Origin of the sequence: Ensifer sp. 1H6 (genome assembly GCF_001976035.1) — a bacterium.
Taxonomy (GTDB): Bacteria; Pseudomonadota; Alphaproteobacteria; order Rhizobiales; family Rhizobiaceae; genus Ensifer; species Ensifer canadensis.
In genome coordinates this window covers 111,837-169,330 of sequence record NZ_MOAI01000007.1, presented here as the reverse complement: position 1 = coordinate 169,330, position 57,494 = coordinate 111,837, and the positions used below count along the sequence as shown (strand labels likewise).

Here is a 57,494-nt window from a genome sequence, read left to right as displayed (position 1 = left end):
CGGCACAGGCCGGGCAGGGGGTTGGAATAGCGGACGGCTTGGTATAAAGAAGCGCGAAAATTGCGCCCGGGAAGCCCCGAGTCCGCGCAAGATTTGATTCGTTTGCCCAAAGGGCAGGACTGGAAGCTGATGCAGACCGTACTACTCGTCATCTATCTCATGGTCGTCGTTGCCCTGATCGGCGTCGTTCTCATTCAGCGCTCCGAAGGTGGTGGCCTCGGCATCGGCGGTGGCTCGGGCTTCATGTCCGCACGCGGCACTGCCAATGCGCTGACCCGCACGACGGCGATCCTCGCGGCACTGTTCTTCGTTCTGGCCCTGGCGATGGGTATCCTCGCCCGTTACCAGCCGCAGGCGACCGACATCCTCGACCGTATTCCGGGCACCAGCTCGGGCGGCGGCGTCCTCGATTCGCTTGGCGGTGGCAACACTCAGGCTCCGGCCGGCGGCGCGACCCAGCAGCCTGCGACCGGCAACGGTGCAACAGCACCGGCTCCGGCGACCACAGGCGAGGCTCCGGCTAGCGGTGCCACGACAACGCAAACGCCTGCAGGCGGCGCCAACGGCAACACGGGATCGCAAGTTCCCAGCGGCCAATAAGGTCGCAATTTAAATGAACCCACCGGCGGATGGCACCATCCGCCGGTTTTATTTTGTGTGAAATCTGATTCCCTTCGAAGACGGAAAAATTCGGATAGGCGAATTTTTCGGTGGCGGAATCGTTTGTTAAAAGGTAACCGGTGACTCCCATGGCGCGATATGTATTCATCACTGGCGGCGTGGTTTCCTCCCTCGGAAAAGGCATAGCTGCGGCTGCTCTTGGAGCGTTGCTGCAGGCGCGTGGCTACCGGGTGAGACTGCGCAAGCTCGACCCCTACCTCAACGTTGATCCGGGCACCATGAGCCCGACCCAGCACGGCGAGGTGTTCGTCACCGACGACGGCGCCGAGACCGATCTGGATCTCGGCCACTATGAACGCTTCACGGGGCGTTCGGCGACGAAGACCGACAACATCACCACCGGCCGGATCTACAAGAACATCATCGACAAGGAACGTCGCGGCGACTATCTCGGCGCAACCGTTCAGGTGATCCCGCACGTTACTAACGAGATCAAGAACTTCGTTACCGAAGGCAACGATGACTATGATTTCGTGCTGTGCGAGATCGGCGGCACCGTCGGCGACATCGAAGCGATGCCGTTCATGGAGGCGATCCGCCAGCTCGGCAACGATCTGCCGCGCGGCACCGCCGTTTATGTCCACCTGACGCTGATGCCCTACATTCCGGCGGCTGGTGAACTGAAGACCAAGCCGACCCAGCATTCGGTCAAGGAACTGCAGGCGCTCGGCATTCATCCCGACATCCTGCTCGTCCGTGCCGATCGCGAAATTCCCGAGGCCGAACGTCGCAAGCTTTCGCTGTTCTGCAACGTCCGCCAGTCGGCGGTTATCCAGGCGCTCGATGTCGCTTCGATCTACGACGTGCCGATCGCCTACCACAAGGAAGGCCTCGACAACGAAGTGCTTGCCGCCTTCGGCATCGAGCCGGCACCGAAGCCGCGCATGGAAGCGTGGGAAGAAGTTGCCGATCGCATCCGTACGCCGGAAGGCGAAGTCACCATTGCGATCGTCGGCAAGTACACCGGCCTCAAGGACGCCTACAAGTCGCTGACCGAAGCGCTCTATCACGGCGGCATCGCCAACCGGGTCAAGGTCAAGCTCGAGTGGATCGAGTCGGAGGTCTTCGAAAAGGAAGATCCGGCGCCGTATCTCGAAAAGGTACACGGCATCCTGGTTCCCGGCGGCTTCGGCGAGCGTGGCTCCGAGGGCAAGATCAACGCGGCGCGTTTCGCCCGCGAACGCAAGGTGCCGTATTTCGGCATCTGCTTCGGCATGCAGATGGCAGTCGTCGAAGCGGCGCGCAACCTTGCCGGCATCGACAAGGCATCCTCGACCGAGTTCGGCCCGACCAAGGAGCCGGTCGTCGGCCTCATGACCGAATGGGTTAAGGGCAACGAACTTCAGAAGCGCTCGGCTTCCGGCGATCTCGGCGGAACCATGCGCCTTGGCGCCTATCGTGCGTCGCTGAAGACCGGCACGAAGATTGCCGACATCTACGGCACGGCCGATATTTCGGAGCGTCATCGCCACCGCTACGAGGTCAACGTCGATTACAAGCCGCAGCTTGAATCCTGCGGCCTGGTCTTCTCGGGCATGTCGCCTGATGGCATTCTGCCTGAGACCGTCGAGTACCCTGACCATCCGTGGTTCATCGGCGTGCAGTATCACCCGGAGCTGAAATCGCGCCCCCTTGATCCGCACCCGCTGTTTGCGAGCTTCGTCGAAGCGGCGCTGGAACAGTCGCGCTTCGTTTGATCCGTCAGCACGGTTCTGAAAATTGCGGCCGGTCCTACGTGACCGGCCGTTTTCGTTTTGGCTTCATATGCCGCATCGACACCGAAGCGCCCGGCGAGCAGGGTCGCCGGGTGCGATCTCGATCTCGCCGAAAAGAATGGTCTACCGCCGATCGGCGCTTGCAAGGTTGCGCCATTGCGGCACGCGCCAAATGGTGATGAGGCGCAGCAGCCATTCCAGCGGTCCATAGGCGAAGCGTTGCAGCCACCAGCGGCTAAGAACAAGCTGGGCGGCGTAGACGACAAGGGCCATCGATACGGTTTCGAGCGGCGAGATATGGCCGATCAAGCCGAAACCGTAGCCATGAAAGATAAGCGCGCAGATGAGCGACTGTAGCAGGTAGTTGGAAAGCGCGGTCCGGCCGGCCGGCGCCAACAGGTTGCGCAGCCACCGTCCAGCGGCACTATCGAGGAACAGCATCATCGCGCCGACATAGGCTCCCGTCAGAAACGGCGCGGTCAACAGCCCGACGGCAAGTCCGGTGATCGCCTGAGGCGAATCGGCCATTTGGACGCTGGTATAGGCATAGATGACGGCGCCAGGCAGGCCGACGAAAAGGCCGAGGCGAACAAGCCAACGGAACAGGGCGCGGTTCTCCTGCGGCCGAGACAGGATCTGCCGACGTCCGGCAATCAGGCCGACAAGAAACATGGCCAGCGCCGATGGCGCCTGCAACAGGCCGAGGATGACCCAGACCGATGACAGTTCCGTCAGGTGCTGGCCGATGATGGATTGCCAATCGCCCCGAAAGGCCGCTTCCGTCGCTGCAGCCGCGGCGATGATGGCGTACCGCTCAAGGACTGGAGGCTCCAGGACGGCGGCGACGCCAAGGGCGAACCAGGCAAGCGCCGTACTGATCACCAGCAGGCGAGCGAGACGCCAGAGGCTGGCATCGCTTCGCGTGCGCAACATCATCAGGGCGATGCCAAGGACGGCGTAGGTCGTCAGGATGTCGCCATGAAACAAAAGCACCGCATGCGTCAGGCCAATCAGCCAGAGCCCCGCCTGCCGCCGCAAGAGTCGCGGCACGAAGGCGTCGCCTGCCTTTTCGGCGGAGCGCATCTGCAAGGTGAAGCTGTAGCCGAAGAGAAAGGAAAAGAGCAGGTAGAACTTCATTTCGAAGAACAGTGCGACAGCGAAGTGCACCGCGCGGTCTAGGCCGGTATCGAACGATGGGTCAGGCAATTCGAGGCCGTAAAATGCCGAAGCGAAGGCCATGATGTTGACGAGCAGAATGCCGAGCAGCGCGAAGCCGCGCAGCGCATCGACCCCGTCTATGCGGTCTTGGGTGGTCATGGTCATCTCCGTAACGGCAGGCGATGTGGCGGCCGGCCGGATCCATCTGATTCAAAACGCCTATCGCCGAACGGGCATGGTTGGGCGAACGGTCGACGTAGCTCCGCCAACCGGGGGGTCGGCAGTGGGTGGCGCAAAACGTTCAAGGGCGGCTCAGTGGCGTTATAATAAATAGAGTAATCTATCTAATAATAAGTTTCGAGGACGTCAAGGGGTTCGCCGAGCCGATGCAGGCGACGGCGTTCAACGGATTGAGGTTGGGGGGTGCGGTCCGCGGAGGCTAGTTTGCTGCGGCTTTGGCCTTCAGCCAGGCGGTCTGGCGTCGCGCGCGGCGCAATGCCGTAACGGCTGCCCCGACCGAGACGACAACAAGGGCGACGAGCAGTACTTCGCCATCGCCGAGCCACAACCCTTCAAAAGCCGAAACGACGGCCGCCAACGTGATCACCGCCATGCGGTGCTGTTTTGCCAACGGGCCGGAAAAGTCGCTCGGTGCGCCATTGGCACGGCCGAGTTCGCGGACATAGGCGGTGAGCACGGCGAAGGCGCCTGCGGCAAAGCCGAGCGCAGGCAGGCCGACGCCATAGCCGGCGCCGGCGAAAATGAAGAGGTCGGCGACCGATCGGGAAATTCATTCCAGAACGGACCGTCCGGTTCACCCTTGCCGCCCTCGACGGCAACCATACCGTCAAATAGATTGCAGAGCAGACGCATCTGGCAGAACAGGGCCGCCGCGATGAAAAGCAGGGCGCGAAGTCCGTCCTGGGTCTCGCTGGTCAGCCAGAAAGCAACGCCTGCCAGAGCCGCGGCCGCCATGCTTGCCTGCGATATCTGGTTGGGCGTGATCGACATCGCGGCGAGGCGTCGGGCGATTGCCTGCGCCCAGCGGGTGTTTCGGCTGGCCAACGGCCTGCGGTCGCCGGTTTCTGTCATTGGTCAAGCTCCCCCGCGGCTGATCGAATAGTTGTAGAGCACTGCATAACTGCCCGATACCAGCAGCGGCACGGCAATGGTTTTGAGAATTTCCGGTGTTCCGGTTGCCGCGTGCACGGCGACGAGGATGCTTGTCGAAGCAAGGCAGGCGAGGAGCGGCGGCATCCAAAGCTGCGAAGTGCCGCGGAAACGAAGAGACAGCGCGTCGATGGCCGATTTCAGGCACAGTGTCAGCGCGGCTGAAAGGGCGCCCTGCACCAGGCCGGCTACGAGTGGTCGCGGCATTGGGTGGTGCCTGTTGGCAAACAGCGCCCATCCGCCCATTGCTATGAAAGCAAAAAGCACGTGGACGATGCTGCTGCGGGCAAAAGCGCGCAGGTGGCCGCTCATGTCAACGACCACCAGTATCGCGTCAGATGAAAGAAGATCGGTGCCGAGAATACGACCGAATCCAGCCGGTCGATCAAGCCGCCATGGCCTTCGATCAGGTGGCCCCAGTCCTTGACGCCGCGATCCCGCTTGATCGCCGACATCACCAGCCCGCCGAAGAAGCCCATCATCGTGATGATGAACGACATCACCCCGGCCTGGATCGGGGTAAACGGCGTGATCCACCAGAGCGAGGCGCCGAGCAGCGTCGCGCTGGCAACGCCGCCGACGAACCCCTCCACTGTCTTCGACGGCGAGAGCTTCGGCGCGATCTTGGTGCGCCCGAAGAGCTTGCCCCAGACATATTGCAGCACATCGCTCGATTGCACGACGATCACCAGGAAGGCGATCAACAACACGTTGCGCCCCCCGTAGCCGGGTATCTGCAGCGTCAGCAAGGCCGGTACGTGCGAGGCGCAAAACACGCAGATCATCAACGCCCATTGGACTTCGGAAATCCGCAGCAGGAAGTTTTGCGTATCGCCCCGCAGGACAGCAATGATCGGCATCAGCAGGAAGGCATAGACAGGAATGAAGATCGCGTAGATGCCGTATTCTTCGGCCCAGAGCAGATAATAGTTGATCGGTAAGGCCAGGAAAAAGGCAGCAGCGATCGCCCAATGGTCGGCGCGGCGCGTATTGATCAGCGTGATGAATTCACGTAGCGCCGCAAATGAGCAGAAGGCGAAAAGCAGCAGCACCCCGACACGTCCGGCGATGAAGGCGATGGCAATGAGGAACACCATTGCCCACCAGGCCTTGATGCGGGCGTTGAGGTTCTCGATCGCTCCATTGGAGCCGTCGGGCGAAAGCCTGCGCTGCAGTACGTAACCGACCGAAGAGGCGAACAGCAGGATGCCGCCGACGCCGAGCAGCAGGGTGACCATATCGGAAGTCGTGGTACTCATGCGTCGTTATCCGTCTGTGCCGGGGCGAGGGAAAGCAGTGCTGCTTGCGCCCTGGCGATGAAGTCTTCCTTGCTCTCGTCTGGTCCAACCTTCAACGGCTCGCCGAAGTTGATCGTGCAGATCAGCGGGATCGGAACGAACTCGCCCTTCGGCATCACGCGGTTGAGATTGTTGATCCAGACAGGGACAAGCGCCACGTCCGGCCGCTTGCGTGCGAGGTGATAGAGCCCGCTCTTGAATGGCAGCAGCTTGGCCTCGGTCTGGTTGCGCGTGCCTTCGGGAAACACGATCAGCGAGGCACCTTCGTCCAGAGCCGTCGCCATCTGTTCGACCGGGTCGCTTGTGCGCGCGGCGGGGTCGCGTTCGATCAGCACCGCATTGAAGACGTCGCGGCCGATGAACGATGTCAGCTTCGACTTCAGCCAGTATTCGGCGCTGGCAACCGGGCGGGCGCGGTCGCGCAGCCAAGGCGGCAGCACGGCCCAGATCAGGATGAAATCGCCATGGCTGGAGTGGTTGGCGAAATAGATGCTCTGTCTCGGCGGCAGGCCGGTTTCGTGCCAGAGTGCCCGGGCAGCTGTCAGTGCGCGGGCAAACATCATGATGGCGACCGAAGCGAGCTTGGCAATCAAATCGCGAATCATGCCGCCTCAACTCCATGTTGAAGGCATCCAGGTATCGAAGGTTGCCTTGCTCCGCGTATCCGGATGTGTCCCCCGCCGTGCAATGAAATGATCAAATGTTGCCCCTAAAAACGCGCAGGCCCATCGTAACCTCAGGCTGCATCGGCCGACTTTACGCGATTGCGTCCGCTTCACAAGCGGCCGAAGTCGCTCCTGGGATGATGACGTGTGGGCGCCGCAAATTCTTCGATCTCTGCACGTTTTTAGCTGACACGCTGAAAACGATGCGACGTCACACCGCAGTCTTTTACCGAAAGGCGGCTTCTACTGAACGTTGACCGCTTGCAGCGCAGCCGCCAATTTTCGAGTGTTGTAAGAGGAGCGTCGTTCAATGCGCCAGTTTCCTGATCGACAGGTTTGTGCCGACCTTTATCGCGACCTGCGCCATCAAACGCGATCTTAGTGTTTGACGCGAATGGCCCGACCTCGTTGTTCGGGCGCTGAACGCAGGTGTAACGAGAACAACCGCAGCGGCCGACGCGACGCTGCGGTTCCCAGTCCCTCGTGTCGCCGTGTTACGTCGTGTTACTGTTACGTACTCCCCAAAACACCGGTTTCAGCCTTTTCTGTTCTTCAGCTAAAGAAAGGGTCAGTACCTATGCGCTTCATAACTTTGTTGTTCGTGCCTTTGACGATCGCCCTGCTAGGGCTTTCGGGCTGTGCCACGACGTCCTCGAGCAATACGACCTACGCGCAGCCGCAAACATTCGCCCCCGGTCTCGGGGCTTCGAATACGGGCAACGCCACCGCGGCGCCGGGATACTATTGACGCTCGGGCAGTTCGGCACCTGGTGGCAACCATAAATCTGCGGCGGGCGGTGCCCGGCGCGGATGGATTCTGTTCTCTGCAGATGTTTGGGTCCAGACGGGCAATCGGTGCCATGGCCGCCAGTCGGCTTGCAATCGCCGGACAAAAGTTGCAAACAGCGGCAAACCATCAGGGAAACCGCCATGAGCCTCTCCAAGCGCACCACCCGCCCGCTCGATCATCTCGTGCTACCGGTGGACGCACTTGAACAGGCACGGCGTCGCCTCAATGATCTCGGTTTCACGGTGGCCGAGGATGCTCGCCATCCCTTCGGCACCGAAAACGCCTGCGTCTTCTTCTCCGACAACACTTATCTTGAGCCGCTTGCCGTCGCTTCGCGCGAAGAATGCGAAATGGCAGCCCTGGACGGCAACGCCTTCGTCGCCCGCGACCAGGCTTTCCGATTCCGTCAGGGGCCGGAAGGTCTGTCAGCGATCGTGCTCGGCACTGAAGACGCTGCGACGGATCATATGCGGTTTCGCGCCCGTGGCATCTCGGGCGGCGAGATGTTGGAGTTCTCGCGGCCCATGCGGCTGCCGGATGGCCGGGAAGGGCTTGGCTCCTTCCGGCTGGCCTTTGCCGCCGACCTGCGCTCGCCGGATTTCTTCCTGTTCAGCTGTCAGCGGGTGCGCGCGCTTCCAATCGATCGTGGCGCGCTCGAGCGGCACGACAACAGCGTGCTCGGCATTTCCGAGGTCGTGCTTTCGGAGACGAACCCGACCGATTTCCAGTACCTGCTGCAAGAGGCGGTCGATGAGCGCGAAGTCGCGGCTCACTCCTTCGGCATGGATATCGAGACGACGAACGCCAAGATCTCTGTGCTGAGCGCCGCCGGCATGGAGGCTTTCTTCGGCCGTTCGGTCCGCAGCGCCGAGCGCGGCTTGCGCGGCCGGGCCGTGATCTTCCGCGTCGCGGACCTCGAAGTGACGCGTGCGCTCTTCGCGCGCAACGATATCGAATTTTCAGAAATGGGCGGACGCCTCATTGTCCCCGAAATGCCGGGGCAAGGGGTGATCTTCGCGTTTGGAGCTTGATGATGGAAACGAATGCCAGAGTAGTCGTCGGTGAAGGTGCCAAGCAGGTCGCCTTCTCGCAGAGGGAGCGCCTGTCGCTGATCGCCGGCCCCTGCCAGATGGAAAGCCGCGAGCACGCCTTCATGATGGCGGGAAAGCTTGCCGAACTATGCAAGTCGCTGGATATCGGCCTGGTCTACAAATCGTCCTTCGACAAGGCCAACCGTACATCGCTTTCTGGCAAGCGCGGCATCGGCCTCGACACGGCGATGGAAATCTTTGCCGATCTCAAGAAGGAGTTCGGTTTCCCGGTCCTGACCGATGTGCACACCGAGGAGCAGTGCGCCGTCGTCGCCGAGACCGTCGACATCCTGCAGATCCCGGCCTTCCTGTCGCGCCAGACCGACCTTCTGGTGGCAGCTGCCAAGACTGGCCGCACCATCAACGTCAAGAAGGGCCAGTTCCTGGCGCCTTGGGACATGAAGAACGTGCTCGCCAAATTCACCGAAAGCGGCAATCCCAACATTCTTCTGTGCGAGCGTGGCGCGTCCTTCGGCTACAACACGCTGGTTTCCGATATGCGCTCGCTGCCGATCATGGCCTCGCTCGGCGCGCCCGTCGTCTTTGACGCCACCCACTCGGTGCAGCAGCCGGGCGGGCAGGGCGGTTCGACCGGCGGTCAACGCGAGTTCGTTGAAACGCTGTCGCGTGCAGCCGTCGCTGTCGGCATCGCCGGCCTGTTCGTCGAAACCCACGAGGAACCGGACAACGCTCCTTCCGATGGCCCCAACATGGTGCATCTGAAGGACATGCCGCGGCTGCTCGAAAAGCTGCTGGCCTTCGACGCCGTCGCAAAGGGCTGAGACAGGCTCGTGAAATTTTCATGAACCCCGGTGGCGCGGTTGTTTTTACATCTTGCGCGCCATTGAAAATCCCGGGCCTTCGCTTATGACAGGCCCGACCCACCACCGTCCTCAAGCAGGGAAGAGATCATGACAGCAATCATCGACATCATCGGCCGAGAAATTCTGGACAGCCGCGGCAACCCGACCGTCGAGGTCGACGTCTATCTGGAAGACGGAAGCTTCGGCCGCGCGGCCGTGCCGTCGGGTGCCTCGACCGGTGCGCATGAAGCGGTCGAACTGCGCGATGGTGGAACGCGTTACCTCGGCAAGGGCGTCGAGCGCGCCGTCGACGCCGTCAACGGCGAGATCTTCGAGGCGATCGGTGGCCTCGATGCGGAAAACCAAATCCAGATCGACAAGACGATGATCGAGCTTGACGGCACGGCCAACAAGTCGCGCCTCGGTGCCAATGCCATCCTCGGCGTGTCGCTGGCCGTCGCCAAGGCTGCCGCCGAAGCTTCCGGCCTGCCGCTCTACCGTTACGTCGGCGGCCCGAACGCCCACGTGCTTCCGGTTCCGATGATGAACATCATCAACGGTGGTGCTCATGCCGACAACCCGATCGACTTCCAGGAGTTCATGATCGTTCCGGTCGGTGCCGATACGATGCGTGACGCGGTCCGCATGGGTTCGGAAGTGTTCCACACGCTGAAGAAGCAGCTTTCCGCCGACGGCCACAACACCAATGTCGGCGACGAAGGCGGCTTCGCGCCGGGTCTGGCGTCCGCTCCGGCAGCACTCGACTTCATCATGAAGTCGATCGAGAAGGCTGGCTACAAGCCGGGCGAAGACATGTTCATCGCACTCGATTGCGCCGCGACGGAATTCTTCAAGGACGGCAAGTACGTCCTCGAAGGCGAAGGCCGCACGCTTGAGCCGGGTGCAATGGCCGAATACCTGGCGGAACTTGCTGCCAAGTACCCGATCTTCTCGATCGAAGATGGTATGGCGGAAGACGATTGGGACGGCTGGAAGGCTGTGACTGACCTCATCGGCAACAAGTGCCAGCTCGTCGGCGACGACCTGTTCGTCACCAACTCCGCCCGCCTGCGCGATGGCATCAAGATGGGTGTTGCCAACTCGATCCTCGTTAAGGTCAACCAGATCGGCTCGCTGTCGGAAACACTTGACGCTGTCGAAACGGCACACAAGGCACGCTACACCGCCGTCATGTCCCACCGTTCGGGCGAGACCGAGGACGCGACGATCGCCGACCTCGCCGTTGCCACCAACTGCGGCCAGATCAAGACCGGCTCGCTGGCCCGGTCCGACCGGCTCGCAAAGTACAACCAGCTGATCCGCATCGAAGAGCAGCTCGGCCTGCAGGCCAACTACGCCGGCCGCTCGATCCTGCGTGGCTGATAGCCTCGATCGATCGCTGAAAAAATTGACCCGCTCACGGTTGCCGTGGGCGGGTTTTGCTTTATCCGGCCATTCATGGTCAACGGTCGGTTAATCAATGCCGGTTAGTCTCACCCTGTATTGCGTATCAGGGTGTGAACGGGATGTGGACAAGGCATCATAAGAAACGGAAACTGGGCCGACTGGTGCTGCCGCTGATCGCGGTCGCCTTTCTGTCTTATTTCGGCTATCATTCCATTCACGGCGGCTACGGCTTGAAGGCGACGGAGCAATTCGATCGCCAGATCGTTGAGCGGCAGGCACGGCTGGACGAGCTCACAAAGCGGCGAACGACCCTCGAAAAGGAGGTTCAGCTGATGAGCGACGGTTCGCTGGAGCGTGACATGCTGGATGAGAAGGCTCGCCTCGCGCTCAATATGTCGCGCAGCGATGAAATTGTTATTTTCCACCGCATGACGAATTAACCGAAATTCGGTTAATTGGCATTTCATATTTAAATTCAATAACTTGCGCGGAATGCGAGCCATGCAAATATGGCATTGCTGTGGCGCTTTTCTTTCCCTATGGTAACCCTCAAAGGCTAACCATTGGGAGGAATGAATGGCTCCGCGAAAAAACGCGTCCGTCTCCAGCCGTAAGACCGCAGCAAAGCCGGCCAAGAAGGACCTGAGCGGCGGTAATATCGCCGAATTCACCAAAGAAGACGAACTGAAAGCCTACCGCGAAATGCTGCTGATCCGGCGTTTCGAGGAAAAGGCCGGCCAGCTCTATGGCATGGGTTTCATCGGCGGCTTCTGTCATCTCTACATCGGCCAGGAAGCTGTCGTCGTCGGCATGCAGATGGCGCTGAAAGACGGTGACCAGGTCATCACCGCCTACCGTGACCACGGCCACATGCTGGCCTGCGGCATGAGCGCCCGCGGCGTCATGGCCGAACTCACGGGTCGTCGCAGCGGTCTTTCCAAGGGGAAGGGCGGCTCGATGCACATGTTCTCCAAGGAAAAGCATTTTTACGGCGGTCACGGCATCGTCGGTGCCCAGGTGTCGCTCGGCACCGGCCTTGCCTTTGCCAACCGCTATCGCGGCAACGACAATGTCAGCGTCGCCTATTTTGGGGATGGCGCGGCCAACCAGGGCCAGGTCTATGAAAGCTTCAACATGGCGCAGCTGTGGAAGCTTCCGGTGATCTACGTGATCGAGAACAACCGCTACGCCATGGGCACGTCGGTCACCCGCGCATCGGCGCAGACCGATTTTTCGAAGCGCGGTGTCTCCTTCGGCATCCCGGGCTTCCAGGTCGATGCCATGGATGTTCGTGCGGTCAAGGCGGCGGGCGACGAGGCTGTCGAGTATTGCCGTTCGGGCAAGGGCCCGATCATTCTCGAAATGCAGACCTATCGCTACCGCGGCCACTCCATGTCCGACCCGGCGAAGTACCGCTCGAAGGATGAAGTGCAGAAGATGCGGTCGGAACACGATCCGATCGAACAGGTGAAGGCACGTCTGACCGAAAAGGGATGGGCGAGCGAGGACGAGCTGAAGCAGATCGACAAGGACGTCCGCGACATCGTCGCCGACAGCGCCGATTTTGCCCAGGCTGATCCGGAGCCGGATGTATCCGAGCTCTACACCGATATCCTGCTTTGATCCGGGGAGGCTCAAATATGCCAGTAGAAATTCTCATGCCCGCCCTTTCCCCGACGATGGAGGAAGGCACGCTCTCGAAATGGCTGAAGAACGAAGGCGACAAGGTCTCCTCCGGCGACGTCATCGCCGAGATCGAGACTGACAAGGCCACCATGGAAGTGGAAGCCGTCGATGAAGGCACGATCGGCAAGCTGCTGATCGCCGCCGGCACCGAAGGCGTCAAGGTCAATACGCCGATCGCAGTCCTGCTGCAGGATGGCGAAGGCGCTGGCGATATCGCCGCACCGAAGGTGGATGCGCCCAAGGCTGCCACCGCCAGCGAAGCACCCGCAGCTTCGGCGCCGGCACCGGTTGCGGCCCAGCCGAAGGTCGAAGTTGCCGCCGATCCGGCAATCCCGGCCGGCACCGAAATGGTGACGATGACCGTGCGTGAAGCTCTGCGCGACGCCATGGCCGAGGAAATGCGCGCCAGCGACGACGTCTTCGTCATGGGCGAAGAAGTCGCCGAATACCAGGGCGCCTACAAGATCACGCAAGGCCTGCTTCAGGAATTCGGCGCCCGTCGTGTCATCGACACGCCGATCACCGAACACGGCTTTGCCGGCGTCGGCGTTGGCGCTGCCATGACCGGCCTGCGCCCGATCGTCGAGTTCATGACCTTCAACTTCGCCATGCAGGCGATTGACCAGATCATCAACTCCGCCGCCAAGACGCTCTACATGTCCGGCGGCCAGATGGGCGCGCCGATCGTGTTCCGTGGCCCGAGCGGTGCTGCGGCCCGCGTAGCGGCGCAGCACTCGCAGTGCTATGCCGCCTGGTACAGCCACATTCCAGGTCTCAAGGTTGTCATGCCCTATACGGCAGCTGATGCGAAGGGCCTGCTGAAGGCGGCCATCCGCGATCCGAACCCGGTCATCTTCCTCGAAAACGAAATCCTCTACGGTCAGTCCTTCGAAGTGCCGAAGCTCGACGATTTCGTGCTGCCGATCGGCAAGGCCCGTATCCACAAGGTCGGCAAGGACGCAACCATCGTTTCCTTCGGTATCGGCATGACCTATGCGATCAAGGCGGTCGCCGAACTGGAAGCGCAGGGCATCGACGTCGAGCTGATCGACCTTCGCACCATCCGTCCGATGGATCTGCCGACGGTGATCGAATCCGTCAGGAAGACCGGTCGTCTGGTGACAGTCGAAGAAGGCTATCCGCAGTCTTCCGTCGGTACCGAGATTGCGACCCGCGTCATGCAGCAGGCCTTCGACTATCTCGATGCCCCGATCCTGACGATCGCCGGCAAGGATGTGCCGATGCCTTACGCCGCGAACCTCGAGAAGCTCGCGCTTCCGAACGTCGCAGAGGTCGTCGATGCGGTGAAAGCCGTTTGCTACAAATAAGGGGAGGGCCCTTCGATGCCTATCAACATCACAATGCCTGCCCTCTCTCCGACGATGGAAGAAGGCAATCTGGCCAAGTGGCTGGTCAAGGAAGGCGATAAGGTCAAGTCCGGCGACGTGATCGCCGAGATCGAGACGGACAAGGCGACGATGGAAGTCGAGGCCGTCGATGAAGGCACCGTTGCCAAGATCGTCGTTCCCGCCGGCACCGAAGGCGTCAAGGTCAATGCGCTGATTGCGGTCCTTGCAGCCGACGGCGAAGATGTCGCCGCGGCCGCCAAGGGCGGCAACGGTGCAGCGGCACCGGTCGCGGCCGAAACGAAGGAAGCGCCCGCGCCGGCAGCGGCCAGCGCTCCGGCGCCCGCTGCAACTCAGCCGGTGGCGGCAGCGCCGCAGGCGGCCAAGACGGAATCCGGCAGTCGCGTGTTCTCGTCGCCGCTAGCGCGTCTCTTGCCAAGGATGCCGGCATCGATCTCTCGGCGATCGCCGGCTCCGGCCCGCATGGCCGCGTGATCAAGAAGGACGTCGAGACTGCTGTTGCCGGTGGCGGCGCGAAGCCGGCCGCTGCACCAGCAGCAGGTGCTGCAGCTCCCGCTGCCGCGCCGCTTGCCAAGGGCATGTCGGAAGACGCCGTACTCAAACTGTTCGAGCCCGGCTCCTACGAGCTCGTGCCACATGACGGCATGCGCAAGACGATCGCCAAGCGGCTCGTCGAATCCAAGCAGACGATCCCGCACTTCTACGTCTCGCTCGATTGCGAACTGGATACGCTTCTGGCGCTCAGGGCCCAGCTCAATGCTGCCGCTCCGGAAAAGGACGGCAAGCCGGTCTACAAGCTCTCGGTCAACGACATGGTGATCAAGGCGCTGGCGCTGGCTCTGCGTGACGTTCCGGATGCCAACGTGTCCTGGACCGACAGCAACATGGTCAAGCACAAGCATGCCGACGTCGGCGTCGCCGTGTCCATCCCGGGCGGCCTGATCACGCCGATCGTTCGCCAGGCGGAGCTGAAGAGCCTGTCTGCCATCTCCAACGAGATGAAGGACCTCGGCAAGCGCGCCAAGGACCGCAAGCTGAAGCCCGAGGAATATCAGGGCGGCACGACGGCGGTCTCCAACATGGGCATGATGGGCGTCAAGGACTTCGCCGCCGTCGTCAACCCGCCGCACGCCACGATCCTTGCGGTCGGTGCGGGCGAGGAACGCGTCGTCGTCAAGAACAAGCAGATGGTCATCGCCACTGTGATGACGGTCACGCTTTCGACCGACCATCGTTGCGTCGATGGCGCGCTCGGCGCCGAACTGCTCGGAGCCTTCAAGCGCTACATCGAAAACCCGATGGGCATGCTGGTCTGATGTGGACAAGGACCGGCCCTCGGGCCGGTCCGTTCCTTGATCGCAACGCCGAAGGCGGGCCCGGACGATGAAAACACTTCTCTGCTACGGTGACAGTCTGACATGGGGCTATGACGCGTCCGGCCCGGGCCGTCATGCACTCGCAGACCGTTGGCCGAACGTGCTGCAGAAGGCGCTCGGGCCGGACGTTCATGTTGTTGCCGAAGGGTTGAATGGACGCACGACCGCCTATGACGATCACCTCGCCGATTGCGACCGCAACGGCGCGCGGATGCTGCCTACCGTCCTTCACAGTCATGCGCCGCTCGATCTGATGGTCATTCTGCTCGGCTCCAACGATATGAAGCCGATCATTCACGGCACGGCTTTCGGCGCGGTCAAGGGTATCGAGCGCCTGGTCAATCTCGTGCGTCGTCACGATTGGCCGGTCGAAACGGCGGAAGGCCCCGAAATCCTGATCGTTTCGCCGCCGCAGCTTTGCGAGACGGCAAACAGTGCGTTCGCGGCGATGTTCGCCGACGGCATCGAGCAGTCGGCGATGCTGGCGCCGCTCTACCGCGACCTTGCAGACGAACTCGATTGCGGGTTCTTCGATGCGGGATCGGTTGCAAGGACAACGCCGCTCGATGGCGTGCATCTGGACGCTGAAAACACCCACGCGATCGGCCGGGGCCTCGAGCCGGTCGTCCGGATGATGCTCGGTGTCTGAGATGACGGACGACGTCACCATCAGACCGGCGGAACGAAACGAGGCGGCAGAACTCGCCGTTCTCGTCGACATCGCCTCGCAAGGCTTTGCCGCCTGGCTCTGGTCTGGCGCGGTTCTTGGCGGGGCGACCGATACGGCTTTCGAGCGCGGGCGCAACAAGCTGCGCGAGGATGTCGGCCCTGGAAACTGGCGGGATGCGGTCGTTGCCGACCTCGATGATGAAATCGCGGGGGTATCGATCGGCTACGGTATCGACGCTTCGGTGGCGGAAATCGAAGCGAAGCATGCTGTGCTCGAACCCCTGCTGGCGCTGCAGCGGCCTGTGGTCGGCCACTGGTTCATCGATAGCCTCGGCGTTTACCGCCATCGGCGCGGCCGCGGCATCGGACGCAGACTGCTTGCACATGAAATTGCACGCGCCGGCTCGGCGCCGGTGAGCCTGATCACCGAAAGCCACAATGACAGGGCGCAGGCACTCTACAGGGCAAACGGCTTCGAGGAGGCGGCTCGGACCGAGGCCGTGCCGCTCTTCGAAGGTAGCAGAAAACACGACTGGGTGCTCTTCACCCGCAAGGTCGCTTGAGACAAAGGCAGGAAACACATGGCTGAGAATTACGACGTCATCGTCATCGGTTCGGGTCCGGGAGGCTATATCGCCGCTATTCGTGCGGCGCAGTTGGGCCTCAAGACTGCGGTCGTCGAGCGCGAGCATTTGGCTGGCATCTGCTCCAACTGGGGCTGCATTCCGACCAAGGCGCTGCTTCGCTCGGCCGAAGTGCTGCACTATGCCCAGCATCCGGGCAGCTACGGCATCAAGATCGAAGGTGCGGTGACGCCCGATCTGAAGGCGATCGTTGCCCGCTCGCGCGGCATTGCCGAGCGCATGAACGGCGGCGTCGGCTTCCTCATGAAGAAGAACAAGGTTGACGTCATCTGGGGCGAGGCCAAGCTGACCAAGCCCGGCGAGATCGTCGTCGGCAAGACGACGAAGGCGATCGTTCAGCCGCAGGCGCCGCTGCCGAAGAACACCAAGGGCGAGGGCACCTATACTGCCAAGCACATCATCATCGCCACCGGCGCCCGCCCGCGGGCCCTGCCGGGCATCGAGCCCGATGGTAAGCTGGTCTGGACCTATTTCGAGGCGATGAAGCCGGAGGAAATGCCGAAGTCGCTGCTTGTCATGGGCTCGGGCGCGATCGGCATCGAATTCGCTTCGTTCTACCGCACCATGGGTGTCGACGTGACCGTGGTCGAGGTCATGCCGACCGTGATGCCGGTCGAAGACGCCGAGATCTCCGCCATCGCCAAGAAGCAGTTCGAAAAGCAGGGCATGAAGATCCACCTTGAGGCCAAGGTGACGAAGGTCGATAAGGGCGCGAACTCGGTCACCGCCCATGTCGAGATGAAGGACGGCAAGGTCGAAAAGATCACCGCCGACCGGATGATCTCCGCCGTCGGCGTTCAGGGCAATATCGAGAACCTTGGTCTCGAAACGCTTGGTATCAAGACCGACCGCAGCTGCATCGTCATCGATGGCTACGGCAGGACCAATGTTCCCGGCGTCTACGCGATCGGCGACGTTGCCGGCCCGCCGATGCTCGCCCACAAGGCCGAGCACGAGGCCGTCATCTGCGTGGAGAAGATCGCAGGCTTGCCGAATGTCCACCCGATGGACAAGCTGAAGATCCCGGGCTGCACCTATTGCCACCCGCAGGTCGCCTCGGTCGGTCTCACCGAAGCCAAGGCAAAGGCCGAGGGCCGCGATATCCGCGTCGGTCGCTTTCCCTTCGTCGCCAACGGCAAGGCGATTGCCCTTGGCGAAGATCAGGGCATGGTCAAGACCATCTTTGACAAGAAGACCGGCGAGTTGCTGGGCGCGCACATGGTCGGCGCCGAGGTGACCGAACTCATCCAGGGTTTCGTCGTCGCGATGAACCTGGAGACGACAGAAGAAGACCTGATGCACACGATCTTCCCGCATCCGACGATTTCGGAGACGATGAAGGAAAGCGTGCTCGATGCCTATGGGCGTGCGCTGAACGCCTGATGGACCGGCCGTCGCCGGAACTTTTGGCGCGATCCCGCATTGATGACGCGACCTTGTCCTCAATGCACGGAGATCACCATGGCTGTAAACGGCGTCGGCATCCTGGCTGCGATCATCATCGGCGGTTTTGCCGGATGGCTTGCGGAGAAGTTCATGAACAGCGATGTCGGGCTGTTCATGAACATAGCGCTCGGCATCATCGGCGCGGTGGTGTCGAATATCATTCTGGCAGCCTTCGGCATGGCTTTTTCCGGCTGGCTTGCCTATCTGGTCTTCGGCTTTATCGGCGCCTGCCTGCTGATTGCCGTCGGCCGCGCTGTCAAACGATAGCCTGCGACGCTTCCTGCGTCAGCGATCGGGCTATCCAGAAAAAGGTGGCCTGACATTTCTCGTCGAGCCATCTATATAGATCGAAAAAGGGTCTGCCGGCACCAAGCCGCAGCCGCCGCGACGAGGAAGACAGTATGGTAACGGTATTCGATGCCGTCTCTGAAGGGGCGCAACGCGTCCGCCATCCGGAAAAGGCCCACAAGCCCGATACCGAAATGCTGCGCAAGCCGGAATGGATCCGCGTCAAGGCGCCGACCTCCAAGGGCTATCAGGAGACGCGCGAGCTGGTGCGTTCGCACAATCTCGTCACGGTCTGTGAAGAAGCCGGCTGCCCCAACATCGGCGAGTGCTGGGACAAGAAGCACGCCACCTTCATGATCATGGGCGAGATCTGTACCCGCGCCTGCGCTTTCTGCAATGTCTCGACCGGCAAGCCGAATGCGCTCGACATGGCCGAACCCGAGAACGTCGCCAAGGCCGTCAAGCAGATGGGCCTCTCCCACGTCGTCATTACCTCCGTCGACCGCGACGACCTGGCCGACGGTGGCGCCGAACATTTCGAGAAGGTGATCTGGGCGATCCGCGCCGCTTCGCCGCAGACCACCATCGAAATCCTGACGCCCGACTTCCTGAAGAAGCCTGGCGCACTGGAGCGCGTCGTCGCCGCCAAGCCTGATGTGTTCAACCACAACATGGAAACCGTACCGGGCAACTATCTCACCGTCCGTCCGGGCGCCCGATACTTCCACTCCATCCGCTTGCTTCAGCGCGTCAAGGAGCTCGATCCAACGATGTTCACCAAGTCCGGCATCATGGTCGGCCTCGGCGAAGAGCGCAACGAAGTGCTGCAGCTGATGGACGACCTGCGCACCGCCGACGTCGATTTCATGACCATCGGCCAATACCTGCAGCCGACCCGCAAGCACCACAAGGTCGAGAAGTTCGTCACCCCGGAGGAATTCAAGTCCTACGAGACGGTCGCCTATACCAAGGGCTTCCTCATGGTCGCCTCGAGCCCGCTGACCCGCTCGTCGCACCATGCCGGCGACGACTTCGCCCGCCTGCGGGCAGCGCGCGAAAAGAAGTTGGCGGCTGCTGCCGGGTAGAACCGAGGCACTTCGAAACAACAGGAACTCCGGCCCCAGTGCCGGAGTTTTCGTTTGACGGTTACTCATCTCGGGCGATGTGCATAATTTCCCGATTGCGCGCGAAACTTGCGAATTTTTGGCCGATCGCGTATCGGCTGTTCTCTCTTCCTTGATTGGAATGCTGATGGTTCGATATTTGTCGAACCAAGACGCCGCTTTTCTTTTGAAGAGCCTATGCCGGGTGCCGATCATCTGATCGATCGTCAGGTTTCGATCGTGACAACGATCATTTTCCAACCGACCCTAGACCGGGATTGTTTGGCGGAGTTTGTCGATGGATCAGCCAGTAGCGCCTGGGAACGTGAACGACGTCGACGATGCCGTTGCTGCCGGTCATATCCGCAATGCCAGGCGTATCCTCGTGGTCGGATGCTCCGGTGGTGGCAAGTCGACGCTTTCGCAGAAGCTGGCTCGGCATTTCGACCTTACCTACATCTCCATTGATCGCGATATTCTGTGGTTGCCTGGCTGGGTCCAACGCGATCGGGCCGAACAGCGCCGACGCATCGTCGAGAGGATCGCCGACGATCGCTGGATCATGGATGGCACCAATCCTTCGACCTTCGATGTCCGCGTGCCGAGAAGCGATATCGTGGTCTGGGTGCGGATGCCGCGGCTTCTCTGTGTCTGGGGCGTCGTCACCCGCTGGCTGAAATATCTCGGCCGCGCCCGCCCGGAAATGGCGCCGGGCTGCATCGAGAAGGTCGATTGGCAGTTCCTCGAATTCATCTGGACCTTCGAGGACAAATTCTCGCCGCGTATCGTCGCAGGCCTTGCCCAGCACGGCCCGCATGTGCCGGTTCTGCAGTTGAAATCGCGGCGCCAGATGCAGAGGCTCCTTGATCTTCTCGGCGTGCCCGCTTAACTCCCTTCTATGCCGCACTTTGAAACAAACCATGTCGTCAAGCACACGGCCGACCAGATGTTCGATCTCGTCGCTGATGTCGAACACTATCCGGAATTCCTGCCGCTCTGTGAGGCGCTGACCGTGCGCTCACGCAAGGAAAGGGATGGCAAAATCCTGCTGCTGGCTGACATGACCGTCGGCTACAAGGCGATCCGCGAGACCTTTACGACGCAGGTGCTGCTCAACAAGGCCGAGCGCCAGATCGAGGTCAAATATATCGACGGTCCGTTCAAATATCTCGACAATCGCTGGCGCTTCGAGCCAGCGGGTGAGGGGCAGTCGATCGTGCATTTCTACATCGACTATGAGTTCAAGAGCCGCATTCTCGGCGCCTTGATGGGCTCGATGTTCGACCGTGCCTTCCGCATGTTCTCCGACGCCTTCGAGAAGCGCGCCGACAAGATCTACGCCGTCTGAGCGACCTCGGTCAGCATCTCGAGCGCCGTTCGGATGGTTGCCAACCGCACGGCGTCGCGGCCGATATCGCCGTAGCGCATCTCGCGGTGGAGGGCTGCGCCGTTGCGGCCGGTTGCTGACAGATGGACCAGGCCAACAGGCTTTTCCATCGATCCGCCGCCCGGGCCGGCAATGCCGGTCACGGCAACGGCAAAGTCTGCCTCGGAGCGCGCAACCGCGCCGCGCGCCATTTCGATGGCGGTCTGCCTTGAAACTGCGCCGTGCGCTGCGAGCGTTGCCGGATCGACACCGAGCATCTGGATCTTGGCGTCGTTGGAGTAGGTGACGAAACCGCGGTCGACGACGGCGGATGATCCGGAAATTTCCGTCAGTGCCCCGGCAATCAGGCCTCCCGTGCAGGATTCGGCGGTTGCCACCTTGAGACCGCGCGCGGTGAAATCGGCAATGATTTTGCCGGCCGTCGCCTGAATGTCATTCGGCCACATCATGGGCTCCCCCTCCGGTGTAGACAACGGTTGCGGTCGCGATTGCGGCGATACCCTCGTCGCGGCCGATGAAACCGAGCCGCTCGTTCGTCGTCGCCTTGACCGAGCAGCGGTCAAGATCGATGCCGAGCATGTCGGCAAGGTTCTCCCGCATCGCCTGGCGATGCGGCCCGACTTTCGGGGCCTCGGCAATCAGCGAAATATCGGCATTGGTGATCGTGCCGCCGCGCTGACGCACAATGTTTGCCGCATGTTCGAGGAAGATGCGCGATGCGGCACCCTTCCACTGCGGGTCGGACGGCGGGAAGTGATCGCCGATATCACCGGCACCGCAGGTAGCAAGCAGCGCATCTGTGAGCGCGTGCAAGGCAACGTCGGCATCGGAATGGCCGGAGAGCTTCTTGGTGTGCGGAATAAGGACGCCACAAAGCGTAACGCCATCACCTTCGACCAGCTGGTGTACGTCATAGCCATTGCCGGTGCGAACGTCCGGAATCAGATGTCGCTTGAGTTTTTCGTCGGCCATGGCGATGTCCCTTTTCAGTGTGAGCTTGACGTTGTCGACCGTGCCTTCGACGAGGGTAACAGGGATCCCCGCCCATTCGGCGATTGACGCGTCGTCGGTGAAATCTGTGCGGCCGCTTGTCGCTGCGGCTCGGTGGGCGTCGAGGATGGTCTTGAGGTCGAAGGTCTGCGGTGTCTGTGCCGCATGAAGGTGATTGCGCGGAACGGTTTCGGTCACCATGCCGGCGGCATCGGCGCGCTTGAGCGTATCGGAAACGGCAAGCGCCGGCAGCACGGCACGCGCTCCCCTTGTCAGCGCATCGGCACAGCGCGACAGCAGGGCGTGGTCGGCAAAGGGGCGCACGGCGTCGTGAATCATCACGTTGCGTGAGCCGGTTGCCGCTACGGCTTCAAGGCCTGCGAGAACCGATTGCTGTCGCGTTGCGCCGCCGTGGACCACGATCAACTCGCGCGCCAGCGATCGCCTGCGTGCCGCTGCCAGCAGATCCTCGTCATCGGGGTGGATGACAACCACGATCGGGCCGGTCCCCGGCCATGTCGCGAAAGTGTCAAGCGTATGGGCGATAACGGGCTTGTCGCCGATGGTGCGGTACTGCTTCGGCCCTTCGGCCGACTGTCCCGCGCGCTCGCCGCGCCCTGCTGCAACAATCACGACGCCGCAGGAAAGCTGTTCTTCAGGCTGCATCTTCTGTATGTGGTCCCGGATTTCGCCAATCTTCGCCGTGATGTACCGCGAAGGTCCGTGCTTTGCCAGCCGAGCAGGGAAATTTGCCCGACGCATCGAAATCGCTTGGCAAGCCAAAGAACAATGTCTAAAAATAGTGCAAGAACAACATGTGCCTGAAAGATATGCATTTGCCAGCTCCGGCTCTGTCAACACCGCTTCGGATCGGGAATATCGAAATCCGCAACCGGGTGGCGCTCGCCCCGATGTCTGGCGTCACGGACCTGCCATTCCGCACCTTTGCCTGGCGCTTCGGCGCAGGGTTCGTCGTGACGGAAATGGTGGCGAGCCGCGAACTGGTCGGCAACGCGTTGGAATCCTGGGCCAGGCTGAAGAACTCCGGCATCAAGCCGCATATTGTTCAGCTTGCCGGACGTGAGGCCCATTGGATGGCCGAGGCGGCAAAAATCGCTGCCGCTAATGGCGCCGACGTCATCGATATCAACATGGGCTGCCCGGCAAAGAAGGTGACGGGTGGCTATTCCGGCTCGGCGCTGATGCGCGATCCTGACCATGCTCTGTCCCTGGTCGAGGCAACGGTCAACGCCGTGGATGTACCGGTCACGCTGAAGATGCGGCTTGGCTGGGACGAAAACTCGATCAATGCGCCGCTGATTGCAAGAAGGGCGCAGGAGGCCGGTGTCCAGGCGATTACCGTGCACGGCCGCACCCGGATGCAGTTCTACACCGGCAGGGCCGATTGGGATGCGATCCGCGCCGTGCGCGAGGTCATTTCCGTGCCGCTGGTTGCCAATGGCGACGTCGATACGGTGGCGGATGCCGAAGAGATCCTCAGGCGCTCCGGCGCCGACGCCGTCATGGCCGGGCGGTCTTCGCAGGGCCGTCCTTGGCATGTCGGCGTTCTCGCTGGCGCGTCAAGCCATCCCGACCAGGCTGAGATCGCCGACATTTTCGTGGAGCACTATGAGATGATGCTCGAATTTTACGGTGCCGACACGGGCCTGAGGCATGCACGCAAGCATGTCGGCTGGTATCTCGACCGTTTCGCACCTGATCTTGCCGGGGCAGAGAAGGGGGCGATCCTGACATCGACCGATGCCAGATCAGTCGCCGCGCGCGCATCCGATGCAATTCAAAGTTCGCTTGCGACCTTCTCTGGCGAAGGGATCGCCGCATGACCGAAAAACCCAATCCGGAAGCCTTGGCTGCTGCCAACGGGCTGTCGATGGCGGTGCTGAATGCCATTCAAAATCCGGTGATCCTTGTCGATGAGAACGGTCTCGTCGCCTTCGCCAACTGGGAAGCGGAGTCCTTTTTCGGTGCCAGCGCCAATCATCTGGCCCGGCACGATATCAGCGCCTTCATTCCGTTTGGCAGCCCACTTCTGACGTTGATCGAGCAGGTGCGCGAGCGCAGGGCCCCGGTCAACGAGTATCGCGTCGATCTCAGTTCGCCGCGGCTGGGCGCCGACAAGCTGGTTGATCTCTATGTGGCGCCAGTCATTTCGGAGCCCGGCTCCGTCGTGGTCGTCTTCCAGGAGCGGTCGATGGCCGACAAGATCGATCGCCAGCTGACACATCGGACGGCGGCGCGGTCGGTCACCGGCCTTGCCTCGATGTTGGCGCACGAGATCAAGAACCCGCTTTCCGGCATTCGAGGGGCCGCGCAATTGCTTGAGACTTCCGTCAACGACGAGGATCGGGCGCTGACGCGGTTGATCTGCGACGAGACCGACCGGATCGTCTCGCTGGTCGATCGGATGGAAGTGTTTTCCGACGAGAGACCCGTCGATCGCGTGCCGCTCAACATTCACTCGGTGCTCGATCATGTGAAGGCGATCGCCAAGGCGGGCTTTGCGCGCCGGATCAAGGTGACGGAGAATTACGATCCATCGCTTCCGTCGGTCTTTGCCAACCGCGACCAGCTCGTGCAGGTGTTTCTCAATCTCGTCAAGAACGCAGCGGAAGCGATCGGTGATCGCCACGAAGGCGAGATCATGCTGACGACCGCCTACAGGCCCGGTATCCGGCTTTCGGTCGCGGGCACCCGAGAAAAAATCTCGCTGCCGCTCGAATTCTGCGTGCATGACAATGGTCCCGGCGTTCCTTCTGACTTGCTGCCGCATCTGTTCGATCCGTTCATTACGACCAAGACCAATGGTTCGGGCCTCGGACTGGCGCTCGTCGCCAAAATCATCGGCGGCCATGGCGGCATCGTCGAATGCGACAGCCAGCAGAACCGCACGACTTTCCGCGTCCTGATGCCGGCCTCCAAGGGGCAGGCGGCGGACGAAGACGAACTGCCTATGACAAAAGGAAACATTGCATGACGGGTGCCACCATCCTCGTCGCGGATGACGACGCAGCCATTCGCACCGTGCTCAATCAGGCGCTGAGCCGCGCCGGCTACGATGTCCGGATCACGTCGAATGCGGCCACGCTCTGGCGCTGGATTTCCGCCGGCGATGGTGATCTTGTCGTCACCGACGTTGTCATGCCCGACGAGAATGCATTCGATCTGCTGCCGCGCATCAAGAAGGCGCGTCCCGATCTGCCGGTTCTTGTCATGAGCGCGCAGAACACGTTCATGACGGCGATCAAGGCCTCCGAAAAAGGCGCCTATGATTATCTGCCGAAGCCCTTTGACCTGACCGAGCTGATCGGCATCATCGGTCGGGCGCTGGCCGAACCGAAGCGCCGCCCGTCCAAGGTCGACGACGATTCGCAGGATGGCATGCCGCTCGTCGGTCGCTCGGCAGCGATGCAGGAAATCTACCGGGTTCTCGCCCGCCTGATGCAGACCGATCTGACGCTGATGATCACCGGCGAATCCGGCACGGGCAAGGAACTGGTGGCACGCGCACTGCATGACTACGGCAAGCGCCGCAACGGCCCCTTCGTTGCGATCAATATGGCGGCAATCCCGCGCGATCTGATCGAATCGGAATTGTTCGGTCACGAAAAGGGCGCCTTCACCGGCGCCCAGACGCGTTCGACCGGTCGTTTCGAGCAGGCCGAAGGCGGCACGCTGTTCCTCGACGAAATCGGTGACATGCCGATGGACGCACAGACGCGGTTGCTGCGTGTGCTGCAACAGGGCGAGTACACGACGGTTGGCGGTCGCACGCCGATCCGCTCCGATGTGCGCATCGTCGCGGCAACCAACAAGGACCTGAAGCAGTCGATCAACCAAGGTCTCTTCCGCGAGGACCTGTACTATCGGTTGAATGTGGTGCCGCTGCGCCTGCCGCCGCTGCGCGACCGCGCGGAAGACATTCCCGATCTTGTGCGCCACTTCGTGCAGCAGGCCGAGAAGGAAGGTCTGGACGTCAAGCGTTTCGATCAGGAAGCGCTCGAACTGATGAAGGCGCATCCGTGGCCGGGCAACGTGCGCGAGCTCGAAAACCTCGTGCGCCGACTGACTGCGCTTTACCCGCAGGACGTCATCACGCGGGAAATCATCGAAAACGAGTTGCGCTCGGAGGTCCCCGACAGTCCGATTGGAAAAACACAGGCGCGCAGCGGTTCCCTTTCGATCTCGCAGGCGGTCGAGGAGAACATGCGGCAATATTTCGCCGGCTTCGGTGACGCGCTTCCACCGAGCGGTCTTTACGAGCGTGTGCTTGCCGAGATGGAGTATCCGCTGATTCTTGCGGCTTTGACGGCGACGCGCGGAAACCAGATCAAGGCGGCCGATCTGCTCGGGCTCAACCGCAACACGCTGCGCAAGAAGATCCGCGAACTCGGCGTGTCAGTCTATCGCAGTTCACGCACGGCTTGACTTGGTCACAGCCACCGTTGCATTTTCGCCACAATACGTTGCTTGAACGTGTTATGACCGCCGAGTCGAGCGGTGTTGCGCTGCTTTGCCTGGCCGTTGGAGCTGTGGCTCATGCGCAACAGCCCCGATTGACGGTCCGGTCAATACCTTGACCCGGAATGTGAGTGAGAATTGCCGGTGCCCACGGGCGTCGGTTGGGGGAATGTCTTTATATGGTGGACGCAATGGCCTTGCCGCTGGGGACAGATGACGGAGTCGCGGCGCAGGACCGCCGCGCGTCCTTTGCCCTGCCGGGCCTCATGCTGGCGATCGGTGCCCTGGTCTGCGCAACCCTGTCGCTGCTCGTTTTGCTTGGGCTGACGCCGATCAGACTGGAGCGCAACGTCTTCATCGCCTGCGCGGCGATCAACGGCCTGTTCGTGATCGGCCTGATCTACCTCATCGTTCGCGAGATCCTCAGATTGCTTCGCGCGCGTCGCAAGGGCCGCGCTGCCGCACGGCTTCACGTGCGCATCGTCGCGCTGTTTTCGATCGTCGCCATCACGCCTGCCATTCTGGTCGCGATCTTCGCCAGCATAACGCTGGATGTCGGCCTTGACCGCTGGTTCTCGCTGCGGACGCAAGCGATCGTTCGCTCGTCGATCAGCGTCGCCCAAGCCTATGTGCTGGAAAATGCCAGCTATCTGCAGGGCCAGACCGTGTCGATGGCGAACGATCTGGAGCGCAATCGGCAACTCTACAGCCTCGACCGAACCGGCTTTACCGAGCTGGTGACGCGCCAGGCGAGGGGCCGCGGCATGCTTGGCGCCTTCCTCGTCCGTGCCGATGGTAGCGCCATTCTCCAGGCCAATATCTCGACGGAGAAGCCCTTGCCGGCCATCCCGCCGGACGCGCTGAAAAGCTCGGTTTCCGGCCAGCCGACATTGATACCACCAGGGATTACCAACCTGGTGGGGGCGGTGATCCCGCTTGACGACATTCCCGGCACCTATCTCTACACCGTTCGTAACGTCGATCCGGAAGTGATGCGTTCGCTGCGGCTGATGGAAGAAAACACCGCCGAATATAAGACCCTAGAGGCGGGCCGCGCCTTCACGCAGATCGCCTTCGGCGTTCTCTACATCGGCTTTGCGCTGATCGTGCTGCTGGCGGCGATCTGGACGGCAATCGCGGTTGCCGACCGTATCGTTCGGCCGATCCGGCAACTGATCGGCGCCGCCGACAGCGTTGCCTCGGGCAATCTCGACGTCGTGGTGCCGGTGCGTGCCGTCGACGGCGACGTCGGCAATCTTTCGCGCACGTTCAACAAGATGGTCTCCGAAATCCGCACCCAGCAGGAGCAGATTCTGGAGGCCAAGGATGAGGTCGATCATCGGCGGCGGTTCATCGAGGCCGTGCTTTCAGGCGTGACGGCAGCTGTCATCGGCGTCGGCCGCGATCGGCAGATCACCATTGCCAACTCTTCTTCAGAAGAGTTTCTGAAAAAGACAGCGCCGGATCTGCTCGGTGCCGATCTGCGCGCGGTTGCGCCTGAGATCGAGGAAGTGCTGGTCGAAGCTGAAAGCCGGTACCGCAACAACTTCCGCAAGCAGATCAACATCATGCGCGGCGGAACCGAGCGCACGCTGAACGTCCAGGTGACGCGTGAAGAGGGCGGCGAGGCAAACGAATCCTACGTCATCACCATCGACGACATCACAGATCTCGTAATCGCACAGCGCTCGACCGCCTGGGCCGATGTCGCGCGCCGCATCGCACATGAAATCAAGAACCCGCTGACGCCGATCCAGCTTTCTGCCGAACGTCTGAAGCGTCGCTACGGCAAGCAGATCGACCAGGAAGACAGGGTCGTCTTCGATCAATGCACCGACACGATTGTCAGGCAGGTCGAGGATATCGGCCGAATGGTCGACGAGTTTTCTGCCTTTGCCCGCATGCCGAAGCCGACGAAGGAGAAGGTGGATCTGCGCGCCATCCTGAAGGACGCGGTCTTCCTGCGCGAAATGGGCAACAACCACATCAGCTTCATTCGCGATTTTGGCAACGAGCCGCTTGAGGGCATGTTCGATGGCCGCATGCTCGGCCAGGCTTTCGGCAATATCGTCAAGAATGCCGTGGAGTCGATCGAAGCGGTGCCGACGGACGCTGTCCGTGGCGAGCCGAAAGTGCACGTACGGAGCCAACGGGACGGAACCAGCGGCCGGTTTGTCGTCGATGTCATCGACAATGGCAAAGGCCTGCCGACCGAGAACCGGCATAGAATTTTAGAACCGTATATGACGATGCGCGAGAAGGGCACGGGCCTTGGCCTCGCCATCGTCAAGAAGATCATTGAGGACCATGGCGGACAACTGGAATTGCACGACGCACCGGCCGATTTCGATGGCGGCGTCGGAGCAATGATCCGCGTGATCCTGCCGCCCGCCGGAGAAGCCGGGGGCGAAGACACTTTGAAGGGTAAGGGTACGAGCGATGGCCGCTGACATTCTGGTTGTGGACGATGAGGAAGACATTCGCGAGATCGTATCCGGCATCTTGTCCGACGAGGGGCACGAGACCCGAACGGCTTTCGACAGCGACAGTGCGCTCGCAGCGATCAGCGACCGCGTGCCGCGGCTCGTCTTTCTCGATATCTGGATGCAGGGCAGCCGCCTCGACGGCCTCGCTTTGCTCGACGAGATCAAGGGACGCCATCCCGATTTGCCTGTTGTCATGATCTCGGGTCACGGCAACATCGAGACGGCCGTCAACGCCATCAAGCGCGGCGCCTATGATTTCATCGAGAAGCCGTTCAAGGCCGACCGTCTGATCCTGATCGCCGAGCGCGCGCTCGAGAACTCCAAGCTGAAGCGCGAAGTCTCGGAGCTGAAGAAGAAGTCGGGCGACCCGGTCGAGCTGATCGGTACCTCCGTTGCCGTTTCGCAACTCCGGCAGACCGTCGAAAAGGTCGCGCCGACCAACAGCCGCATCATGATCCAGGGACCGTCCGGCTCCGGCAAGGAGCTGGTGGCGCGCATGATCCACCGCAAGTCGACACGCTCGACCGGGCCGTTCGTGGCGTTGAACGCTGCGGCGATCACACCCGACAGGATGGAGATCGCGCTTTTCGGAACCGAGGGAACGCCGGGGCAGCCGCGCAGAACGGGTGCGCTCGAAGAGGCACATGGCGGCATCCTCTATCTCGACGAGGTCGGCGAAATGCCGCGTGAAACGCAAAACAAGATCCTGCGTGTTCTCGTCGATCAGCAGTTCGAACGGGTCGGCGGCACCAAGCGCGTCAAGGTCGATGTCCGCATCATCTCCTCGACAGCCTACAACCTCGAAAATATGATCTCCGAAGGTCTTTTCCGCGAAGATCTCTTCCACCGGCTCGCGGTCATCCCCGTGCGGGTGCCGGCGCTGGCCGAGCGCCGTGAGGACATTCCGTTTCTCGTCGATATGTTCATGCGCCAGGTCAGCGAGCAGGCGGGCATTCGCCCGCGCAAGATCGGCGACGATGCGCTTGCCGTGCTGCAGGCCCACGACTGGCCGGGCAACATTCGCCAGCTGCGCAACAATATCGAGCGCCTGATGATCCTTGCCCGCAGCGACGGTCCTGACACGCCGATCTCGGCCGACATGCTGCCGACCGAGGTTGGCGATACCTTGCCGAAGATCTCCGCGCAGGGCGACCAGCACATCATGACGCTGCCGCTGCGCGAGGCTCGCGAAATGTTCGAGCGCGATTATCTGATCGCTCAGATCAACCGATTCGGCGGCAATATTTCCCGCACCGCCGAATTCGTTGGAATGGAGCGGTCGGCGCTTCATCGCAAGCTAAAGTCGCTGGGCGTTTGAGCGGTAAACTTCTTCCGGCTGGTGGCCGCCTGTTCCTGGGTGAAACAACGACATGAAGGTGATCATTTGTGGTGCGGGGCAGGTCGGCTACGGCATCGCCGAACGGCTTGCTCAGGAAGACAATGACGTCTCGGTGATCGACACCTCGGCGGCGTTGATTGCCAACATTACCGAAAGCCTCGATGTGCGCGGCTATGTTGGACACGGCGCCCATCCGGATGTGCTGGCAAAAGCCGGTGCCGACCAGGCCGACATGCTGATTGCGGTCACGCTGTTCGACGAAGTCAACATCGTCGCCTGCGAAGTGGCGCATGCGATCTTCAGCGTGCCGACCAAGGTCGCCCGTATCAGAGCGCAGAATTATCTGGCGCCGGAATACGCCAACCTGTTCTCCCGCGAGAACGTCCCGATCGATGTGACCATTTCGCCCGAGGTCGAAGTCGGGCGATTGGTGCTTCGGCGCATTTCGTTCCCCGGCGCTACGGATGTTGTGCGCTTTGCCGACGACCGTATTGCCATGGTGGCGATCGAGTGCATGGAAGACTGCCCGGTCGTCGACACGCCGCTGCAGCAGCTGAGCGAGCTGTTTCCCGATCTGCAGGCAACCGTGACCGGCATCTTCCGCAACGGCAAGCTGATCGTGCCGCATTCGACGGATCAATTGCAGACCGGCGACCTTGCCTATGTTGTCTGCGACCGGGATCATGCGCGCCGGACACTGTCTCTGTTCGGCCACGAAGAACAGGAAGCGCGTCGTATCGTCATCCTCGGCGGCGGCAATATCGGCTATTTCGTCGCCAAGGCGATCGAGGAAAACCAGCCGAGAACCCGCGTCAAGCTGATCGAAAGCGACCGCGACCGAGCCGTGATGATGGCTGACAAGCTCAGCAACACGGTCGTCCTCAACGGTTCGGCGATGGATCAGCGCATCCTGATGCAGGCCGACGTGCAGGACGCAGACCTGGTCGTGGCGCTGACCAACAACGACCAGATCAATATCCTCGGCAGCATGATGGCAAAACGCCTCGGTGCCAAATCGACACTCGTCCTGATCAACGAGCCGTCCTACCAGGACTTCGCGGGAACCGCCGGCGTTGATGCCTATATCAACCCGCGTGCGGTCACGATCTCGCGCGTTCTCCAGCATGTGCGCAAGGGGCGCATCCGCTCGGTCTATGCCGTCCAGAAGGGGATGGCGGAAGTGATCGAAGCAGAAGCGCTGGAGACGTCGCCGCTGGTCGGCAAGGCGCTACGCGAGCTGGATCTGCCCGACGGCATCCGCATCGGCGCCCTCTACCGGGACCAGACATTCATTCGCCCGCACGGTGACACCAAGATCAAGGCCAAGGACCGCGTGGTGCTCTTTGCGTCTGCCGATTCGGTGCGCCATGTCGAGCAGCTTTTCCGCGTCAGCATCCAGTTCTTCTGAGGTCAAACAAAAGCCATGCCGAGAATTGCCTATGTCAACGGCGCCTACGTGCCGCACGCCGATGCTGCCATCCACATCGAAGACCGCGGCTACCAGTTCGCCGACGGGGTCTACGAAGTCTGCGAGATCCGTCATGGCTTCATCGTCGATCTGACCCGGCATCTCGACCGCCTCAGCAGATCCTTAAGCGAACTTCGCATCGATTGGCCGATGAGCCGAGCCGCGCTGATCCACGTTATCCGCGAGGTGCTGCGCCGCAACCGGGTGCGAAACGGCCTGTTCTACATGCAGGTGACGCGTGGTACCGCGCGCCGCGATCACGTGTTTCCGGCAAAGGGTACTGTGCCGACCATCGTGGTGACGGCGAAACGCACCGATGCCGCAGTGATCGCCAGGAAAAATGCCGAAGGCATCTCCGCGATCACGGTTCCGGAGAACCGCTGGGATCGCGTCGACATCAAGTCGGTCGGCTTGTTGCCGAACGTGCTTGCCCGCCAGAGGGCCAAGGAGGAGGGCGCCCACGAGGCGATCTTCGTCGACCCCGATGGTACGGTGAAAGAGGGCGCCGCCACCAACGTCTGGATCGTCGATCGCGACGGCGTGCTGCGCACGCGCCCGGCCGATCACGGTATCCTGAGAGGCATCACCCGCACGACCCTGATGGACGTCGCAGCACCTCTTGGCATCAGGATCGAGGAAAGAGCATTCACCGTCGACGACATGCTCGCAGCCCGCGAAGTCTTCATCACTGCCGCCACGAGCATCTGTTTTCCGGTCGTTTCCATCGACGGCAAACCGATCGGCAACGGTCATCCGGGAAGCATAGCACAGAATATTCGTGAAGCCTTTTTCGGCGTTGCGGAAAAGACATTGATTTGATACCAAACTGACAGAGGTGTCGGGGGAAGCGTACTTGTGACGCCTCTGATTGAAAAAATAGACAAAATGCACCGGCGCGAGACGTCGGCAAATAAGAAAGAATCGGCGCGATGGCGGAACGTTCTCAGAACTTGCAGGATCTTTTTCTCAATACGGTCCGCAAACAGAAGATTTCTCTGACAATTTTTCTTATCAATGGCGTCAAATTGACGGGCGTCGTCACGTCTTTTGACAATTTCTGTGTGTTGTTGCGCCGCGATGGTCATTCGCAGCTCGTCTACAAGCACGCGATCTCGACCATCATGCCGGGCCAGCCGCTGCAGATGTTCGAGAACGAAGAAGCCGCATCCTGACGGGACGTTAGGCACATTACCAAACGGGATTCAAAGTCGTCGTCGATCATTCCGGAGCTTGAAACGCTCCGCGACGACATGCGCGCGGTCGTGATCGTGCCGGTTCTGAAAAAGACCGGCAGGCAGGCGGCTGAAACTCTCTCTGCAACCAGCACCCGCACCGACGAAAGTCGGCTGGAGGAGGCGACTGGCCTGGCTCGGGCGATCGACCTGAACGTCGTTCATGGCGCCATCGTTTCAGTGGCTCAGCCAAAGCCGGGGACGCTGTTGGGCACCGGCAAGATCGAAGAGATTGGCCACATCCTCGTCGAACAGGATGCCGGCCTCGTCATCGTTGACCATCCGCTGACGCCCGTGCAGCAGCGCAACCTGGAAAAGGAATGGAACGCCAAGGTCATCGACCGGACGGGCCTGATCCTTGAAATCTTCGGGCGACGCGCTTCCACCAAGGAAGGCACGCTGCAGGTCGATCTGGCGCATCTCAATTATCAGAAGGGCCGGCTCGTGCGCAGCTGGACCCACCTTGAGCGTCAGCGCGGTGGTGGCGGCTTCATGGGCGGCCCCGGCGAAACTCAGATCGAGGCCGACCGGCGCCTGCTGCAGGACCGCATCGTCAAGCTCGAGCGCGAGCTGGAGCAGGTTCGCCGCACCCGGCAATTGCATCGCTCCAAGCGCAAGAAGGTTCCGCACCCGATCGTGGCGCTTGTCGGCTACACCAACGCCGGCAAATCGACGCTGTTCAACAGAATGACCGGAGCCGGCGTGCTGGCCGAGGACATGCTGTTTGCAACGCTCGACCCGACGCTGCGGCGGTTGAAACTGCCGCATGGCCGCATGGTGATCCTGTCCGACACAGTCGGCTTCATCTCCGACCTGCCGACGCATCTTGTCGCCGCCTTCCGTGCGACGCTCGAAGAGGTGCTCGAAGCCGACCTGATCCTGCATGTGCGCGATCTTTCCGATCCGGACAATCAGGCGCAGGCAAGTGACGTTCTGCGCATCCTTGCTGATCTCGGTATCGACGAGAAGGAAGCGGCAGCGAGGCTTGTCGAAGTCTGGAACAAGATCGACCGGCTTGAGCCGGAAGCGCGCGAAGCCCTGACGAACAAGGCTGCAAGCACTGATAACACCGTGGCGGTCTCGGCGATTACAGGCGAGGGCGTCGACGTGCTGCTTGCCGAGATCGGTCGTCGTCTGTCCGGCGTCTTGACAGAGTGCACCGTCGTTCTCGGCGTCGATCAGTTGCAGCTTCTGCCCTGGGTCTACGAACACGCGATCGTCGATGGTCGCGAAGATCTCGAGGACGGCACGGTCAGCCTCGATCTGCGCCTGACCGAAAACGAGGCTGTGGACCTGGAGCGGCGTCTCGGCAACGGGCCGAAGCCGGTCGCCGAAGACTGGTAAGATCTTCTGCCTGAGGCGCTATCGCCTCAGGCCAATTGCCGTTCGATCGCCTTGGCCGCTTGCCAGAGTTCTTCCATCCGTTCCAGCGTTGCCGCCTCGAGCGTTTCTCCGTGAGCTTCAAGCTCATGCTCGATATGGGCAAAACGGCGGCGGAACTTGGTGTTGGTGCCGCGCAGCGCCATTTCAGGGTCGGCGCCGACATGCCGGCCGATATTCACCACCGCAAAGATCAGGTCGCCGAGTTCATCGGCTACCTTCGCACGGTCCTTTTCCCGCAGCGCTTGGCGCAGCTCGCCGATCTCTTCCTCGATCTTGTCGAGGATCGGTTCCGGCTCCGACCAGTCGAAACCGACTTTGGCGGCGCGCTCCTGAAGCTTCAGCGCCTCGATAAGGGCCGGGAAGCTGCGCTGGATCGAGCCCAGATGACTGGCAGCGCCGTCGGATGGCAGGCCGCGTGTGGCGCGCCGCGCCTGGCGCTCGGCCTTTTCAGCCTGCTTGATCTTGTCCCACTGGGTCTTGACCGTTTCCGGCGTGTCGGCGTCCGAACGGGCGAAAACATGCGGGTGGCGGCGGATCATCTTGCGCGTAACGGCCTCGACGACATCGCCGAAGGCGAATTCGCCGGCCTCTTCGGCCATGCGGGCGTGAAAAACCACCTGCAGCAGCAGGTCGCCCAGCTCGTCGCAAAGGTCATGCATGTCGCCGCGCTCGATTGCGTCGGCAACTTCGTAGGCTTCCTCGATCGTATAGGGCTTGATCGTTTCGAACGTCTGGACGACGTCCCAGGGGCAGCCGGTCTCCGGCTGCCTGAGCGCCTGCATGATGTCGAGAAGGCCCTTGATGTCGCGTGATGGTTCCATGGGATCAGTTCAACGGAATGGCGTTGTCGTTTTTGCCCGACTGGTAGCTGTCGGACAGGTGCTGATAGCGCTCGCGGATGCGCGCGTCCTGGGCCGCAAGCTTCTCTCGCGTTGACTGGTCGGCGTCCTTTGCGACCGCTGCGATCGACGACGACGTCCAGAAGGCGTTGTTCTGCGCGTAGCCGCCGGGTTCAAGCAGGAACACTTCCTTCAGGATCTTCAGGTCGTGCGGAATGGAGAAGCTGTCGCGCGAATCTTCGTGGCTGAAGAAATAGTAGAAATTGTCAAAGCCCGCCCAGGTGATCGCCGACAGGCACATCGAGCAAGGCTCGTGCGTGGAAAGGAAGATCAGATCGCGCGTGTCAGGCTTTTCTGCCATCTCGTAGAAGCGCTTGAGCGTGTGCACTTCACCGTGCCAGAGCGGGTTTTCGGTCTCGTTGTTGGTCTCGGCGAGAACGAGAGAAAGGTCTGTTTTGCGCAGGATCGCGGCGCCGAACACCTTGTTGCCTGCGGCGACACCCTTTTCCGTCAGGGGCAGGATGTCCTGCTCGATCACGTTGAGCAGCCGTTCGGCCAGTTCGGATTGTGTCATGTCTTCAGTCTCCGGCAGATGTGTTGCGGCATTTAACGGAGGTTGCCCCTTTGGCGCAATGGCCACCGACAGCGCCACCGGCCGGCCCTTCCGGAGATATTTGCTCAAAATGCTGCATGGCCGAGCAAAACAATACGTGACCCGAAAGCCATTGAAATTTCTGTTTCTTCAATTGCCGTGGGCTATGCGGGATATTCAGCGGAGCCTGTAGTAGGAACCGATTGCAAGAACATGGTGCAGCAGCTCTCCGTCTTTCCCGCATTCTTTCGCGTCGCGCAAAAGCGCGTGGCGGTGTTCGGCAATGGCGACGAGGCCTTTGCAAAGGTGCGGTTGCTGCTCAACACCGAAGCTTCGATCGTCGTCTACGCGGACGCGCCCGAGGCAGACTTCGCGGCATACCTCGGCGAGCGCGTGATTGAAACCGTGCGCGATACCTTCGCTCCGCACCAGCTTGAAGGCGTCATCCTTGTGTTTGCCGCGACTGGCAATGCGGCCAAGGATCGCCAGATCGTCATTGCTGCACGCGAACAGAAAATCCCGGCAAATGCCGTCGACCAGCCCGACTACTGCGATTTCTTCACGCCGGCGCTCGTCAATCGCGCACCAGTTGCCGTTGCGATCGGCACCGAAGGCGCCGGCCCGGTGCTTGCCCAGATGATCCGGGCACAGATCGACCAGCTGCTGTCGCCGTCGCTGGGGCTCGTTGCGTCGCTCGCAGCCAGCTATCGTGATGCCGTCGATCGACTGGTGCCGCGCGGCGTTGCGCGCCGCCTGTACTGGCGCCGTTTCTTCCAGGGGCCGGTTGCGGACAAGGTTGCGCTGGGTGATGTCGCCGCCGCGCGCCGCGAGGCTTCTCGCCTGCTTGATGCCGCGCATGCCACCGCGGGCCACGTCTGGCTCGTCGGCGCCGGTCCGGGCGCCGAAGACCTGCTGACGCTCAGGGCGCAGCGCGTGATGATGGAAGCCGATGCGATCGTCTATGATGCGCTGGTGCCGCAGGCGATCGTCGATATGGGTCGCCGCGATGCGGAAAGGCTCTCCGTCGGCAAGCGCAAGGGTTGCCACACGAAGTCGCAGGACGAGATCAACCAGCTGCTGGTGGAGCTCGCGGGTGAGGGCAAGCGCGTCGTTCGCCTGAAATCCGGCGATCCGCTTGTCTACGGCCGTGCTGGCGAAGAGATGGCAGCATTGCGCGATGCGGGCATTACCTATGAGATCGTGCCGGGCATCACTTCCGCCTTTGCCGCTGCTGCCGATTTCGAACTGCCGCTGACCCTGCGCGGCGTCGCGTCGTCACTGGTCTTTACAACCGGCCATGATCTGACCGGTGAAGTGCTGCCCGACTGGGCGCGGCTTGCCGTCTCCGGCGCCACGATCGCCGTCTATATGGGCCGCACTGTCGCTGCGTCGGTTGCCGGTCGCTTGATGCAGGCGGGCTTGCCCGCAGAAACCACCGTGGCTGTGATCGAGAACGCCAGCCGTGCCGATCGCCGGCTGATGCATGGCACGCTGAAGGACTTGCCGGACCTAGAGGGCCGCACGGAACTTTCCGGCCCGGTGATGGTCATTATCGGTGACGCTGTCGCCGGCGCGAATTTCGAGCGTTCCGAGCCTCTGGTGGCGGGCAAACGCACCAACAAGCAAACGAAGATCGAAGCTGCGGAGCGCAGCGAACAGATTCTGAACTAAGGGAAACGTCATGGTGAACAAGGTTTTGACGGCAAATCGGCTTTCGGATGGCATATCCGTCTGGCTGGATGCCTCGGGCAACTGGGTCGAATCGCTCCAGCAGGCCTTCATCGCCCGCCATGCCGAGGCGGTCACCGCACTGGAAGCGACAGGCAAGGTTGCCTTCGACGACAACAAGGTGGTCGATGCCAATGTCGTCGACGTCGAGGAAGTCAACGGCACCCTGCGGCCCTTGCGCATGCGCGAGCGTATCCGGGCCGAAGGCCCTTCGATCCCCTATGCCGCCGGATACAATGGCCTTGCCGGCCCGAACTTTGCTGCCTGAGGAACCGATACAACATGTACCGTTACGATGAATTCGATCATGCCTTCGTCTCCTCGCGCGTCGACCAGTTCCGCGATCAGGTCGAGCGCCGCCTGAGTGGCGAGTTGGCCGAAGACGCATTCAAGCCGCTGCGCCTGATGAATGGCGTATACCTGCAGTTGCACGCCTACATGCTGCGCGTTGCGATCCCCTATGGCACGCTGTCCAGCCGCCAGATGCGTATGCTCGCCCACATCGCCCGCAAGTATGACCGCGGCTATGGCCACTTCACCACCCGTCAGAACATCCAGTACAACTGGCCGCGCCTTTCCGACACGCCGGATATCCTGGATGAGCTGGCAAGCGTCGAGATGCACGCGTTGCAGACGTCGGGCAATTGCATTCGCAATGTGACGGCCGATCATTTCGCCGGCGCTGCTGCCGATGAAGTCGCTGATCCAAGGCCTTATGCCGAAATCCTCAGACAATGGTCGAGCGTTCACCCGGAATTCTCGTTCCTGCCGCGCAAGTTCAAGATTGCTGTCACAGGTGCTGAGCGCGACCGCGCCGCGATCCAGGTGCACGACATCGGCCTGCACCTGAAAAAGGATGAGGACGGCCGCATCGGCTTTGCCGTTTATGTCGGTGGCGGACAGGGCCGCACGCCGATGATTGCCAAGAAGATCCGGGACTTCCTGCCGGAAGAGGACCTGCTGTCCTACACGACGGCGATCATGCGCGTGTACAACCTGCATGGCCGTCGCGACAACAAGTACAAGGCGCGCATCAAGATCCTCGTCCACGAAACCGGTGCCGAAGAGCTTTCCCGTCAGGTCGAGGTCGAGTTCGCGGCGCTGAAGGATACGGAGCTGAAGCTTCCAGAAGCTGATATTCAGGCCATCTCCACCTATTTCGCGCCGCCAGCGCTGGAGCCGCGTGCCGAGGGCTGGGAAAGTCTGGCGCGCTGGAAGAAGACCGATCCGGAATTCTCACGCTGGGTTCACCAGAACGTGCAGCCGCACAAGCATCCGGACTACGGCATGGTGACGATCTCGCTGAAGCCGATCGGCGGCATTCCGGGGGACGCGACCGACGCGCAGATGGAGGCTGTTGCAGACATCGCCGAGGAGTATGCCTTCGACGAGATCCGTGTCAGCCACGAGCAGAACCTGATCCTGCCGCATGTGGCTCTGGCTGATCTGGAGCCGATCTACCGGGCGCTCGTCGTTGCCGGCCTGGCGACAGCCAATGCCGGACTGATCACCGATATCATTGCCTGTCCCGGGCTCGACTACTGCGCGCTTGCAAATGCGCGCTCCATCCCGGTGGCGCAGGAGATCTCGACGCGCTTCGGCGCGCCTGAACGTCAGGCTGAGATCGGCGAACTGAAGATCAAGATCTCCGGCTGCATCAATGCCTGCGGCCATCACCACGTTGGCCATATCGGCCTGCTCGGCGTAGAGAAGAAGGGGGCGGAACTCTATCAGATCACGCTCGGCGGCTCCGGCGACGAGAACACGTCGATCGGCGAGATCATCGGTCGCGGTTTCGAACCGGAAAAGGTGACCGACGCGATCGAAACGATCGTCGATACCTATCTCGGGCTGCGCAATGACAAGTCGGAGACGTTCCTCGAAGCGTACCGTCGCGTCGGCCCGCAACCCTTCAAGGACGCGCTCTACGGCGGCAGCGCACAGGAAGCCGCTTGAGGCGCAAGGAACGGACATGACAAAAATCTGGAAAGAAACCGGCTTTGTGAGCGACGATCCCTGGATCATCGAAAACGACGAGACCAAAGCGGGTTCCAACGAGAAGGCGATACTCGGCTTCGAGACGTTTCTCGCCAAGGTGGCTGAGACGGACGAGGTGGGTTTAGGCGTAGTCGTCGCTCCTGCAGATGACGTTGCCAAGCTACAACCCTATCTCGATCGTATTGCGCTGGTCGCGGTCGCGTTCCCGGCCTTCAATGACGGGCGGGCTTTCAGCCATGCGTCGCTGCTGCGCGCGCGGCTTGGTTTTGCCGGTGAGGTGAGGGCTGTCGGCGACGTTCTGATCGATCAGATCCCGTTGATGCTGCGTTGCGGCGTCGACAGTTTCGCGGTAACCAATGCCACGGCCCTGAAGCGTCTGACGGAAGGCCGGTTGCCCGGTATCGCCAACCACTATCAGCCGACCGCGAGACCCTCTGCTGACGCCAGGTCCTATAGCTGGCGGCGCGTTTCTTGAAGGCAGTGCTGACCGCGACAGTGTGAAGCACGCCGAAATGCGCGAAAGCGACTATATTTAGAAGGGAATTCCTTCCCGTTGAGTGCGGCTTGGAATATCCGCGTATTGTTGATAGACAGGGTCATCATTTACAGGACTGTAGCCACGATGAATGCTCCGGCAAAAACGGAAGATTTCGCGATCCAGGCACCCGCCGGTGTCTTCGTTGAAACGGTGACGAGCGTCACCCACTATACGGATCGGCTCTTCCGCTTCCGCATGACCCGTCCTGCGGAGTTCCGCTTCCGCTCCGGCGAGTTTGCGATGATTGGTTTGATGGTCGGCGACAAACCCGTCTACCGCGCCTACTCGATCGCAAGCCCGGCCTGGGACGAGGAACTCGAATTCTTCTCGATCAAGGTTCCTGATGGCCCGCTGACATCTCACCTGCAGGCGATCAAGCCAGGCGACAAGGTGCTGATGCGCAAGAAGCCGACCGGCACGCTGGTGCTCGACGCGCTGGTTCCCGGCCGCAGGCTCTACATGTTCTCGACCGGCACCGGCATTGCGCCTTTCGCCAGCCTGATCCGCGACCCCGAGACCTACGAGAAGTTTGAGGAAGTCATCCTCACGCACACCTGCCGCGATGTGGCCGAGCTGAAATACGGTTTCGACCTCGTCGAGGAAATTCGCAATCACGAATTCCTGAACGAGATCGTCGGCGACAAGCTTCGCCATTATGCGACGGTGACCCGCGAGGACTATCCCTTCAAGGGCCGTGTGACCGACCTGATGGTCAACGGCAAATTCTTTGCCGATCTCGGTCTGCCGCCGCTCGACCCAGCCATCGATCGCGGAATGATCTGCGGCTCGACGGCAATGTTGAAGGACACCAAGGAAATCCTCGAGGCCGCAGGCCTGACCGAGGGGTCCAACAACAAGCCGGCCGAGTTCGTCATCGAGCGCGCCTTTGTCGGCTAACTGACGACAAGATACGAAACATCGTCGCAGCATTTGGAGGGCGCATCATCGGGTGCGCCCTTTTTCGCATCTGTGCGACAGTCGCGACCGGAGCATGAGCTATGCGTTTCCGGCAGCCCCGATCTGAGCAATCAGCGTACCGGCAGCCTTTCGCAGACACTATCGTTCCCCAGCATTTTCATATGTCGCTCGACCGCGTCCATGCGGAACGAACGGCCAAGAAGGAGTCCCCGCCGGAGATCGCCGGCGACAGCGGATCTTGCAGGGAGTGGCCCATGAGCCTTGAGACCAGAATTCGCCGCAAATCGTTGCATGACCGGATCGTCACGCCGGAGGCGGCGGCGGCGCTCATCGAGGATGGCATGACGATCGGCATGAGCGGCTTTACCAAGGCAGGCGACGCCAAGGCGGTGCCGTTGGCCATGGCGCAGCGTGCGGCGCAGGAGAAGTTTCGCATCACCTTGATGACCGGGGCCTCGCTTGGGCACGACATCGACAAGATCCTGACGGAAGCGGGTGTTCTCGCACGCCGGCTTCCCTTCCAGTCCGATCCGGCCCTTCGCGCGGCGATCAACCGCGGCGAGGTCATGTTCATCGACCAGCATCTGTCTGAGACCGTCGAGCAACTCCGCTCCGGCCAGATCAGCCCGATCGACTATGCCGTCGTCGAGGCCGTGGCGATCACCGAGGATGGCGGCATCGTTCCTTCGACATCGGTCGGCAACTCCGCAAGTTTTGCGATCCTCGCCAAGAAAGTGATTGTCGAGCTCAATCTCAGCCACAGCCCGGAGCTTGAGGGGCTGCACGACATCTACATCCCGGCGAAACGCCCATCGCGCACGCCGATCCCGGTCGTTGCCTGCGACATTCGCGTCGGCTCGCCCTATATCCCTGTTGATCCGGACAAGATTGCCGCGATCGTCATCACCGAAAAGCAGGACAGTGCCGCGCGCATTTCGCCGCCCGATGCCGAGACCAATTCGATCGCGGGCCACCTGATCGGCTTTCTTCAGGACGAGGTGCGCAAGGGTAGGCTCGACATGACGTTGAACCCGTTGCAGGCGGGTATTGGCGTTATTGCGAATTCGGTTCTGAGCGGCCTCGTCGACAGCCCCTTTCATGATCTGCGCATGTACAGCGAAGTGCTGCAGGACAGCACCTTCGAGCTCTTTGAGGCCGGCAAGCTCAGCTTCGCCTCGGCGGCATCGATGACGCTGAGCAGCGCCTGGGCCGATCGCGTCTTTCGCAACATCCGCGCCTACAAGGACAGGGTGATCCTGCGGCCGCAGGAGGTCAGCAACCACCCGGAAATCATCCGGCGCCTGGGCGTCATCGGCATCAACACCGCGCTCGAGTTCGATATCTACGGCAACGTCAATTCGACCCATGTCGGCGGCACCGACATGATGAACGGCATCGGCGGTTCCGGCGATTTTGCCCGCAACGCCTTCCTGTCGATCTTCGTCGCCAAATCGGTGGCCAAGGGTGGGGCGATCTCGTCCGTGGTGCCGATGGTTTCCCATGTGGACCACACGGAGCATGACGTCGATATTCTGGTCACCGAGCACGGGCTTGCGGATCTCCGCGGGCTGGCGCCGCGCGAGCGCGCGCCGATCATCATCCGCAACTGTTGCCATCCCGCTTACCGCGAGTTGCTGGGGGATTACTTCAAGCGGGCTGTTGCAGCGCGTGCGGGGCAGACGCCGCATATCCTCGAGGAAGCCTTCGACTGGCATGTACGTCGGCTGAAGACGGGCAGCATGTTGCCGGGCGCCTGATGCCTCAATCCCGAGCCAGGTAGTCCATCAAGGCTGACATCGCCGCCGCGGCACCCTCGGCGTCGGCAAGCACGATGGCGTCGATCGCCTCGATGTGGCGGTCGACCGATCCGCGCATTCGCTCAACGGTTGCGTCGGCAAACCAGATGCGTCGAGCGTGCGTCTGCAGCGGGGCGAGGGCGGCCGTCAGGAACGTATTGGGGCAGGCCTCCTCCATCAGTTCATCGAAGACCTTGTCGGCCACGAGGAAGCCTTCGAGATCGCCGGCATCCGCGCATCGGCTCATCTCTGCGGCGCATCCCTTCATGGCTCGTCGTGCATCCGCGTCGGCATGCTCCGCCACCAGGCTTGCCGCCAGCGGTTCCAGCTTTTGACGGGTTTGCATCACATGCGCTCGATCGTCCGGCCCGATTGTCGTTATCTGCAGGCCGACACGCGGGCGAACCTCCATCAGTTCCTGCCAGGCGAGTTTCTGAATGGCTTCACGCACGGGCGTACGGCCATGACCGGCAAGCTCGATCAGCTGCTTTTCCGTCAGCAGCATGCCGGGCACAAGCTTGAGCGTGACGATCAGTCGCTCGAGGGCGAGATAGGCGAGGTGGGCCTGGGAGTGAACCGACATACGCATCCCACAGTTTCTGATATATCAGAACGTGGCACAGTTTCGTTTCGATGGCAAACGAACTGATGACCACTAATCAGGAAGGATTATGCTGGTCGAAGTAATCATTATGAGTCGGTAAAAGCTTCAGATTTCAATGGCCTGAATAAAAGTGCTCGTTCGGCCGTTCCAGCCTTGAATGGTGTTGACGAAGAGGAAACTGCTTGTCAGTCTTCTCTAAAAAGAACGTCGGACATCGACGTTGAGGGGCTTGGGCTGAAGGTGGGTGCGTTTCTGGTCTGGTCGCTGATTGTGTTTGCGGGGCTGCTTGCCGTCCCGGCGGTCAGCCATACGAACGCGCAGACGACGTTCTCGCTGATGGCGTCCTCGATGGCTTTCGTCGGAATGGCGATTGCGCAGTTCATGGCGGCACGTCCGCCCGTCATCGAACCGCTGTTCGGCGGGCTCGACCGCATCTATCACCTTCATCGCCGGATCGGCATCTCCGTGCTGATGCTCATTCTCGTCCATTATTTCCTGACGCCTGATTTCAAGGGGCTGTCGTTCACCAGCGGTTTGAACCAGCTTGCTGCCTCCGCCGGCAAGTATGGCTTCTACGGGCTGACGGCGCTGCTTGTTCTCAGCATCGTCAAGATCATCCCGAAGACCAGAATCGAGATACCCTATCACCTGTGGCGTTATACCCATCGGTTCATCGGGCTCTTGTTCGCGCTTGTCGCGTTCCACCAGATGTTCATCAAGCGCCCCTATGACAGCACGGCGCTGCTGGCGGTCTATCTCAATGCGTTCGCAGCACTCGGGATCCTCAGCTACGCCTATACGCAGCTTCTGCCGTGGCTGAGGACGCGATGCTACGAGGTTTCCGAGGTCGAAAAGCACGATGGTGCGACGATCATTTCGGCGCGTTCAAAGGGGCGCGCGCTGAGGGCCAAACCGGGGCAGTTCGGTTTCCTGCGTGTCCTGAAGGCTGGTCTGCGCGAGCCGCACCCCTTCACAATCGCCGACATCGATGGCAACGGCACGGTGCGCTTCGCCATCAAGCCGCTCGGCGACTATACGCAGGCGTTGCGCGATCAGATTGCTGTCGGCGACCGGTTGAAGCTCGAAGGCGGATACGGCCAGTTCAATCACCGACGCGGGGCGAAGAAGCAGATCTGGCTTGCCGGAGGTATCGGGGTCACGCCGTTTCTCGCCATGGCCAGCCATTTGAAGGGCGATGAGGACCAGGACATCCACATGGTCTATTGCGTGCGCGACCGAAAGGAAGCCATCGGCCTTGAAACCTTCGAGGCGCAGGCGGAAAAGCTCGGCAACTTCAGCTTCGTGCTGCACGATTCGGCCACAGACGGGCGGCTGGACGCGGCCAAACTGGCGGCGGGCAGCGTCATCGATCCGGGCGAGGCCGATCTTTGGTTCTGCGGTCCTGCGCCGCTGCGGGAGGCGATCGTCAAAGGGTTGAAAGAGCTTGGAAAGAAGCCGCGTCGCGTAGAGTTCGAACAGTTTCAGTTTCGATAGCAGTTTTATTGAAGATTTTTGGATTAAGGGAGTACGGCCATGCGCAGTCTGCGTGAAATGCGAGCGAACGTCTCGTCAGGTGCCGGCATCCGCAATAGGCACGCACTGGCTCTGGCCGCCGGTCTGCTGGCCGCCATGCTCTGTCCCGGCGTCGCATCGGTGCGCGACGCTTTCGCCGAGGACGCCTTCTCGACCTACAAGGCGAATGTCGAGAACGGCAAGTACATGTTCAACGCCGCTGGTTGTGGCGCCTGCCACGGGTCGGGCGACGAAACTGGACTGCTGTCCGGCGGCATGGAGATGAACACGGCGATCGGCACTTTCTACGCGCCGAACATTTCGCCCCATGCCAACGGCATCGGTGGCTGGAGCAACGCCCAGTTCCTCAACGCTGTCATGGTCGGGCTTGATCGTGACGGCAACAATCTCTACCCGGTCATGCCCTACACATCCTATGGCGGTATGAAGCCGGAGGACGTGCTCGATATCAAGGCTTACGTCGAGACCTTGCCGCAATCAGACGCCGTCTCGAAGGAACATGAGATCGCTTTTCCTTTTAGTCGGCAAACGACCATAACTCTCTGGAAACGCAGCAATTTCACAGTTCAAGCCTACCAGCCGCGCGAAGCGTCGCAGATGGAGCGTGGCCGTTACCTGGTCGAAAATGTCGGTGGCTGTGGCGACTGTCACACGCCGCGCACGACGACTTATGGGCTCGACCTGGAAAGAGCTTTTCACGGCGAGAAGGGGCTGACCGGTGCGGTCGCACCGGATATCGGCAAGGCGAAGATGGCGGGGCTCACTGCGCCGGAAGTGTTTACCACGGGCCTTATAGACGAAGGCAAGAAGCTTTCGGGCGCACCGATCAGCGACCCGGTCATGCGACGGATCGCCAAGGGACTTTCGATACTCAGCGACGACGATCGTCGCGCGATCTACGCGTTCCTGTCCGATCGCGAGGTGAAAGCACCGGCGCCGGTGGCGCAGTCTGTGACGGCAGTGTGCAAGGAGACCACGGCCTCGACGGCGCTGACCGGCGACAATGCCGAAGTCGCCCAACAGGCCGATGCCTTCATCGGCAAGTATTGCCGCAACTGCCATGGGCCGGGTGAAAGCTCTCAAGGCAGCTACCCCGCCGGTGAGCTGACATCGATCGCCGCCGATGCCAATTTCGTCACGCCGGGCAATGCCGCGAAATCGCGCCTCTTCACCTCGGTCACCAGCGGCCGCATGCCGCTTGGCAAGCGCCCGACGGACGAAGAGGTCAAGGTGCTCGAGGACTGGATCAATTCGCTCAGCGAAAAGAACCTGCCGCAGACGGCAGCCACCAAACCCGCCCGATCGCGCCCGATGCTGTCCCATGACCAGTTCGTCGAGGCGGCGCTCAAGGACATTTCCAAGGTCAGTGCGCTTGATCGTCAGCACATGCGCTATTTCTCCTACCGTGACCAGTATAACGGCATGATGGGTTGCGAAGACGACGCCACGTTCATGAAGCGCATGGACGTGCTGGCCGGTGGCTTCAAGAAGCTGCTGAATTCCTTGTCCTATGGCCCGAAGCTGGTGGTGCCGGCGGAGGTGGACGGCACCAATGGTCTGCTCGTCCGGGTCGATCTGCGCGAGCTGCAGTGGGATAACGCTGATTACGATTTCCTGATCAAGCGCTATTTCTACGGCGTTGATCCGACGAGCGATGCGTCGCTTCAGGCGCTTTCCACCGAGACGCATACGCAACTGCCGATCATGCGGATCGACTGGTTCATGAGCAATGGCGCCCGGCCGGAGGTCTATAACAGACTGATGAAGCTGCCGACGCATATTCGCGAGCTGGAAACGCGCTTCAAGATCGATGTCGACGACAACATAAGGCGGCGTAACGTTCTGCGTGCCGGCTTTGCTGACGGTTCGTCCGGCGTATCGGACCACAATCGCATGCTCGAGCGTCACGACATGCCGTTTGGCGGCTACTATTGGAAATCCTACGATTTCGCCGGCGATGTCGGCAAACAGGTGCTCAAGCGTTTTCCGCATGGACCCAAGGAGTTGGGTGCGCTCGATGCCGGCCTTGTGCCGTTCGAGCACGACGGTGGCGAGATGATCTTTTCACTGCCCAACGGCATGCAGGGTTATTATCTGTCGACCGCGGCAGGAAAACAGCTCGATGTCGGGCCGACGACCATCGTTTCGTTCCGTGACCGGCCGATCGGCAAGGGCGTGGAGATCGTCAATGCCCGCTCCTGCTTCGATTGCCACGCCGATGGCATTCTGTCGAAACGTGATCAGTTGCGCGAGCATATCGCCACGTCGACGCTGTTCAGCAAGGACCAGCAGGGCGTGCTGTTGGCCATGTACGTGAAGCAGGAGGAGCTGGACGAGGCCTACCGCAAGGACCGCGAACGCTTCGTCGAGGCTCTGCAAAAACTCGACGTAACCGAACCGACGCCGGATGGCGGGCTTCAGAGCAAGCACGCACCCGGCGACGCCGAGATCGTCACCTACTTTGCCGACAAGTATGAAGATGAGCTCGACTTCGATGCTCTGGCGGCGGAGTTCGACATGACGCCGCAGCAGTTTTCTGAGGCGATCAAGCGAGTAGCGGAAGTGGATGTCCTGCGTCTCGGGCTTGATTGGGTCACGACGCTCGAAGCTGGCGGGACTGTTCCGCGCAACGAGGTCGAACAGCAATATGCCCTGTTGCTGGAGCCGCTCGCCCAGCGGCGCCCGCTCGATACCAGCACGATCGTCGTTGCCGGCACCGAGCAGCAGTCGGAGGAAAAACCGCAATCCGTAGCCGCAGCCGCGCCTGACTATCGCAAGCAGGAGAAGGCTGGCGGCACCAAGCTTGAGCTTGCCTTGAAGGTGCCGACGACGACGGCCAAGGTCGGTGACCAGCTGTCGTTCGAACTCAGCGTCAATCAGGCCTGCGAACTGCAGATCCTCTATGTCGAGGAAAACGGCAATGTCGAAATCATCCCAGATGAGATGATCGGCCACACGACGCTGCAGCCCGGCGAAAGCAGGCTGATCCCGCAGCCGGGAACCGGCACGCTGACCTTCGATACGGCAGCGCCCGCCGAAACCATGCTGGCCTTCTGCCGGGTTGGCGGTCTGGCCGATCAAAGGCTCACGGTGGAGAAAGCGCGCGCATTCGTCGTCCAATCGAAGTTGCCGCCGACGCGCGGATTGGCGGTCAATCTCGCGAAGAAGGCGCAGGCCGACAACGGCGCCAGCAGCGTGCAGATGGTAACTTTCGAGATTAGAGAATAGCGGATGCGCGATGGATGAATTGATGAAAGGGTTGATCGTCGCATCCGCAATGCTTTTGCCGCTCGCTTACCCGGCGCGCGCCTGCGACGCGTTAGTGAAAACCTCGGAGGCTCTCAACAGGGGCGACGAGGTCGGGGCGCGGGCAGCGGCCGCGCCGGAGCGCACGAATGCATGTTCGAGTACCGAGGCAGCGCTTACCCGGCGTGTAGCGGCGCTAGCAACGTTCAATCGCATCGCCAACGCAGTCGGGGCCGGTGCCAGGCTCGATACTTTCGAGGGTGAGCTTGAAGCTGTGCTGAGCGACGTCGGTGGGCCTTGGCAGATCCTCGACGCGCTCGGCGACATCGACCGGGAGCGAAAGAACTATGAACGTGCGGCAACCTATTACCAGCAGGCACTTGAGGATGCGGCCAACGAGGAACTGACGCCCGAGTGGATGGCGCCGGACAAGGCTTACATTCTGCGCCTCGATCGGCTCGCCTCCGAGATGCGGCTTGCAGCAATCAAGCCGGTGAAGCTTGCGATGCGCGGCGCCTGCAAGTTCTCCTATCGCGGTGTCTCGATCAGAAAGAAGGCGACGCCGGTTCGCTATGTCTTCGGAACAGCCGAGTTCACGCCTGAAGGGTTGCAGTCGGCAAAGGATTTGTTCGAGTGCCTGAAATCGGCAAAGGCGGATGCAATTACCTTGATCGGCCATACTGATCCGATCGGCAGCGCTGAGGCGAACCTGAAACTGTCGTTGGCAAGGGCCGAGGCGCTTGCCAACTATCTTGTCGGTGCTGGCTACAAGGGCACCTGGACGACGATTGGCAAGGGCGAGGAGGAGCCGTTCAAACCGGATGATCCGGGTGCCTACGACGAAGCGATGCTACATCAGTTGGATCGCCGCGTCGAAGTTGATGTGGAGAAATAGGCTGTGCTGCGCAAGGCTCTGATTTCGTGCGCTTTCTTTAGTCTAGCGGGTCTGCCGGCGCTGGCGGCCACGTCGGCGCTTGTCGTCGGCGTCGACGTCTATCCGCATGAGGTCAGCCTCGATGGCGCGGTCAAGGATGCGCGCGACGTTGCCCAGGCACTGAAGACGGCGGACGTCGGCACCATCCGCGAATTCATCAACGAAAAGGCGACGAAGGACGCGATCCGCGCCGGCTGGCTGGAACTTGTCGGTGCCGCGACAAAAGGCGACATGATCATCTTCACTTATGCCGGTCACGGCGCCCAGATGCCGGAACTTGTCGCCGGCAGCGAGCCGGATGGGCTTGATGAGTTTCTGGAGTTGCCGGGATTCGATCGTAGCCGGGCCGAGGAGACGGCAAAGGAGATCATCGTCGACAATGAACTCAATGCCTGGTTCGCGGAAGCTGAGGCCAAGGGTGTCCAGGTGCTGTTTGTCTCCGACAGCTGTTATTCCGGCGGCATGAACCGATCGATCTCCGGCAAGACGCGGCTCGCACCGACGGTGCGGGCGCAGTTGCCGCCGCCGTCGCAAGAGGCGGTTTCCGGCGCGGCGGTGAAGGATGCGGACCTGTCGCAGGTGACTATCCTTGCCGCATCGCTTGAGAGCCAGCTGACACCGGAGGTGGTGATTGAAGGCGAGCCGCGCGGCGCGCTCAGTTGGAGTTTCGCCCGCGCGCTTGAGGGGGCCGCCGATCGCGATGGCGACGGGCTGATTTCGCGGGTCGAACTCGAGGATTACGTCTTCTCCAACGTCAAGCTCCAGTCCGAGGCGCTGCAGGTGCCGAACTTCACACCACAGGTGCCGCGATCGGACAGGGAGATCGTCCTGTCGCTGCCGAGAAGTGCGGCGCTGGCAGACGGCAATGGTGCAGCAGCAACAGGCCGGTCGTCAAAGCTGAAGCCCGCCCGAGACATGGGTTGGACAGGAACGCTGGCGCTCAGCGTCAACGGCACAGCGCCGACGCTTGAAAATGTCGGTGGCAGCGGTGTTCCCTATCGATGGGATGCCACGAGCGGCACATTCTACACGCCGAACGGCGACGTTGCCGGCGAACATGTCGCTGCCGACATGGTGCAGGGTGTGGTCGATAAATTCATCCTTCTTGATTTCCTGAAGGTGCTTGCCGCGCAGAACCCGGGCAAAGTCTCGCTGACGCCGGTCAAGGACATCTATTCATCAGGCGACCGCCTGAACTTCGACGCTCCGCAGTCCGGATACGCGAACATGCTGGTGTTCAATCTGGCTAATACCGGGGAAGTCCAGCTTCTCGATGCCCAGGTCTCGGGCTCCGGCAGCCATGTGTTCAAGCTCAGGGACCTGGAGGTGGTCAAACCTTTTGGCGCCGATCATCTTGTGGTCGTCTCGACAAACGCCCCGATCGATGCGGTGGTTGCTGCTTTATCCAGCCCAGGCGTCGAGGCATCCGAGTTTCTGCGCCTTCTGGAAGAGCGGCTGGACGGCACCGACAGTGCCGTCGCTATCCAACCGCTCTACACGCGGGAGCGCGGGCAATGACCGCGGACATCGGTGTCTGGCGTTTCCTGCTGCCGCTCATGGCGCTGGGGACCTGTTCGCCTGTCTTGGCTGCGGACCGGGCCTTGCTCATCGGGATAGGAAACTATCAGAACCTGCCGCCGAAGCTGTTCCTGCACGGCCCGAAAAACGACCTCGTTGCCATGGAAGGATTGCTGACAGGCACACTCGGCTTCGATCGTTCCGCGATCCGAGTACTGAAGGATGAGCAGGCGACGGGCGCGGCCATCCTGTCGTCGATCGAAGAATGGCTGGTCGCGGGCACGCAGCCCGGTGACCGGGCCTATCTCTATTATTCGGGTCACGGTCTTCAGGTGACGGATCTCGATGACGACGAGGACGACGGCATGGATGAGGCGCTGGCGCCATTCGATCTGGTCGCCAAGAACAAGGATTGGGATGGCGCCATCACTGATGACGAGCTCGATGCCATCCTCGAACGCTTGAAGGGCAGGGCGGTGACCCTGGTGATCGACGCCTGTCACTCTGGCACGATCTCGCGGTCGCTCTCCAACGATGTGTCCGCAGGCATCGACGGCGCGCGTTTCCTACCGCGCCCCGTGGCGAAACCGGTGGAGCAGGCACTGACGCGCGGGCTGCGGATCGATCTCGGCGTCGTCGACAAGCCGGCCCACGTCAACGAAAGCGGTACCGTTGCCTGGAGCGCAAGCGCGCCCTATCAGGTGGCCTGGGACGATGTGCGGCTGCCCGTCGAAAGCCGTCACGGTGTCTTCACCGCGGCCTATGTCGCCGGGCAGATGGGGGCGGCGGCGGACGCGAACGCCAATGGCCTGACCAGCAACGCCGAGCTTTTCGAATATGTCACGGTGCAATCTGCCGCTTACTGCGCCTCGCAGAAAAAAATGCGAGACCCTCGACCCGCAACTGGAGACGAAGGCGCAGAACCTCGGTGCCAGTGCCATAGTGCCGGTACAGGCGCGTGCGGATGCGAAGGCTCGGTATCAGCCCGTTACCGGCAGCAGTACCGGCCAGGTAAGCTATCAGGATGCGAATGCAATCGATGCGGTCGGCGATATCGTCGGCAAGGCCGACGCTGGTGACGTGACCCTCGGCATCGACAGGCCAACGTCGATGAAGGCCGGTGACGTGTTCAAGCTGACGGTCGCAAGCAAGATTGCCGGGAGCCTCATCCTGCTCGACGTCAATGCAGAGGGCGCAGCAACCCAGATCTTTCCCAACGAGTTCGCGCAGAAGATTACCCCACTCAGCGCCAACGTGCCTTTGACACTGCCGGACGAATATTACGGCTTCGACTTCGAAGCATCGGGCGAAGGTGAGAGTGCGTTCGTTGCCCTGGTGGTCAACGATCCCGTTGATCTGGCGGCGGTCGCGCCGAAGGCACGGGGACTCAAGGTCGAGCTCCGCGCGCGCGAGACCTTGAGCGAAATAGTCTCGCGGTTGCAGAAGACCTGGACCGAGGACCTGGATAAGCGCGGCATCCGCTGGTCGGTCGGTATGCTGCGCTATCACGTCGAGTGACCGCATTTCACGACGGCCAGATAGCAAAAAAGCCCGCCGGAAAGGCGGGCTTTCTGTTTGAAGTCTAGCTCGGATGCCTAGTGCAGGATCTGGCTGAGGAAGAGCTTGGTGCGCTCATGCTGCGGATTGTCGAAGAACTCGGCAGGCGAGTTCTGTTCGACGATCTGGCCCTGGTCCATGAAGATCACGCGGTTGGCGACCTGGCGGGCAAAGCCCATTTCGTGGGTCACGCACAGCATGGTCATGCCTTCTTCAGCAAGGCCGACCATCGTATCGAGCACTTCCTTGACCATTTCCGGGTCGAGCGCCGAAGTGGGCTCATCAAACAGCAGGATTTTTGGCTTCATGCACAGCGAGCGGGCGATCGCCACGCGCTGCTGCTGACCGCCCGAAAGCTGGCCTGGATATTTGAGGGCCTGCTCTGGGATCTTGACGCGCTTCAGGAAGTGCATCGCGATTTCTTCGGCCTGCTTCTTCGGCATCTTGCGAACCCAGATCGGTGCAAGCGTGCAGTTTTCCAGGATAGTCAGGTGCGGGAACAGGTTGAAGTGCTGGAACACCATGCCGACTTCGCGGCGCACTTCATCGATCTTCTTCAGGTCGTTGGTGAGCTCGATGCCGTCGACGACGATCTTGCCCTTCTGGTGCTCTTCCAGTCGGTTGATGCAGCGGATCATCGTCGATTTGCCGGAGCCCGACGGGCCGGCGATGACGATACGCTCGCCCTTCATGACCTTCAGGTTGATGTCACGGAGAACGTGGAAGTCCCCGTACCATTTGTTCATTCCGTTGATTTCGACCGCAACGTCGGTCGCGGATACGGTCATCTTGGAAGCAGTGGCTGTATTTGCCATGCGGTTCCCCCCTTTTATCGTTTATGGGCCGTGTCGAGCACACGTTCCATGAAGCCTGAATAGCGCGACATACCAAAGCAGAAAAGCCAGAATATGAAGCCTGCGAAAATTAGCCCGGAGATCGGCGTGACCGCCGAGGCCCAGTTGGCATCCGAGAAGTTCAGCCGGACGATGCCGAGCAGATCGAACATGCCGATGATCGAAACCAGCGACGTATCCTTGAACAGTCCGATGAAGGTGTTGACGATGCCGGGGATCACCAGCTTCAGCGCCTGCGGCAGCACGATGAGGTTCATCTTCTGCCAGTAGCTGAGGCCGAGCGAATCGGCACCCTCATACTGCCCCTTGCCGATCGCCTGCAGACCGCCGCGCACCACCTCGGCCATATAGGCGGAGGCGAAGAACGACACGCCGATCAGCGCGCGCAGGAACTTGTCGAAGGTCACACCCTGCGGCAGGAACAGCGGCAGCATGACACTGGCCATGAACAGAACGGTGATGAGCGGGATGCCGCGCACAACTTCGATGAAGAACGTGCACAGCATCTTGATCACCGGCATGGTCGATTTTCGGCCAAGCGCAAGCAGGATGCCTAGGGGCAGCGATACCGCGATGCCGACGAACGACAGCACCAGCGTCACCATCAGGCCGCCCCACAGTGGGGTTTCGACGAAGGTCAGACCAAACCAACCGCCTGGCAAAAGGATAAGCGACAGGATCGGTAGCACGACGAGAAGCAGGATCGCATTAATGTTCTTGTAGGGGACCTTCGGGATCAGCATCGGCGTCAGGAACAGGATGAACAGGATGCCGATGAGGGCCGGCCGCCAGCGCTCCTCGATCGGGTAACGCCCGAAGAGGAATTGGTCGAACTTGGCATTGACGAAGGCCCAGCACGCGCCGCTCCAGCCGTCCGGCTGCGAGCCGCCCTGTGCGACGGTGGCGCAGACCCCACGCCCGCCGCCCGTCCAGGCGGCATCGATGAAGAGCCATTGCACTGCCGGCGGTACGAGCCAGGCGAGCACGAGCAGGCTTATGATCGTAAGAATCGAATCCTTCGGCGTCGCAAAGAGGTTCTTGCGAAGCCAGTAGGCAAGGCCGCCCGTCAGTATGGGAGCGGGTGCAGCCTCGATCATCGAAGTGCGGACGAAATTTCCCTGGTGCGTGTTCATGATCTTACCTTTCCACCAGGGCCATGCGGGCATTGAACCAGTTCATCAGCAAGGACGTCGACAGGCTCAACGACAGGTAGACGATGATCCAGATCGACACGATCTCGACCGCTTGACCAGTCTGGTTGAGGATCGTTCCGCCGACGGCAACCAAGTCTGCGTAGCCGATGGCGATCGCCAGCGACGAGTTCTTGGTCAGGTTGAGATACTGGCTGGTGAGTGGCGGAATGATGATCCGCATCGCCTGCGGCACGACGACGAGGCGGGTCGTGAGACCGGGCCGGACGCCCAGCGCGTGGGCTGCCTCGGTCTGTCCCGTTGACACGCCACGGATACCTGCCCGAACGATTTCGGCGATAAAGGCTGCGGTATAGAAGGAAAGCGCCAGGAACAGCGACAGGAACTCCGGTCCGATGACCGAGCCGCCGGTGAGGTTGAACTTGCCGGCGACCGGCACGTCGAAGGTGATCGGCGAACCCGTTGCAAGGAAGACAAGGAGCGGGAGGCCGACGACGAGGCCTAGCACTATCCACAGAACCGGGAGGCGCTGTCCGGTTGCTTCCTGCTTGATGCGCGCATAGCGGGCCACGAAGAAGCTGGCGATGACGGCGATCACGAACGCGTAGAAGACATACTGCGAGCCGTCGCCGAAGACCGGCTTCGGAAAGGCAATGCCGCGGTTGTTGAGGAAGATGTTGAGCGGCAGCGCTGCCGATTCCCGCGGTTGCGGAAGCACGGCCAGAACGCCGCTGTACCAGAAGAAGATGACCAGCAGCGGCGGGATGTTGCGGAACACTTCGACATAGGCGAGTGACAGTTTCGCGATCAGCCAATTGTGCGAGAGCCGCCCGATGCCGACAATGAAGCCGATGATCGTTGCGGTGATGATGCCGGTCACGGCAACCAGCAGCGTATTGACGAAACCGACGACGAGCGCGCGCCCGTAGGTGGAATCGCTGGTATAGGCGATCAAGGACTGTCCGACGTCGAAACCGGCACGCCCCTTGAGGAAGCCGTAGCCGGACGCGATGTTCGCACGCTTGAGGTTTTCGATCGTGTTGTCCGCTATCCAATAGACGACGGCAACGAGGATAACGACGGTTATGACCTGGTAAAATATCCCGCGCACTTGCGGGTCGTTGATGAACGAGCCCGAAGGTTTGCTCTTCTCAGGCGTAGTTGTGACGCCAATCGCCATGCAATGCCTCTTTCCCCTTGTCACCCTTTTGGGTGTTTTTATCGTTGGGATGGGGAAGCGGCGTGCCGCTTCCCCCTTTCGTGTCGGGCCGTCTTAACGGACCGGAGGAGCGTACTGAATTCCGCCCTTGCTCCACAGCGCGTTGAGGCCGCGTTCGATCTTCAGCGGGCTGCCGGCGCCAATGTTACGGTCGAAGACTTCGCCGTAGTTGCCGACTGCCTTGATGACGTTGACGGCCCATTCGTTGGTGAGGCCGAGGTCGGTGCCGATCTTGCTGTCAGCTTCGACGCCGAGGAAGCGCTGAACGTCCGGGTTGGTGGACTTCTTCATTTCTTCGACGTTTGCCTGCGTGACGCCGAACTCTTCGGCCTGGATCAGCGCGTAGTGAACCCAGCTGACGATATCGAACCACTGGTCGTCACCCTGGCGGACGGCCGGACCAAGCGGCTCCTTCGAGATGATTTCCGGCAGGATCATGTGATCGTCGGGCTTGGAAAGCGTCAGGCGCAGCGAATAGAGGCCCGACTGGTCGGTGGTGTAGACGTCGCAACGACCGGCGTCATAGGCCGCGTTCACTTCGTCGAGCTTTTCGAAGACGACCGGGTTGTACTGCAGGTTGTTGGACTTGAAATAGTCGGCAAGGTTGAGCTCGGTGGTGGTGCCGGTCTGTACGCAGACGGCGGCGCCGGAGAGTTCGAGGGCCGACTTAACGTTCAGGCCCTTGCGGACCATGAAGCCCTGGCCGTCGTAATAGTTGACCGGGCGGAAGTTGAAGCCGAGAGCGGTGTCGCGGTTGATCGTCCACGTGGTGTTACGGGCAAGCACGTCGACTTCACCGGACTGCAGGGCCGGGAAACGTTCCTTGGCCGAAGTGGGTGTGTATTTTACCTTGGAGCCATCCGCGAAGATCGCGGCAGCGATCGCCTTGCAATAATCAATGTCGAATCCGCTCCAGTTGCCCGAAGCGTCCGGGGCAGCGAAGCCGGCGAGGCCGGTATTCACGCCGCATTGGACAAAGCCCTTGGCCTTCACGTCATCGAGTGTCGCAGCCGAAGCCGCATGTGCGCCAATCCCCATGACAGCAGCGCCAACGAGGGCTGTCAGAATTCTTCTTGCCATTTTTAGAACCTTTTTCTGTTGTCGTTCGTTCCCGTCTGCACCAGCGCGTCTCCCTGCGCGTGCAGCCTCCGCCACCCTCATGGCGCGAGTGCAATCTATCTCATGCTCAAAATCAATGAGGGTCAAGAGACGTCGCCGATTTTCTGAACTTGCGAGTAAAAAACCTGAAATAAGCCAGAAGTTTAGGCAGGTTTTGCAGAGAACGGGCAATTGCTGGGCGAAAATTCGTCAATGGCTGCTGCTTTCGGTCGCAAAGCGCCTTTGTCGGATTTTGCCACTTGACCGCGGTTGTAGGGCGTTCGAAGAGTTCCGGATCGGTTTTTCAACATCGGAATATTCAATGGCAGACAGCGGCAATGTGAATGGCAAGATGGGTATCAACACCCGACTGGCCCATACCGGAAACAAACCTTCCGACTATTTCGGTTTCGTCAATCCACCGGTCGTTCACGCGTCCACGGTGCTGTTCCCGAACGCCAGGGCGATGGAGACGCGCGAGCAGAAATACACCTACGGCACCCGTGGCACACCGACGACGGATGCGCTCTGTGACGCGATCAACGAGCTCGAGGGAGCTGCAGGCACGATCCTCGTTCCCTCGGGCCTTGCTGCCGTCACCGTGCCGTTCCTCGCCTATCTCTCGTCCGGCGACCATGCGCTCATCGTCGATTCGGTCTATTTCCCGACCCGGCATTTCTGCGACACGATGCTGAAGCGTCTCGGCGTTACCGTCGAATATTACGACCCGATGATTGGCGCTGCGATCGAAAGCCTGGTTCGCCCGAACACGCGCCTGGTTCATACGGAGGCGCCAGGCTCCAATACGTTCGAGATGCAGGATATCCGGGCGATAGCCGACGTCGCGCACCGCCACGGCTGCGTTGTCACCATGGACAACACCTGGGCGACACCGGTCTATTTCAAACCGCTCGACCATGGCGTCGACGTGTCGATCCATGCTTCCACCAAATATCCCTCAGGCCATTCCGACGTGCTGCTCGGCACGGTCTCCGCCAACGCCGCCCATTGGCCGGCGCTGACGGAAGCCATGGTCACGCTCGGCGTCTGCGTGTCTCCGGATGACAGCTACCAGATCCTGCGCGGGCTGCGCACCATGGGCATCCGCCTCGAGCGGCACCAGGAAAGCGCGCTGTCGCTCGCCACGTGGCTGGAAGGCCGTGATGAGGTTGCCCGCGTTCTGCATCCGGCGCTTCCGAGCTTCCCCGGCCACGACCTCTGGAAGCGCGATTTTACCGGGGCGAGCGGCA

At 61.2% G+C, this 57,494-nt stretch carries 50 protein-coding genes and 2 pseudogenes (1 of these 52 only partly in view); 38 read left to right on the top strand and 14 right to left on the bottom strand.

Annotated elements, in window-relative coordinates; all coding sequences use genetic code 11:
* Positions 1 to 129: 129 nt before the first annotated feature.
* A complete protein-coding gene (gene secG, locus BKP54_RS10835; protein ID WP_025426754.1) occupies positions 130 to 600 on the top strand; it encodes a preprotein translocase subunit SecG in 471 nt (156 codons plus the stop codon).
* A 149-nt stretch (positions 601 to 749) separates the two neighbouring features.
* On the top strand, positions 750 to 2,378 hold the full coding sequence (locus BKP54_RS10830; RefSeq protein ID WP_025426755.1) for a CTP synthase: 1,629 nt from the start codon (positions 750 to 752) through the stop codon (positions 2,376 to 2,378).
* A gap of 141 nt (positions 2,379 to 2,519) precedes the next feature.
* On the opposite strand, the gene BKP54_RS10825 is transcribed toward BKP54_RS10830, so the two are convergent.
* The 5 genes and pseudogenes from BKP54_RS10825 to BKP54_RS10805 all read right to left on the bottom strand — a co-directional run bounded on the left by BKP54_RS10825 (position 2,520) and on the right by BKP54_RS10805 (position 6,624).
* The gene (locus BKP54_RS10825; RefSeq protein ID WP_063963221.1) at positions 2,520 to 3,713 is read right to left on the bottom strand and encodes a DUF418 domain-containing protein; all 1,194 of its coding nucleotides are present in this window, start codon (positions 3,711 to 3,713) and stop codon (positions 2,520 to 2,522) included.
* 280 nt (positions 3,714 to 3,993) lie between these two features.
* Positions 3,994 to 4,646: pseudogene (locus BKP54_RS10820) on the bottom strand (CDP-alcohol phosphatidyltransferase family protein).
* A 3-nt stretch (positions 4,647 to 4,649) separates the two neighbouring features.
* Positions 4,650 to 5,036: a hypothetical protein gene (locus BKP54_RS10815; protein WP_025426758.1), complete on the bottom strand. Its 387-nt coding sequence runs from the start codon at positions 5,034 to 5,036 to the stop codon at positions 4,650 to 4,652.
* Entirely contained in the window at positions 5,033 to 5,983 is a 951-nt protein-coding gene (locus BKP54_RS10810) for a phosphatidate cytidylyltransferase (protein WP_025426759.1), read from the bottom strand. The genes BKP54_RS10815 and BKP54_RS10810 overlap by 4 nt, the downstream gene beginning before the upstream one ends.
* A complete protein-coding gene (locus tag BKP54_RS10805; RefSeq protein WP_025426760.1) occupies positions 5,980 to 6,624 on the bottom strand; it encodes a lysophospholipid acyltransferase family protein in 645 nt (214 codons plus the stop codon). The genes BKP54_RS10810 and BKP54_RS10805 overlap by 4 nt, the downstream gene beginning before the upstream one ends.
* 993 nt (positions 6,625 to 7,617) lie before the next feature.
* Here BKP54_RS10805 and BKP54_RS10800 point away from each other — a divergent pair.
* From BKP54_RS10800 to BKP54_RS10735, 14 genes and pseudogenes are all read left to right on the top strand, one after another.
* Complete coding sequence (locus tag BKP54_RS10800; protein WP_025426761.1) at positions 7,618 to 8,508, top strand: VOC family protein; 891 nt, start codon at positions 7,618 to 7,620, stop codon at positions 8,506 to 8,508.
* A complete protein-coding gene (kdsA, locus tag BKP54_RS10795; RefSeq protein ID WP_025426762.1) occupies positions 8,508 to 9,350 on the top strand; it encodes a 3-deoxy-8-phosphooctulonate synthase in 843 nt (280 codons plus the stop codon). Before BKP54_RS10800 ends, kdsA begins: the two co-directional genes overlap by 1 nt.
* Before the next feature lie 129 nt (positions 9,351 to 9,479).
* Positions 9,480 to 10,754, top strand: a complete 1,275-nt coding sequence (gene eno / locus BKP54_RS10790) for a phosphopyruvate hydratase (protein WP_025426763.1) — start codon at positions 9,480 to 9,482, stop codon at positions 10,752 to 10,754.
* Positions 10,755 to 10,897: 143 nt separating this feature from the next.
* Entirely contained in the window at positions 10,898 to 11,218 is a 321-nt protein-coding gene (locus tag BKP54_RS10785; RefSeq protein WP_025426764.1) for a septum formation initiator family protein, read from the top strand.
* A gap of 136 nt (positions 11,219 to 11,354) precedes the next feature.
* Positions 11,355 to 12,401 (top strand): pyruvate dehydrogenase (acetyl-transferring) E1 component subunit alpha, encoded by a 1,047-nt coding sequence (pdhA, locus tag BKP54_RS10780; RefSeq protein WP_025426765.1) that lies wholly within the window; start codon positions 11,355 to 11,357, stop codon positions 12,399 to 12,401.
* A gap of 17 nt (positions 12,402 to 12,418) precedes the next feature.
* Positions 12,419 to 13,792 (top strand): pyruvate dehydrogenase complex E1 component subunit beta, encoded by a 1,374-nt coding sequence (locus BKP54_RS10775; protein WP_025426766.1) that lies wholly within the window; start codon positions 12,419 to 12,421, stop codon positions 13,790 to 13,792.
* Positions 13,793 to 13,807: 15 nt separating this feature from the next.
* Positions 13,808 to 15,147, top strand: a pseudogene (locus BKP54_RS10770) (pyruvate dehydrogenase complex dihydrolipoamide acetyltransferase).
* A gap of 67 nt (positions 15,148 to 15,214) precedes the next feature.
* Positions 15,215 to 15,856: an SGNH/GDSL hydrolase family protein gene (locus tag BKP54_RS10765; protein ID WP_025426768.1), complete on the top strand. Its 642-nt coding sequence runs from the start codon at positions 15,215 to 15,217 to the stop codon at positions 15,854 to 15,856.
* A gap of 1 nt (position 15,857) precedes the next feature.
* Positions 15,858 to 16,439, top strand: coding sequence for a GNAT family N-acetyltransferase (locus BKP54_RS10760; RefSeq protein ID WP_025426769.1), 582 nt, complete (start codon positions 15,858 to 15,860; stop codon positions 16,437 to 16,439).
* A gap of 18 nt (positions 16,440 to 16,457) precedes the next feature.
* Positions 16,458 to 17,903: a dihydrolipoyl dehydrogenase gene (gene lpdA / locus BKP54_RS10755; RefSeq protein ID WP_025426770.1), complete on the top strand. Its 1,446-nt coding sequence runs from the start codon at positions 16,458 to 16,460 to the stop codon at positions 17,901 to 17,903.
* A 78-nt stretch (positions 17,904 to 17,981) separates the two neighbouring features.
* Positions 17,982 to 18,233, top strand: a complete 252-nt coding sequence (locus BKP54_RS10750) for a GlsB/YeaQ/YmgE family stress response membrane protein (protein WP_025426771.1) — start codon at positions 17,982 to 17,984, stop codon at positions 18,231 to 18,233.
* A gap of 134 nt (positions 18,234 to 18,367) precedes the next feature.
* Positions 18,368 to 19,339: a lipoyl synthase gene (gene lipA / locus BKP54_RS10745; RefSeq protein ID WP_025426772.1), complete on the top strand. Its 972-nt coding sequence runs from the start codon at positions 18,368 to 18,370 to the stop codon at positions 19,337 to 19,339.
* Positions 19,340 to 19,655: 316 nt separating this feature from the next.
* A complete protein-coding gene (locus BKP54_RS10740) occupies positions 19,656 to 20,246 on the top strand; it encodes an ATPase AAA (protein WP_025426773.1) in 591 nt (196 codons plus the stop codon).
* A 9-nt stretch (positions 20,247 to 20,255) separates the two neighbouring features.
* Complete coding sequence (locus tag BKP54_RS10735) at positions 20,256 to 20,705, top strand: type II toxin-antitoxin system RatA family toxin (protein WP_025426774.1); 450 nt, start codon at positions 20,256 to 20,258, stop codon at positions 20,703 to 20,705.
* On the opposite strand, the gene BKP54_RS10730 is transcribed toward BKP54_RS10735, so the two are convergent.
* Complete coding sequence (locus BKP54_RS10730; protein WP_025426775.1) at positions 20,693 to 21,190, bottom strand: CinA family protein; 498 nt, start codon at positions 21,188 to 21,190, stop codon at positions 20,693 to 20,695. The genes BKP54_RS10735 and BKP54_RS10730 overlap by 13 nt on opposite strands.
* Entirely contained in the window at positions 21,177 to 22,400 is a 1,224-nt protein-coding gene (locus BKP54_RS10725; protein WP_107027692.1) for a bifunctional 2-C-methyl-D-erythritol 4-phosphate cytidylyltransferase/2-C-methyl-D-erythritol 2,4-cyclodiphosphate synthase, read from the bottom strand. Before BKP54_RS10725 ends, BKP54_RS10730 begins: the two co-directional genes overlap by 14 nt.
* A 149-nt stretch (positions 22,401 to 22,549) precedes the next feature.
* Here BKP54_RS10725 and dusB point away from each other — a divergent pair, with 149 nt between their 5' ends.
* The 9 genes from dusB (at position 22,550) to hflX (ending at position 34,082) form a co-directional block, all read left to right on the top strand.
* Entirely contained in the window at positions 22,550 to 23,578 is a 1,029-nt protein-coding gene (dusB, locus tag BKP54_RS10720) for a tRNA dihydrouridine synthase DusB (RefSeq protein WP_084814404.1), read from the top strand.
* On the top strand, positions 23,575 to 24,729 hold the full coding sequence (locus tag BKP54_RS10715) for a nitrogen regulation protein NR(II) (protein ID WP_025426778.1): 1,155 nt from the start codon (positions 23,575 to 23,577) through the stop codon (positions 24,727 to 24,729). The genes dusB and BKP54_RS10715 overlap by 4 nt, the downstream gene beginning before the upstream one ends.
* Positions 24,726 to 26,180 carry a nitrogen regulation protein NR(I) gene (gene ntrC, locus BKP54_RS10710; protein WP_084814403.1) on the top strand — a complete coding sequence of 485 codons (1,455 nt, stop codon included), beginning with the start codon at positions 24,726 to 24,728 and terminating at the stop codon, positions 26,178 to 26,180. Before BKP54_RS10715 ends, ntrC begins: the two co-directional genes overlap by 4 nt.
* A gap of 212 nt (positions 26,181 to 26,392) precedes the next feature.
* Positions 26,393 to 28,663 carry a PAS domain-containing sensor histidine kinase gene (locus BKP54_RS10705; protein ID WP_025426780.1) on the top strand — a complete coding sequence of 757 codons (2,271 nt, stop codon included), beginning with the start codon at positions 26,393 to 26,395 and terminating at the stop codon, positions 28,661 to 28,663.
* Positions 28,653 to 30,017 carry a two-component system response regulator NtrX gene (gene ntrX, locus BKP54_RS10700; protein ID WP_025426781.1) on the top strand — a complete coding sequence of 455 codons (1,365 nt, stop codon included), beginning with the start codon at positions 28,653 to 28,655 and terminating at the stop codon, positions 30,015 to 30,017. The genes BKP54_RS10705 and ntrX overlap by 11 nt, the downstream gene beginning before the upstream one ends.
* A 52-nt stretch (positions 30,018 to 30,069) precedes the next feature.
* Positions 30,070 to 31,446 carry a Trk system potassium transporter TrkA gene (gene trkA, locus BKP54_RS10695; protein ID WP_025426782.1) on the top strand — a complete coding sequence of 459 codons (1,377 nt, stop codon included), beginning with the start codon at positions 30,070 to 30,072 and terminating at the stop codon, positions 31,444 to 31,446.
* Positions 31,447 to 31,461: 15 nt separating this feature from the next.
* Entirely contained in the window at positions 31,462 to 32,325 is an 864-nt protein-coding gene (locus BKP54_RS10690) for a D-amino-acid transaminase (protein WP_025426783.1), read from the top strand.
* 110 nt (positions 32,326 to 32,435) lie between these two features.
* The gene (gene hfq, locus BKP54_RS10685) at positions 32,436 to 32,678 is read left to right on the top strand and encodes an RNA chaperone Hfq (protein ID WP_003535434.1); all 243 of its coding nucleotides are present in this window, start codon (positions 32,436 to 32,438) and stop codon (positions 32,676 to 32,678) included.
* A 78-nt stretch (positions 32,679 to 32,756) separates the two neighbouring features.
* Positions 32,757 to 34,082 carry a GTPase HflX gene (gene hflX / locus BKP54_RS10680; protein WP_057205085.1) on the top strand — a complete coding sequence of 442 codons (1,326 nt, stop codon included), beginning with the start codon at positions 32,757 to 32,759 and terminating at the stop codon, positions 34,080 to 34,082.
* A 26-nt stretch (positions 34,083 to 34,108) separates the two neighbouring features.
* Here the strand turns inward: hflX and mazG are convergent, their stop codons facing one another.
* Both mazG and BKP54_RS10670 read right to left on the bottom strand, forming a co-directional pair.
* Positions 34,109 to 34,942, bottom strand: a complete 834-nt coding sequence (gene mazG / locus BKP54_RS10675) for a nucleoside triphosphate pyrophosphohydrolase (RefSeq protein ID WP_025426785.1) — start codon at positions 34,940 to 34,942, stop codon at positions 34,109 to 34,111.
* 4 nt (positions 34,943 to 34,946) lie between these two features.
* Positions 34,947 to 35,534 carry a nucleoside deaminase gene (locus BKP54_RS10670; protein WP_025426786.1) on the bottom strand — a complete coding sequence of 196 codons (588 nt, stop codon included), beginning with the start codon at positions 35,532 to 35,534 and terminating at the stop codon, positions 34,947 to 34,949.
* 231 nt (positions 35,535 to 35,765) lie between these two features.
* Here BKP54_RS10670 and cysG point away from each other — a divergent pair, with 231 nt between their 5' ends.
* The 6 genes from cysG to BKP54_RS10640 all read left to right on the top strand — a co-directional run bounded on the left by cysG (position 35,766) and on the right by BKP54_RS10640 (position 42,491).
* Positions 35,766 to 37,223 carry a siroheme synthase CysG gene (gene cysG, locus BKP54_RS10665; RefSeq protein WP_025426787.1) on the top strand — a complete coding sequence of 486 codons (1,458 nt, stop codon included), beginning with the start codon at positions 35,766 to 35,768 and terminating at the stop codon, positions 37,221 to 37,223.
* Between the two features lie 10 nt (positions 37,224 to 37,233).
* Positions 37,234 to 37,548, top strand: a complete 315-nt coding sequence (locus tag BKP54_RS10660) for a DUF2849 domain-containing protein (RefSeq protein ID WP_025426788.1) — start codon at positions 37,234 to 37,236, stop codon at positions 37,546 to 37,548.
* Between the two features lie 14 nt (positions 37,549 to 37,562).
* The gene (locus BKP54_RS10655) at positions 37,563 to 39,236 is read left to right on the top strand and encodes a nitrite/sulfite reductase (RefSeq protein WP_025426789.1); all 1,674 of its coding nucleotides are present in this window, start codon (positions 37,563 to 37,565) and stop codon (positions 39,234 to 39,236) included.
* Positions 39,237 to 39,252: 16 nt separating this feature from the next.
* Positions 39,253 to 39,753 carry a DUF934 domain-containing protein gene (locus tag BKP54_RS10650; protein ID WP_025426790.1) on the top strand — a complete coding sequence of 167 codons (501 nt, stop codon included), beginning with the start codon at positions 39,253 to 39,255 and terminating at the stop codon, positions 39,751 to 39,753.
* A 147-nt stretch (positions 39,754 to 39,900) separates the two neighbouring features.
* A complete protein-coding gene (locus BKP54_RS10645) occupies positions 39,901 to 40,713 on the top strand; it encodes a ferredoxin--NADP reductase (protein ID WP_025426791.1) in 813 nt (270 codons plus the stop codon).
* Between the two features lie 275 nt (positions 40,714 to 40,988).
* On the top strand, positions 40,989 to 42,491 hold the full coding sequence (locus BKP54_RS10640) for an acetyl-CoA hydrolase/transferase family protein (protein ID WP_025426792.1): 1,503 nt from the start codon (positions 40,989 to 40,991) through the stop codon (positions 42,489 to 42,491).
* A 4-nt stretch (positions 42,492 to 42,495) separates the two neighbouring features.
* Here BKP54_RS10640 and BKP54_RS10635 read toward each other — a convergent pair whose 3' ends face one another.
* Positions 42,496 to 43,113 (bottom strand): GntR family transcriptional regulator, encoded by a 618-nt coding sequence (locus BKP54_RS10635; RefSeq protein ID WP_025426793.1) that lies wholly within the window; start codon positions 43,111 to 43,113, stop codon positions 42,496 to 42,498.
* A gap of 261 nt (positions 43,114 to 43,374) precedes the next feature.
* Between BKP54_RS10635 and BKP54_RS10630 the strand changes: the two genes are divergently transcribed.
* From BKP54_RS10630 to BKP54_RS35790, 6 genes are read left to right on the top strand one after another with little or no spacing between them, the layout of a single operon-like run.
* Complete coding sequence (locus tag BKP54_RS10630; protein WP_025426794.1) at positions 43,375 to 44,628, top strand: ferric reductase-like transmembrane domain-containing protein; 1,254 nt, start codon at positions 43,375 to 43,377, stop codon at positions 44,626 to 44,628.
* Between the two features lie 39 nt (positions 44,629 to 44,667).
* On the top strand, positions 44,668 to 47,895 hold the full coding sequence (locus tag BKP54_RS10625) for a c-type cytochrome (RefSeq protein WP_057205076.1): 3,228 nt from the start codon (positions 44,668 to 44,670) through the stop codon (positions 47,893 to 47,895).
* A 22-nt stretch (positions 47,896 to 47,917) separates the two neighbouring features.
* The gene (locus tag BKP54_RS10620; RefSeq protein WP_158071682.1) at positions 47,918 to 48,808 is read left to right on the top strand and encodes an OmpA family protein; all 891 of its coding nucleotides are present in this window, start codon (positions 47,918 to 47,920) and stop codon (positions 48,806 to 48,808) included.
* 3 nt (positions 48,809 to 48,811) lie between these two features.
* Positions 48,812 to 50,365: a caspase family protein gene (locus tag BKP54_RS10615; RefSeq protein ID WP_025426797.1), complete on the top strand. Its 1,554-nt coding sequence runs from the start codon at positions 48,812 to 48,814 to the stop codon at positions 50,363 to 50,365.
* Positions 50,362 to 51,444: a caspase family protein gene (locus BKP54_RS10610; RefSeq protein ID WP_084814402.1), complete on the top strand. Its 1,083-nt coding sequence runs from the start codon at positions 50,362 to 50,364 to the stop codon at positions 51,442 to 51,444. Before BKP54_RS10615 ends, BKP54_RS10610 begins: the two co-directional genes overlap by 4 nt.
* 31 nt (positions 51,445 to 51,475) lie before the next feature.
* Complete coding sequence (locus BKP54_RS35790; RefSeq protein ID WP_158071681.1) at positions 51,476 to 51,883, top strand: DUF4384 domain-containing protein; 408 nt, start codon at positions 51,476 to 51,478, stop codon at positions 51,881 to 51,883.
* A gap of 77 nt (positions 51,884 to 51,960) precedes the next feature.
* Here the strand turns inward: BKP54_RS35790 and BKP54_RS10600 are convergent, their stop codons facing one another.
* From BKP54_RS10600 to BKP54_RS10585, 4 genes are all read right to left on the bottom strand, one after another.
* Positions 51,961 to 52,737 (bottom strand): amino acid ABC transporter ATP-binding protein, encoded by a 777-nt coding sequence (locus BKP54_RS10600; RefSeq protein ID WP_025426799.1) that lies wholly within the window; start codon positions 52,735 to 52,737, stop codon positions 51,961 to 51,963.
* Between the two features lie 14 nt (positions 52,738 to 52,751).
* Complete coding sequence (locus BKP54_RS10595) at positions 52,752 to 53,909, bottom strand: amino acid ABC transporter permease (RefSeq protein WP_025426800.1); 1,158 nt, start codon at positions 53,907 to 53,909, stop codon at positions 52,752 to 52,754.
* Between the two features lie 4 nt (positions 53,910 to 53,913).
* A complete protein-coding gene (locus BKP54_RS10590) occupies positions 53,914 to 55,107 on the bottom strand; it encodes an amino acid ABC transporter permease (RefSeq protein WP_025426801.1) in 1,194 nt (397 codons plus the stop codon).
* A 93-nt stretch (positions 55,108 to 55,200) separates the two neighbouring features.
* Positions 55,201 to 56,226, bottom strand: coding sequence for an amino acid ABC transporter substrate-binding protein (locus BKP54_RS10585; protein ID WP_025426802.1), 1,026 nt, complete (start codon positions 56,224 to 56,226; stop codon positions 55,201 to 55,203).
* Positions 56,227 to 56,566: 340 nt separating this feature from the next.
* On the opposite strand from BKP54_RS10585, the gene BKP54_RS10580 reads away from it, so the two are divergent.
* A protein-coding gene (locus tag BKP54_RS10580; RefSeq protein ID WP_025426803.1) for a cystathionine beta-lyase crosses the window boundary here: on the top strand, positions 56,567 to 57,494 show its 5' portion. It continues 263 nt past the right edge of the window; the window shows 928 of its 1,191 coding nt (coding positions 1-928); the start codon lies at positions 56,567 to 56,569; its stop codon lies beyond the right edge, outside the window.

Bases quoted from the DNA above. Each gene is read 5' to 3' on its own strand.
- BKP54_RS10585 (WP_025426802.1), bottom strand. From the start codon at position 56,226: ATGGCAAGAAGAATTCTGACAGCCCTCGTTGGCGCTGCTGTCATGGGG.
- BKP54_RS10735 (WP_025426774.1), top strand. From the start codon at position 20,256: ATGCCGCACTTTGAAACAAACCATGTCGTCAAGCACACGGCCGACCAG.
- BKP54_RS10800 (WP_025426761.1), top strand. From the start codon at position 7,618: ATGAGCCTCTCCAAGCGCACCACCCGCCCGCTCGATCATCTCGTGCTA.
- BKP54_RS10650 (WP_025426790.1), top strand. From the start codon at position 39,253: ATGACAAAAATCTGGAAAGAAACCGGCTTTGTGAGCGACGATCCCTGG.
- BKP54_RS10645 (WP_025426791.1), top strand. From the start codon at position 39,901: ATGAATGCTCCGGCAAAAACGGAAGATTTCGCGATCCAGGCACCCGCC.
- BKP54_RS10595 (WP_025426800.1), bottom strand. From the start codon at position 53,909: ATGAACACGCACCAGGGAAATTTCGTCCGCACTTCGATGATCGAGGCT.
- BKP54_RS10760 (WP_025426769.1), top strand. From the start codon at position 15,858: ATGACGGACGACGTCACCATCAGACCGGCGGAACGAAACGAGGCGGCA.
- BKP54_RS35790 (WP_158071681.1), top strand. From the start codon at position 51,476: ATGAAGGCCGGTGACGTGTTCAAGCTGACGGTCGCAAGCAAGATTGCC.
- secG (WP_025426754.1), top strand. From the start codon at position 130: ATGCAGACCGTACTACTCGTCATCTATCTCATGGTCGTCGTTGCCCTG.
- BKP54_RS10750 (WP_025426771.1), top strand. From the start codon at position 17,982: ATGGCTGTAAACGGCGTCGGCATCCTGGCTGCGATCATCATCGGCGGT.
- hfq (WP_003535434.1), top strand. From the start codon at position 32,436: ATGGCGGAACGTTCTCAGAACTTGCAGGATCTTTTTCTCAATACGGTC.
- BKP54_RS10765 (WP_025426768.1), top strand. From the start codon at position 15,215: ATGAAAACACTTCTCTGCTACGGTGACAGTCTGACATGGGGCTATGAC.
- mazG (WP_025426785.1), bottom strand. From the start codon at position 34,942: ATGGAACCATCACGCGACATCAAGGGCCTTCTCGACATCATGCAGGCG.
- hflX (WP_057205085.1), top strand. From the start codon at position 32,757: ATGCGCGCGGTCGTGATCGTGCCGGTTCTGAAAAAGACCGGCAGGCAG.
- BKP54_RS10785 (WP_025426764.1), top strand. From the start codon at position 10,898: ATGTGGACAAGGCATCATAAGAAACGGAAACTGGGCCGACTGGTGCTG.
- trkA (WP_025426782.1), top strand. From the start codon at position 30,070: ATGAAGGTGATCATTTGTGGTGCGGGGCAGGTCGGCTACGGCATCGCC.
- BKP54_RS10660 (WP_025426788.1), top strand. From the start codon at position 37,234: ATGGTGAACAAGGTTTTGACGGCAAATCGGCTTTCGGATGGCATATCC.
- BKP54_RS10815 (WP_025426758.1), bottom strand. From the start codon at position 5,036: ATGAGCGGCCACCTGCGCGCTTTTGCCCGCAGCAGCATCGTCCACGTG.
- BKP54_RS10690 (WP_025426783.1), top strand. From the start codon at position 31,462: ATGCCGAGAATTGCCTATGTCAACGGCGCCTACGTGCCGCACGCCGAT.
- BKP54_RS10670 (WP_025426786.1), bottom strand. From the start codon at position 35,534: ATGACACAATCCGAACTGGCCGAACGGCTGCTCAACGTGATCGAGCAG.
- BKP54_RS10775 (WP_025426766.1), top strand. From the start codon at position 12,419: ATGCCAGTAGAAATTCTCATGCCCGCCCTTTCCCCGACGATGGAGGAA.
- BKP54_RS10590 (WP_025426801.1), bottom strand. From the start codon at position 55,107: ATGGCGATTGGCGTCACAACTACGCCTGAGAAGAGCAAACCTTCGGGC.
- BKP54_RS10640 (WP_025426792.1), top strand. From the start codon at position 40,989: ATGAGCCTTGAGACCAGAATTCGCCGCAAATCGTTGCATGACCGGATC.
- cysG (WP_025426787.1), top strand. From the start codon at position 35,766: ATGGTGCAGCAGCTCTCCGTCTTTCCCGCATTCTTTCGCGTCGCGCAA.
- lipA (WP_025426772.1), top strand. From the start codon at position 18,368: ATGGTAACGGTATTCGATGCCGTCTCTGAAGGGGCGCAACGCGTCCGC.
- BKP54_RS10725 (WP_107027692.1), bottom strand. From the start codon at position 22,400: ATGCAGCCTGAAGAACAGCTTTCCTGCGGCGTCGTGATTGTTGCAGCA.
- eno (WP_025426763.1), top strand. From the start codon at position 9,480: ATGACAGCAATCATCGACATCATCGGCCGAGAAATTCTGGACAGCCGC.
- BKP54_RS10635 (WP_025426793.1), bottom strand. From the start codon at position 43,113: ATGTCGGTTCACTCCCAGGCCCACCTCGCCTATCTCGCCCTCGAGCGA.
- dusB (WP_084814404.1), top strand. From the start codon at position 22,550: ATGTGCCTGAAAGATATGCATTTGCCAGCTCCGGCTCTGTCAACACCG.
- BKP54_RS10740 (WP_025426773.1), top strand. From the start codon at position 19,656: ATGGATCAGCCAGTAGCGCCTGGGAACGTGAACGACGTCGACGATGCC.
- BKP54_RS10610 (WP_084814402.1), top strand. From the start codon at position 50,362: ATGACCGCGGACATCGGTGTCTGGCGTTTCCTGCTGCCGCTCATGGCG.
- BKP54_RS10705 (WP_025426780.1), top strand. From the start codon at position 26,393: ATGGTGGACGCAATGGCCTTGCCGCTGGGGACAGATGACGGAGTCGCG.
- BKP54_RS10655 (WP_025426789.1), top strand. From the start codon at position 37,563: ATGTACCGTTACGATGAATTCGATCATGCCTTCGTCTCCTCGCGCGTC.
- pdhA (WP_025426765.1), top strand. From the start codon at position 11,355: ATGGCTCCGCGAAAAAACGCGTCCGTCTCCAGCCGTAAGACCGCAGCA.
- BKP54_RS10625 (WP_057205076.1), top strand. From the start codon at position 44,668: ATGCGCAGTCTGCGTGAAATGCGAGCGAACGTCTCGTCAGGTGCCGGC.
- lpdA (WP_025426770.1), top strand. From the start codon at position 16,458: ATGGCTGAGAATTACGACGTCATCGTCATCGGTTCGGGTCCGGGAGGC.
- kdsA (WP_025426762.1), top strand. From the start codon at position 8,508: ATGATGGAAACGAATGCCAGAGTAGTCGTCGGTGAAGGTGCCAAGCAG.
- BKP54_RS10730 (WP_025426775.1), bottom strand. From the start codon at position 21,190: ATGTGGCCGAATGACATTCAGGCGACGGCCGGCAAAATCATTGCCGAT.
- BKP54_RS10620 (WP_158071682.1), top strand. From the start codon at position 47,918: ATGAAAGGGTTGATCGTCGCATCCGCAATGCTTTTGCCGCTCGCTTAC.
- BKP54_RS10825 (WP_063963221.1), bottom strand. From the start codon at position 3,713: ATGACCACCCAAGACCGCATAGACGGGGTCGATGCGCTGCGCGGCTTC.
- BKP54_RS10830 (WP_025426755.1), top strand. From the start codon at position 750: ATGGCGCGATATGTATTCATCACTGGCGGCGTGGTTTCCTCCCTCGGA.
- BKP54_RS10600 (WP_025426799.1), bottom strand. From the start codon at position 52,737: ATGGCAAATACAGCCACTGCTTCCAAGATGACCGTATCCGCGACCGAC.
- BKP54_RS10810 (WP_025426759.1), bottom strand. From the start codon at position 5,983: ATGAGTACCACGACTTCCGATATGGTCACCCTGCTGCTCGGCGTCGGC.
- ntrC (WP_084814403.1), top strand. From the start codon at position 24,726: ATGACGGGTGCCACCATCCTCGTCGCGGATGACGACGCAGCCATTCGC.
- ntrX (WP_025426781.1), top strand. From the start codon at position 28,653: ATGGCCGCTGACATTCTGGTTGTGGACGATGAGGAAGACATTCGCGAG.
- BKP54_RS10715 (WP_025426778.1), top strand. From the start codon at position 23,575: ATGACCGAAAAACCCAATCCGGAAGCCTTGGCTGCTGCCAACGGGCTG.